At 72.6% G+C, this 54,473-nt stretch carries 59 protein-coding genes and 1 pseudogene (1 of these 60 running past the window's edge); 31 read left to right on the top strand and 29 right to left on the bottom strand.

From position 1 onward, the window contains the following. The first annotated feature begins 20 nt into the window (after positions 1–20). Entirely contained in the window at positions 21–770 is a 750-nt protein-coding gene (locus AB0B14_RS21010; protein WP_357080477.1) for an SDR family oxidoreductase, read from the top strand. A 62-nt stretch (positions 771–832) separates the two neighbouring features. Here AB0B14_RS21010 and AB0B14_RS21005 read toward each other — a convergent pair whose 3' ends face one another. Next, on the bottom strand, positions 833–1,390 hold the full coding sequence (locus tag AB0B14_RS21005; protein WP_357080480.1) for a TetR-like C-terminal domain-containing protein: 558 nt from the start codon (positions 1,388–1,390) through the stop codon (positions 833–835). Between the two features lie 111 nt (positions 1,391–1,501). On the opposite strand from AB0B14_RS21005, the gene AB0B14_RS21000 reads away from it, so the two are divergent. Beyond that, positions 1,502–2,218 carry an MBL fold metallo-hydrolase gene (locus AB0B14_RS21000; RefSeq protein WP_357080483.1) on the top strand — a complete coding sequence of 239 codons (717 nt, stop codon included), beginning with the start codon at positions 1,502–1,504 and terminating at the stop codon, positions 2,216–2,218. Between the two features lie 18 nt (positions 2,219–2,236). On the opposite strand, the gene AB0B14_RS20995 is transcribed toward AB0B14_RS21000, so the two are convergent. From AB0B14_RS20995 to AB0B14_RS20970, 6 genes are all read right to left on the bottom strand, one after another. Continuing rightward, a complete protein-coding gene (locus tag AB0B14_RS20995; RefSeq protein ID WP_357523638.1) occupies positions 2,237–2,869 on the bottom strand; it encodes a hypothetical protein in 633 nt (210 codons plus the stop codon). 140 nt (positions 2,870–3,009) lie between these two features. Beyond that, positions 3,010–3,303 (bottom strand): DUF6510 family protein, encoded by a 294-nt coding sequence (locus AB0B14_RS20990; protein WP_357080490.1) that lies wholly within the window; start codon positions 3,301–3,303, stop codon positions 3,010–3,012. Between the two features lie 35 nt (positions 3,304–3,338). Further along, positions 3,339–4,103: a ferredoxin reductase gene (locus AB0B14_RS20985; RefSeq protein ID WP_357080514.1), complete on the bottom strand. Its 765-nt coding sequence runs from the start codon at positions 4,101–4,103 to the stop codon at positions 3,339–3,341. Between the two features lie 7 nt (positions 4,104–4,110). Continuing rightward, positions 4,111–4,710: a sulfite oxidase-like oxidoreductase gene (locus AB0B14_RS20980; RefSeq protein ID WP_357080493.1), complete on the bottom strand. Its 600-nt coding sequence runs from the start codon at positions 4,708–4,710 to the stop codon at positions 4,111–4,113. A 76-nt stretch (positions 4,711–4,786) separates the two neighbouring features. After that, entirely contained in the window at positions 4,787–5,812 is a 1,026-nt protein-coding gene (locus AB0B14_RS20975; protein ID WP_357080496.1) for a TerC/Alx family metal homeostasis membrane protein, read from the bottom strand. Between the two features lie 204 nt (positions 5,813–6,016). After that, entirely contained in the window at positions 6,017–6,427 is a 411-nt protein-coding gene (locus tag AB0B14_RS20970) for a DUF2267 domain-containing protein (protein ID WP_357523636.1), read from the bottom strand. A 158-nt stretch (positions 6,428–6,585) separates the two neighbouring features. On the opposite strand from AB0B14_RS20970, the gene AB0B14_RS20965 reads away from it, so the two are divergent. Both AB0B14_RS20965 and AB0B14_RS20960 read left to right on the top strand, forming a co-directional pair. Continuing rightward, positions 6,586–6,858 (top strand): DUF2795 domain-containing protein, encoded by a 273-nt coding sequence (locus AB0B14_RS20965; RefSeq protein ID WP_357080502.1) that lies wholly within the window; start codon positions 6,586–6,588, stop codon positions 6,856–6,858. Between the two features lie 42 nt (positions 6,859–6,900). Then, a complete protein-coding gene (locus tag AB0B14_RS20960; RefSeq protein WP_357080505.1) occupies positions 6,901–7,563 on the top strand; it encodes a DUF1345 domain-containing protein in 663 nt (220 codons plus the stop codon). A gap of 350 nt (positions 7,564–7,913) precedes the next feature. Here the strand turns inward: AB0B14_RS20960 and AB0B14_RS20955 are convergent, their stop codons facing one another. The 4 genes from AB0B14_RS20955 to AB0B14_RS20940 all read right to left on the bottom strand — a co-directional run bounded on the left by AB0B14_RS20955 (position 7,914) and on the right by AB0B14_RS20940 (position 11,599). Next, positions 7,914–8,567 (bottom strand): hypothetical protein, encoded by a 654-nt coding sequence (locus AB0B14_RS20955; protein ID WP_357523729.1) that lies wholly within the window; start codon positions 8,565–8,567, stop codon positions 7,914–7,916. A gap of 104 nt (positions 8,568–8,671) precedes the next feature. Further along, positions 8,672–9,646: a pirin family protein gene (locus tag AB0B14_RS20950; protein ID WP_357080508.1), complete on the bottom strand. Its 975-nt coding sequence runs from the start codon at positions 9,644–9,646 to the stop codon at positions 8,672–8,674. 424 nt (positions 9,647–10,070) lie between these two features. Next, entirely contained in the window at positions 10,071–10,631 is a 561-nt protein-coding gene (locus tag AB0B14_RS20945) for a hypothetical protein (RefSeq protein ID WP_357523634.1), read from the bottom strand. 656 nt (positions 10,632–11,287) lie between these two features. Further along, positions 11,288–11,599: a MazG-like family protein gene (locus AB0B14_RS20940; RefSeq protein ID WP_357078404.1), complete on the bottom strand. Its 312-nt coding sequence runs from the start codon at positions 11,597–11,599 to the stop codon at positions 11,288–11,290. Positions 11,600–11,903: 304 nt separating this feature from the next. Between AB0B14_RS20940 and AB0B14_RS20935 the strand changes: the two genes are divergently transcribed. Together AB0B14_RS20935 and AB0B14_RS20930 are read left to right on the top strand one after the other, a co-directional pair. Next, positions 11,904–13,274 carry a hypothetical protein gene (locus tag AB0B14_RS20935; RefSeq protein WP_357523632.1) on the top strand — a complete coding sequence of 457 codons (1,371 nt, stop codon included), beginning with the start codon at positions 11,904–11,906 and terminating at the stop codon, positions 13,272–13,274. Between the two features lie 94 nt (positions 13,275–13,368). Beyond that, positions 13,369–14,997, top strand: coding sequence for an alkaline phosphatase D family protein (locus AB0B14_RS20930; protein ID WP_357523630.1), 1,629 nt, complete (start codon positions 13,369–13,371; stop codon positions 14,995–14,997). A gap of 62 nt (positions 14,998–15,059) precedes the next feature. On the opposite strand, the gene AB0B14_RS20925 is transcribed toward AB0B14_RS20930, so the two are convergent. Together AB0B14_RS20925 and AB0B14_RS20920 are read right to left on the bottom strand one after the other, a co-directional pair. Then, complete coding sequence (locus tag AB0B14_RS20925; RefSeq protein WP_357523628.1) at positions 15,060–15,815, bottom strand: hypothetical protein; 756 nt, start codon at positions 15,813–15,815, stop codon at positions 15,060–15,062. A gap of 583 nt (positions 15,816–16,398) precedes the next feature. Next, the gene (locus AB0B14_RS20920) at positions 16,399–16,905 is read right to left on the bottom strand and encodes a VOC family protein (protein ID WP_357523626.1); all 507 of its coding nucleotides are present in this window, start codon (positions 16,903–16,905) and stop codon (positions 16,399–16,401) included. A gap of 62 nt (positions 16,906–16,967) precedes the next feature. Between AB0B14_RS20920 and tsaA the strand changes: the two genes are divergently transcribed. Continuing rightward, the gene (gene tsaA, locus AB0B14_RS20915) at positions 16,968–17,390 is read left to right on the top strand and encodes a tRNA (N6-threonylcarbamoyladenosine(37)-N6)-methyltransferase TrmO (RefSeq protein ID WP_357078421.1); all 423 of its coding nucleotides are present in this window, start codon (positions 16,968–16,970) and stop codon (positions 17,388–17,390) included. A 33-nt stretch (positions 17,391–17,423) separates the two neighbouring features. On the opposite strand, the gene AB0B14_RS20910 is transcribed toward tsaA, so the two are convergent. After that, positions 17,424–18,053: an MBL fold metallo-hydrolase gene (locus tag AB0B14_RS20910; RefSeq protein ID WP_357523624.1), complete on the bottom strand. Its 630-nt coding sequence runs from the start codon at positions 18,051–18,053 to the stop codon at positions 17,424–17,426. Next, on the bottom strand, positions 18,053–19,138 hold the full coding sequence (locus tag AB0B14_RS20905) for an S-(hydroxymethyl)mycothiol dehydrogenase (RefSeq protein ID WP_357078428.1): 1,086 nt from the start codon (positions 19,136–19,138) through the stop codon (positions 18,053–18,055). Before AB0B14_RS20905 ends, AB0B14_RS20910 begins: the two co-directional genes overlap by 1 nt. A gap of 129 nt (positions 19,139–19,267) precedes the next feature. Between AB0B14_RS20905 and AB0B14_RS20900 the strand changes: the two genes are divergently transcribed. The 3 genes from AB0B14_RS20900 (at position 19,268) to AB0B14_RS20890 (ending at position 22,427) form a co-directional block, all read left to right on the top strand. Continuing rightward, on the top strand, positions 19,268–19,687 hold the full coding sequence (locus AB0B14_RS20900) for a hypothetical protein (RefSeq protein ID WP_357078431.1): 420 nt from the start codon (positions 19,268–19,270) through the stop codon (positions 19,685–19,687). A 20-nt stretch (positions 19,688–19,707) separates the two neighbouring features. Further along, positions 19,708–20,895: a low temperature requirement protein A gene (locus AB0B14_RS20895; protein ID WP_357078434.1), complete on the top strand. Its 1,188-nt coding sequence runs from the start codon at positions 19,708–19,710 to the stop codon at positions 20,893–20,895. Positions 20,896–20,975: 80 nt separating this feature from the next. Next, positions 20,976–22,427 carry a cryptochrome/photolyase family protein gene (locus tag AB0B14_RS20890; RefSeq protein ID WP_357523622.1) on the top strand — a complete coding sequence of 484 codons (1,452 nt, stop codon included), beginning with the start codon at positions 20,976–20,978 and terminating at the stop codon, positions 22,425–22,427. 13 nt (positions 22,428–22,440) lie between these two features. Here AB0B14_RS20890 and AB0B14_RS20885 read toward each other — a convergent pair whose 3' ends face one another. The 3 genes from AB0B14_RS20885 to AB0B14_RS20875 all read right to left on the bottom strand — a co-directional run bounded on the left by AB0B14_RS20885 (position 22,441) and on the right by AB0B14_RS20875 (position 24,922). Continuing rightward, the gene (locus AB0B14_RS20885; protein WP_357078440.1) at positions 22,441–23,922 is read right to left on the bottom strand and encodes an NAD(P)/FAD-dependent oxidoreductase; all 1,482 of its coding nucleotides are present in this window, start codon (positions 23,920–23,922) and stop codon (positions 22,441–22,443) included. 62 nt (positions 23,923–23,984) lie between these two features. After that, on the bottom strand, positions 23,985–24,443 hold the full coding sequence (locus AB0B14_RS20880; RefSeq protein WP_357078443.1) for a hypothetical protein: 459 nt from the start codon (positions 24,441–24,443) through the stop codon (positions 23,985–23,987). Continuing rightward, positions 24,443–24,922 carry a hypothetical protein gene (locus AB0B14_RS20875; RefSeq protein ID WP_357078446.1) on the bottom strand — a complete coding sequence of 160 codons (480 nt, stop codon included), beginning with the start codon at positions 24,920–24,922 and terminating at the stop codon, positions 24,443–24,445. The genes AB0B14_RS20880 and AB0B14_RS20875 overlap by 1 nt, the downstream gene beginning before the upstream one ends. A gap of 44 nt (positions 24,923–24,966) precedes the next feature. Here AB0B14_RS20875 and AB0B14_RS20870 point away from each other — a divergent pair, with 44 nt between their 5' ends. From AB0B14_RS20870 to AB0B14_RS20860, 3 genes are read left to right on the top strand one after another with little or no spacing between them, the layout of a single operon-like run. Further along, positions 24,967–25,965, top strand: coding sequence for a WYL domain-containing protein (locus AB0B14_RS20870; protein WP_357523620.1), 999 nt, complete (start codon positions 24,967–24,969; stop codon positions 25,963–25,965). Positions 25,966–26,010: 45 nt separating this feature from the next. Continuing rightward, positions 26,011–26,634 carry an ABC transporter ATP-binding protein gene (locus AB0B14_RS20865; RefSeq protein WP_357523618.1) on the top strand — a complete coding sequence of 208 codons (624 nt, stop codon included), beginning with the start codon at positions 26,011–26,013 and terminating at the stop codon, positions 26,632–26,634. Continuing rightward, entirely contained in the window at positions 26,631–28,052 is a 1,422-nt protein-coding gene (locus AB0B14_RS20860; protein WP_357078454.1) for a DUF6297 family protein, read from the top strand. The genes AB0B14_RS20865 and AB0B14_RS20860 overlap by 4 nt, the downstream gene beginning before the upstream one ends. 46 nt (positions 28,053–28,098) lie before the next feature. Here the strand turns inward: AB0B14_RS20860 and AB0B14_RS20855 are convergent, their stop codons facing one another. Beyond that, positions 28,099–29,583 (bottom strand): PLP-dependent aminotransferase family protein, encoded by a 1,485-nt coding sequence (locus tag AB0B14_RS20855; protein ID WP_357523617.1) that lies wholly within the window; start codon positions 29,581–29,583, stop codon positions 28,099–28,101. 62 nt (positions 29,584–29,645) lie between these two features. Here AB0B14_RS20855 and AB0B14_RS20850 point away from each other — a divergent pair, with 62 nt between their 5' ends. Both AB0B14_RS20850 and AB0B14_RS20845 read left to right on the top strand, forming a co-directional pair. Beyond that, positions 29,646–30,257, top strand: coding sequence for a LysE family translocator (locus AB0B14_RS20850; RefSeq protein WP_357523616.1), 612 nt, complete (start codon positions 29,646–29,648; stop codon positions 30,255–30,257). A gap of 7 nt (positions 30,258–30,264) precedes the next feature. Then, positions 30,265–31,005 (top strand): phenylalanine--tRNA ligase beta subunit-related protein, encoded by a 741-nt coding sequence (locus tag AB0B14_RS20845; protein WP_357078463.1) that lies wholly within the window; start codon positions 30,265–30,267, stop codon positions 31,003–31,005. Here the strand turns inward: AB0B14_RS20845 and AB0B14_RS20840 are convergent. From AB0B14_RS20840 to AB0B14_RS20830, 3 genes are read right to left on the bottom strand one after another with little or no spacing between them, the layout of a single operon-like run. After that, positions 30,978–31,580: an MBL fold metallo-hydrolase gene (locus AB0B14_RS20840; RefSeq protein WP_357078466.1), complete on the bottom strand. Its 603-nt coding sequence runs from the start codon at positions 31,578–31,580 to the stop codon at positions 30,978–30,980. The genes AB0B14_RS20845 and AB0B14_RS20840 overlap by 28 nt on opposite strands. Positions 31,581–31,605: 25 nt before the next feature. Next, complete coding sequence (locus tag AB0B14_RS20835) at positions 31,606–31,728, bottom strand: multicopper oxidase domain-containing protein (RefSeq protein WP_357523727.1); 123 nt, start codon at positions 31,726–31,728, stop codon at positions 31,606–31,608. Positions 31,729–31,739: 11 nt separating this feature from the next. Then, entirely contained in the window at positions 31,740–32,348 is a 609-nt protein-coding gene (locus AB0B14_RS20830; RefSeq protein ID WP_357523615.1) for a hypothetical protein, read from the bottom strand. Between the two features lie 178 nt (positions 32,349–32,526). Here AB0B14_RS20830 and AB0B14_RS20825 point away from each other — a divergent pair, with 178 nt between their 5' ends. The 3 genes from AB0B14_RS20825 to AB0B14_RS20815 all read left to right on the top strand — a co-directional run bounded on the left by AB0B14_RS20825 (position 32,527) and on the right by AB0B14_RS20815 (position 34,941). Continuing rightward, positions 32,527–33,624, top strand: coding sequence for a DUF5919 domain-containing protein (locus AB0B14_RS20825; protein WP_357078472.1), 1,098 nt, complete (start codon positions 32,527–32,529; stop codon positions 33,622–33,624). Between the two features lie 74 nt (positions 33,625–33,698). After that, positions 33,699–34,583: a pentapeptide repeat-containing protein gene (locus AB0B14_RS20820; protein ID WP_357523614.1), complete on the top strand. Its 885-nt coding sequence runs from the start codon at positions 33,699–33,701 to the stop codon at positions 34,581–34,583. Between the two features lie 121 nt (positions 34,584–34,704). Beyond that, on the top strand, positions 34,705–34,941 hold the full coding sequence (locus tag AB0B14_RS20815) for a preprotein translocase YidC (protein ID WP_238648548.1): 237 nt from the start codon (positions 34,705–34,707) through the stop codon (positions 34,939–34,941). Between the two features lie 7 nt (positions 34,942–34,948). Here the strand turns inward: AB0B14_RS20815 and rnhA are convergent, their stop codons facing one another. The 3 genes from rnhA to AB0B14_RS20800 all read right to left on the bottom strand — a co-directional run bounded on the left by rnhA (position 34,949) and on the right by AB0B14_RS20800 (position 38,227). Further along, positions 34,949–35,422, bottom strand: coding sequence for a ribonuclease HI (gene rnhA, locus AB0B14_RS20810; RefSeq protein WP_357078479.1), 474 nt, complete (start codon positions 35,420–35,422; stop codon positions 34,949–34,951). A gap of 211 nt (positions 35,423–35,633) precedes the next feature. Then, positions 35,634–36,899, bottom strand: coding sequence for a lycopene cyclase family protein (locus AB0B14_RS20805; RefSeq protein ID WP_357523613.1), 1,266 nt, complete (start codon positions 36,897–36,899; stop codon positions 35,634–35,636). Between the two features lie 56 nt (positions 36,900–36,955). Further along, positions 36,956–38,227 carry an MFS transporter gene (locus AB0B14_RS20800; protein ID WP_357523611.1) on the bottom strand — a complete coding sequence of 424 codons (1,272 nt, stop codon included), beginning with the start codon at positions 38,225–38,227 and terminating at the stop codon, positions 36,956–36,958. Positions 38,228–38,373: 146 nt separating this feature from the next. Here AB0B14_RS20800 and AB0B14_RS20795 point away from each other — a divergent pair, with 146 nt between their 5' ends. The 7 genes from AB0B14_RS20795 to AB0B14_RS20765 all read left to right on the top strand — a co-directional run bounded on the left by AB0B14_RS20795 (position 38,374) and on the right by AB0B14_RS20765 (position 43,819). Further along, positions 38,374–39,201 (top strand): metalloregulator ArsR/SmtB family transcription factor, encoded by an 828-nt coding sequence (locus AB0B14_RS20795; RefSeq protein WP_357078489.1) that lies wholly within the window; start codon positions 38,374–38,376, stop codon positions 39,199–39,201. A 331-nt stretch (positions 39,202–39,532) separates the two neighbouring features. Continuing rightward, a complete protein-coding gene (locus tag AB0B14_RS20790) occupies positions 39,533–40,018 on the top strand; it encodes a hypothetical protein (RefSeq protein WP_357523608.1) in 486 nt (161 codons plus the stop codon). 88 nt (positions 40,019–40,106) lie between these two features. Next, the gene (locus AB0B14_RS20785; RefSeq protein WP_357523606.1) at positions 40,107–40,718 is read left to right on the top strand and encodes a class F sortase; all 612 of its coding nucleotides are present in this window, start codon (positions 40,107–40,109) and stop codon (positions 40,716–40,718) included. Positions 40,719–40,829: 111 nt separating this feature from the next. Continuing rightward, complete coding sequence (locus AB0B14_RS20780) at positions 40,830–41,930, top strand: magnesium and cobalt transport protein CorA (protein ID WP_357078499.1); 1,101 nt, start codon at positions 40,830–40,832, stop codon at positions 41,928–41,930. A gap of 139 nt (positions 41,931–42,069) precedes the next feature. Further along, positions 42,070–42,498, top strand: coding sequence for a YchJ family protein (locus tag AB0B14_RS20775; RefSeq protein WP_357078503.1), 429 nt, complete (start codon positions 42,070–42,072; stop codon positions 42,496–42,498). 188 nt (positions 42,499–42,686) lie between these two features. Beyond that, the gene (locus AB0B14_RS20770) at positions 42,687–43,436 is read left to right on the top strand and encodes a hypothetical protein (RefSeq protein WP_357523604.1); all 750 of its coding nucleotides are present in this window, start codon (positions 42,687–42,689) and stop codon (positions 43,434–43,436) included. Next, positions 43,433–43,819, top strand: coding sequence for a VOC family protein (locus AB0B14_RS20765; protein ID WP_357523602.1), 387 nt, complete (start codon positions 43,433–43,435; stop codon positions 43,817–43,819). Before AB0B14_RS20770 ends, AB0B14_RS20765 begins: the two co-directional genes overlap by 4 nt. Before the next feature lie 40 nt (positions 43,820–43,859). Here AB0B14_RS20765 and AB0B14_RS20760 read toward each other — a convergent pair whose 3' ends face one another. The 3 genes and pseudogenes from AB0B14_RS20760 to AB0B14_RS20750 form a co-directional block, all read right to left on the bottom strand. Beyond that, positions 43,860–45,194, bottom strand: coding sequence for an MFS transporter (locus AB0B14_RS20760; protein WP_357523600.1), 1,335 nt, complete (start codon positions 45,192–45,194; stop codon positions 43,860–43,862). Between the two features lie 677 nt (positions 45,195–45,871). Beyond that, positions 45,872–46,600, bottom strand: a pseudogene (locus tag AB0B14_RS20755) (hypothetical protein); the annotation flags it as partial. 369 nt (positions 46,601–46,969) lie between these two features. Next, on the bottom strand, positions 46,970–47,440 hold the full coding sequence (locus AB0B14_RS20750) for a DIP1984 family protein (protein ID WP_357523598.1): 471 nt from the start codon (positions 47,438–47,440) through the stop codon (positions 46,970–46,972). 207 nt (positions 47,441–47,647) lie between these two features. On the opposite strand from AB0B14_RS20750, the gene AB0B14_RS20745 reads away from it, so the two are divergent. The 4 genes from AB0B14_RS20745 to AB0B14_RS20730 all read left to right on the top strand — a co-directional run bounded on the left by AB0B14_RS20745 (position 47,648) and on the right by AB0B14_RS20730 (position 51,939). Further along, positions 47,648–48,757: an N-acetylmuramoyl-L-alanine amidase gene (locus tag AB0B14_RS20745; protein ID WP_357523596.1), complete on the top strand. Its 1,110-nt coding sequence runs from the start codon at positions 47,648–47,650 to the stop codon at positions 48,755–48,757. Between the two features lie 85 nt (positions 48,758–48,842). Then, the gene (locus AB0B14_RS20740; RefSeq protein ID WP_357078523.1) at positions 48,843–50,417 is read left to right on the top strand and encodes an FMN-binding glutamate synthase family protein; all 1,575 of its coding nucleotides are present in this window, start codon (positions 48,843–48,845) and stop codon (positions 50,415–50,417) included. Positions 50,418–50,821: 404 nt separating this feature from the next. Beyond that, positions 50,822–51,346 carry an N-acetyltransferase gene (locus AB0B14_RS20735; protein ID WP_357523594.1) on the top strand — a complete coding sequence of 175 codons (525 nt, stop codon included), beginning with the start codon at positions 50,822–50,824 and terminating at the stop codon, positions 51,344–51,346. After that, complete coding sequence (locus tag AB0B14_RS20730) at positions 51,343–51,939, top strand: GNAT family N-acetyltransferase (protein WP_357078529.1); 597 nt, start codon at positions 51,343–51,345, stop codon at positions 51,937–51,939. The genes AB0B14_RS20735 and AB0B14_RS20730 overlap by 4 nt, the downstream gene beginning before the upstream one ends. On the opposite strand, the gene AB0B14_RS20725 is transcribed toward AB0B14_RS20730, so the two are convergent. Next, the gene (locus AB0B14_RS20725; protein WP_357078532.1) at positions 51,831–52,805 is read right to left on the bottom strand and encodes a WYL domain-containing protein; all 975 of its coding nucleotides are present in this window, start codon (positions 52,803–52,805) and stop codon (positions 51,831–51,833) included. The two genes, AB0B14_RS20730 and AB0B14_RS20725, sit on opposite strands and share 109 nt — an antisense overlap. Before the next feature lie 86 nt (positions 52,806–52,891). Between AB0B14_RS20725 and AB0B14_RS20720 the strand changes: the two genes are divergently transcribed. Together AB0B14_RS20720 and dinB are read left to right on the top strand one after the other, a co-directional pair. After that, positions 52,892–53,329: a VOC family protein gene (locus tag AB0B14_RS20720; protein ID WP_357078535.1), complete on the top strand. Its 438-nt coding sequence runs from the start codon at positions 52,892–52,894 to the stop codon at positions 53,327–53,329. Positions 53,330–53,386: 57 nt separating this feature from the next. Further along, on the top strand, positions 53,387–54,473 hold the 5' portion of the coding sequence (dinB, locus tag AB0B14_RS20715; protein ID WP_357078538.1) for a DNA polymerase IV. 101 nt of this gene lie beyond the right edge of the window; the window shows 1,087 of its 1,188 coding nt (coding positions 1–1,087); it begins with the start codon at positions 53,387–53,389; its stop codon lies beyond the right edge, outside the window.

Genomic DNA, 54,473 nt, shown 5'->3' with positions numbered 1-54,473 from the left:
AACCCCGAGGAGTACGAATCATGGCTCAGCTCAACGGCAAGACCGCCCTGGTCACCGGTGGCACCACCGGCATCGGCCTGGCCACGGCCCGCCGCTTCGCGGCCGAGGGAGCGCACGTCTTCGTCACCGGCCGCCGCCAGCAGCAGCTGGACGAGGCCGTGCGGGCCATCGGCCCGAACGCCACGGGAATTCGCAGCGACGTGAGCGACCTCGACGACCTCGACCGCGTCTTCGCGGCGATCACGGCCCACGGCGCCGGCCTGGACGTGCTGTTCGCCAACGCCGGTGGAGGGGAGTTCGCCGCGCTGGGCGCCATCACCGTCGAGCACTACGCGGACGCCTTCGACCGCAACGTGCGCGGCACCATGTTCACCGTCCAGAAGGCCCTACCGGTGCTCAACGACGGCGCGTCGATCATCCTGACCGGCTCGACCGCGGCGACGAAGGGCACCCCCGCCTTCGGGGTCTACGCCGCCTCCAAGGCCGCCATCCGCTCGTTCGGTCGCACCTGGGCCGCCGAGCTGACCGACCGCCGGATCCGGGTCAACACCCTCATCCCGGGCCCGACCGAGACTCCGGGCATCACCGGGCTGGCCGCCAGCCCGCAGGAGGCCACCGCGCTGGTGCAGACGCTCGCCTCCAGTGTGCCGATGGGCCGGATGGGCCAGCCGGAGGAGATCGCGAACGCCGCGCTGTTCCTGGCCACCGACCAGAGCAGCTTCATGACCGGCGGCGAGATCTTCGTCGACGGCGGCGCGAACCAGATCTGACCGAAGCGCTGCGCGGGCCACGTTGATCCGTCAGGGCGGCGTGCCCCGCCAGCGACCGACTCTCATCGGGCGAGGGCGTCGGCGAGGCGGGCGATGCCGAACTCGTACGCCTGGTCGACGTCGCCGCCCAACGTGAAGGCTCCGGCCAGTTCCATGCTGACGAATCCGTTCGCCCAGGCGGTGAGCGTGCGTGCGGCGTCCAGGGCGTGGTGTTCGCCGGCGAGGTTCGTGGTCACCCGCAGCACGGGTTCGACGGCGGCGGTGAGGGTTTCGATGCTGGGCCCGGCGAGGTCCGATCGTGGGGCGAAGATCAACTGGTAGCCCCTCGGCCGGTCGTGCGCGAACGCCCGAAAGGCGCGGGCCAGCTCGGCCAGTTCACGGCGTGGGTCGGTGCCGGCACCGATCGCCGCGAGCCGTTCGCCGAGGTCGCGGACTGTGGCTTCGGTGATGAGGCGGACCAGGTCGTCGCGGTTTCGCACCCGCTTGTAGAGCGAGGGTGCGCGCACGCCGACCCGGTCGGCGACGGCCTGCATGGTCAGGCCGGCGACGCCCGCCGCCTCCAGGATGTCGCGTCCCGCGTGGACGATGGCGTCGAGGGAGGTCCGATCGGGCGTCGGCATGCCACTTCCCTCCGGATCATGAGGTCGATGCGATGGCTATTGACCATAGCCATGATGGCTACGTAGCATAGCCATCATGCAGACGATAGCAATCCCGGCACCGGTGTGGCGATGAGGCTCGGCCCGCACCTGCGCCGAATCGGCAACGACATCGTGGCCGTCTACCTCGTCGACACCGACGAGGGTGTGACAGTCATCGACGCCGGCCTGGCCGGGCACTGGCGCGAACTGCTGGCCGAGCTGTCGGACCTGGGCCGCTCGGTGGACGACATCCGCGGCGTCGTCCTCACCCACGGCGACACCGACCACCTCGGATTCGCCGAACGGCTCCGGCGCGACCACGGTGTGCCGATCTACGTGCACGAGGCGGACGCCGCCCGCGCGCGCGGCGAGGTCAAGGCCGACACCTCGTGGGGCACGATGAAGCTCGGCGCGACGGCCGGCTTCTTCTGGTACGCGATGCGCAGGGGCGGGCTTCGCACCACCCACCTCACCGAGGTCGTCGCCGTGCACGACGGCCAGGTGCTCGACCTGCCGGGCGCGCCGCGCGTCATCGGAGTCCCCGGGCACTCCCCCGGCAGCATCGCCATCCACGTGCCGATCGCCGACGCCGTCTTCGTCGGCGACGCCATGACCACCCGGCACGTGCTGACCGGCCAGCGAGGCCCGCAACCCGCGCCCTTCACCGACGACCCCCACCAGGCGCTGGCGTCGCTGCGCCACCTGGAGGACGTCCAGGCATCGTGGGTGTTACCGGGTCACGGCACGCCGTGGTCCGGTGGTGTCGCCGAGGCGATCCGCGCGATCAGGACCGTCGCCAGATCCTGAGCCGGCCAGGCCGATTCGTCAGAGCGGGTCGGGGAGAGGTTTGCGGCTCAGCGATTCTCGCCTGCTCAGGTTGCCCAGCGCCAGGGCACAGTAGAACAGGACTGTCAACGCGACGATCATGGGAAACCTCTCCGCGATGCTTCGCACTGGGAGGGTGCCGTGGTCCTGGGAGTAGGCGACGGCCGTGGGGTGCAGCGCGATGGCGACCAGGGCCGGGCCCACCGAGATGAGCGCCAGCCAGCGGAGCGGCCTCCGGACGGCCAGCCACGTCGCGGACAGACGCCCGATCTGGTAGATGATGATCAAGATGATCGGCAGCGCCACTGTCGTGTGCAGGCGCGCGGCGAGGGCCACCGCGTGGTCGGGAGAACGACCGGGCGGGATCGACGGCACGAACCCGGCGACGAGCCCGCTCACCATGGCGTTGCCGAACCAGGTCAGGACGACCAGCGCCAGCACGCGACGGGCCAGCCTCGAACGCGGCACGGGCTCCATTGTCGACACGACATTCTCCCGGACGGCACGCCAGAGCATCAACACGCCGACCAACGCCGCCGCCGCGGCCGCCCAATCCGCCGCACGCTCCTCGGCGATACCGACCCGACTCAGGGCGACAAAGGCGGCCAGCAGCACCAATACGGTTGCCCACACGACCGCAGTATCGTCTGGGCGCGCAAGCGCCGGATGGCCTCGAAACGACCGCCCAGCGGGCACGCGCCGGGCGCGGGTCGGGTCACGGACGCGCGCGGGACGCGGATCGGGCGCGGACGCGGGTAAGCCGGGTCGATCCGTCAGAGCGGGCTGGGGAACGGCTGTTCCATCGGCATCGGCACCTGGAGGAAGGTGGTGCCGCGCAGGTCCAGCCAGGCCCGGTCCGGGCCGCGGACCAGTCGCAGCATCACCGCCTCGCAGGACGGGCAGCGGGCGACCAGGCCCGGGGCGTGCGAGTAGACGTGCAGGCTGGCCATCGAGCCGGTCGTCCCGCAGTTTTCGCAGCGGCCCATCGCGGTGCTCAGGTCGACGGTGAACAGCTCACGCATCGGGCCGTCGAGCATGTTGCCGTCCAGGTACGACATCTCGGTCATCGGATCTCCTCGGCGGTACGGGAGCGGGCGGGCGGTCAGCCGGTGGGGCCGAAGCGTTCGGTCTTGACCCGCCGCGACGGGTGACCCAGCCCCACCAGCAGGTCGGCCACGGTCTCCACGAACGCGGTCGGGCCGCAGACGTAGGTGAGCGGTTCCAGGTCCGGCGGCCAGCCGTGCGTGTTGACGTCGGCCAGCCCGATCCGGTGTGGCTCACCGCGCCAGCCCTCGGGCGCCTCGCGGGTGTAGACGTACGCGATGTCCAGGCCGAAGTCGTCGCGGACCCGGCGGCGCAGCTCGTCGGCGTAGATCACGTCGCCCGGCGTCCGCACCGAGTAGATCAGCCGAAACGGCGCCCTGCTGCCGGTCGCCCGCCGGGCCCGGATCATCGCCATCAGCGGCACGATGCCGGAACCACCGGCGACCAGCTGCACCGGCGCGGTCTCCTCGGGCCGCCAGATGAACCAGCCACCGAGCGGTCCGCGGACCTCCACCGGGTCGCCGTCGGCGAAGACGTCGATGAGGTACGGGGACACCTCGCCGTCGGGCACCCGCTGCACGGTCACCTCGATGCGCGGCCCGCCCGGGCCGTCCACCACCGGCCCGGCGATCGAGTACGACCGGGCCGCCTGGTAGCCGTCCGGCGCGGTGAGCCGCACGTCGACGTGCTGCCCCGGCAGGTGCCCCGGCCAGTCCGGCACCTCCAGCACCAGGGTCTGCGCGGTCGGTGTCTCCACCCGCCGCTGCACCAGCCGGCTGACGTGCCACTTGTTGGGCGCCCGGGCCGGCGTGCTCGTCGCCACGGCGCGCTCAGTCACCCTGGTACCGCTGTTCGCGCCACGGGTCGCCGTAGTCGTGGTAGCCGGCGGTCTCCCAGAAACCGGGCTCGTCCATCGTCTTGAGCCGGAGGCCGCGGACCCACTTGGCGGACTTCCAGAAGTACAGGTGCGGCACCAGCAGCCGTGCCGGCCCACCGTGCTCGGCGGGCAGCGGCGCACCGTCGAAGGTGTGCGCCACCCAGGCCCGACCGCCGCGCAGGTCGTCCAGCGGCAGGTTGGTGGTGTACCCGCCGTAGGAGTGCGCCAGCGCGAAGTGCGCGCCGGTGTCGACACCGTCGAGCAGCGTGTCCAGCGAGACGCCCTGCCAGGTGGTGCCGAGTTTGGACCAGCGGGTGACGCAGTGGATGTCCACCATCGGCGTCTCCTGCGGCAGGGCCATCAGCTCCTGCCACGACCACCGGTGCTCGCTGCCGTTCTCGGCGCTGATGACGAACTCCCAGGTGTCCAGGGAGACCCGGGGTGTCGGGCCGGCCGAGAGCACCGGGAAGTCCTCGGTCAGGTACTGACCGGGTGGCAGGGCCGGCTCCTGCGTTCGGGGCCGACCCTGAAAGCCCGGTGACACGATTCCCATGGCACAGTCGTACCACCCGCGCCGGCCCGGACGGGAGCTTTCCGGCGTACCTCCCGGTCGGCGCGGCGCGGCGCGGTCAGCGCCGCTCGGTGACGACCTCGCGGTCCTCGGGCACGTCGCCGCCCCGGGTGGCGCGCAGGCTGGTCAGCGTGACCACCACCAGCACACCGATGATCACGCCGAGTGAGGCCAGGGTGGGGATCTGCGGCACGCTGTCCCAGATGCCGTGCGCCCAGTGCAGACCCAGCTTGAGGCCGATGAACGCCAGGATGACGGCCAGGCCGTAGCTGAGGTGCACCAGCCGGCTCAGGGCCGCGTGCAGGACGAAGTAGAGCGCCCGCAGGCCGAGCAGGGCGAACGCGTTGGTGGCGAAGACCAGGTACGGGTCCTCGGTGATGCCGTAGACCGCCGGCACCGAGTCGACCGCGAAGACGATGTCGGTGGCCAGCACCGCCACCACCACCAGGGCGAACGGGGTGAGAGCCCGCTTCGCGCCCTGCCGGACGGTCATCCTGGTGCCGTGGTACTCGTCGACCACCGGCATGACCTTGCGCAGCAGCCGCACCGAGCGCATCTTGTTGATGTCGACTTCCTGCTGGTGCCCGGACATGGCGTCGCGCAGCAGCTTCACCGCCGTGGCGATGAGGATGATCGCGAAGAGCAGGAAGGCGAAGTCGAGGGTCTGCAGGGCGGCCGCGCCGAGGGCGATGAACACGGCCCGCAGCACCAGCGCGCCGGCGATGCCGTAGAGCAGCACCCGCTGGGCGAGCACCGCCGGCACCGCGAACGCGGCCAGCAGCAGCATGAAGACGAAGAGGTTGTCGACCGAGAGCGACTTCTCCACCAGGTAACCGGTCAGGTACTCCACACCCTGCTGAGAGCCGAAGCGGGCCCAGAGCCAGCCACCGAACGCCAGCGGCAGGGCGATGTAGAACGCCGACCAACCGATGGCCTCCCGCATGGACACCTCGTGCGGGCGGCGGGTGACCAGGAAATCAAGCACCAACAGCAGGAGTACGCCGACGATGGTCACCGCCCACAGCGTGGGCGTGCCCACCGACGCCAGGTCGCTGGCAGCGGACAGATATGACACGTCACTCATTGGGGTCTCCTCGAACACCGTCATGTTCGAGGTCTCCTTCACCCATCACCTGATGGGCAACCACCCGAGGCGCGCCGGGCGCGCCGTACTGACCGGAATGGTTCGTGGGAAGTACTCCCCTCGCACGACAAGGTTAGGCCCTGCCGAATCGGCATGCCAAGCGGGACATCGATGGTTGCCCTGGTAAACCGCTGTGTGCCCCGGTCAGACGCGGCGCAGCGTCGCCCCCGGAGCCATCGCCTGCTCCACCAGGCCCCGATAGTCACGCGGCAGTTGCGTGACCACGTCATCGAACTCACCACCGGTGATCGCCTCACGCAACGTGGTGAAAACCGCCCGCGTGGCGTCCCCGGCGGCCGGCTCCGGCACGCGTGCGCGCAACGCCACCCGGGCGACGAACTCGGCCGCCCCGAACCGGTCCGCCTGCTCGGTGCTCGGGCTCGGCTTGAGCACGAGTTGCAACGGTTGGGGCAACTGGGCCGCGAGGTCCAGGACCTCACCGCCGGTCAGCCGCTCGGCGAACGTCTCCAACACGGCCCGGGTCAGCTCGACCGCCCGCTCGGACGACGTCGCGGTGCGCTGGGAAACCTGGTCGATGAAGGTGTCGTAGTTCATCGCGTACTCCCTTGAGGCTCACGTCGGCGCCTGCGGGTACCCGCGGCGGCCGCGGGGAAACGGCGCCGGCATTTCTCCCTGGGGTGGGCGTGACCGGCCGGCGGACGGGTAACCGCCGCCGGTCGTGACCACATCGATGCCCCGAGGGAGCCCACGCCATGGCGAGCTACGCCGACGTCCTGCAGTACCTGTCGAGCCTGGACTACCCGGCCGAGAAGAGCGACGTGGTCCGCGAGGCCGAACGAGAGGGTGCCCCGCCGGACGTGCTGAAGGCGTTGCGGGCCCTGCCACCGGTGGACTACGCCAACGGCACCGAGGTGGCCCGGTCGGCCGGCATCGAGGCCGCGCCCGAGGTGGGCCCCGCCCAGCGGGCCGAGCAGGCCCGGGACAAGACGCACAACCGGGTCTCGCAGCACCTACGCGGCATCTGACCCGACGGTGGCGGCCACGGCTGCGACACACGGCGTACACCGATGACCCGGCCGCCGTCGCGCCCGCCCGACGTGCGCTTCCCGGCCGCCGTGCAGCTCGCCGTGGTGGCGGTGGTCGGCGTCATCGCCGGTTGCCTCTTCGCGCTGCTGCTGCCGCTGCCGCTCGCCGCGCTCGCCGGCTGGGACGTCGGCGCGCTGAGCTGGCTCACGCTGGTCTGGCGCAAGCTCTGGCCGATGGACGCCGAGCGGACCGCCCGGCTGGCCGTACACGAGGACCCGAACCGGGCGATCCGGGACGCGGTGCTGCTCGTCGCCTGCCTGGCCAGCCTGCTCGCCGTGGGACTGGTGGTGGCCAGCGCCCAGAGCGCGCCACCCGGCCTCGGCCGGGAAGCACACGGCGGGCTGGGCGTGCTCAGCGTGGTGCTCTCCTGGTTCGTGGTGCACACCGTGTTCGCCGCCCGGTACGCCCGGATCTACTACACGGGCCCGGACGGCGGGGTGAACTTCAACCAACCCGACCCGCCGTGCTACTCCGACTTCGCGTACGTCGCGTTCACCATCGGGACGACGTTCCAGATCTCCGACACCAACCTGACAAGCAACGAGATGCGTCGCACGGTGCTGCGGCACTCGATGGTGTCGTACCTGTTCGGCGCCTTCATCATCGCCGTGACCGTGAACCTGCTCGCCGGTCTGGCGCGCTGAGGGCTTTGCCCGTCCGGCCGGGTGCGCCCGGGGCTGGTCCGGGCGGGCGGGGTGCGGAGTGGGCGCGTCAGGCCGAGGGTTGCGCTGGCCCCGGGGACGGCACGGGGCGTTGGTGCGGCCCCGGGAACGGCACGGGGAGGAAGGGCCGGGACAGGCGGGCGCCCCTGGTCACGAACCGCGACCCAGGGCGCCACGCAAGCCTGCCCAGGCGGTGAGCCACGTCCGAACCGGTCGCGGTCACCAGGCGGTGGATGTCCGCTCGAACCGAGCGGCCAGCACTGCCGGGTCCAACCATACGACAGAACATCCTCCGTTTGGTCAGAATTTTGCGAAGTGTGGGCCAGGGCACGTCATGGCCGACCGGTCACCTCCGCGTACCGGTGCTCCAGGTCGACCCGGGCCAGCGCCCCCACCAGCCAGGCCAGCTGCTCCGACTCGCCACTGGCCAGGCCCGCCAGGTCGTCCGCCGACCGACCCAGCCCGAGCCGGCGGGCGGCGGCCAACGCCCGGCGGTCGGCCACCGGGGCCACCTCCCGCCACAACGCCTGCGCCTCGCGGAGAAACAGCTCCACCACCTGCCCGTCCACACCCGGAAGCTCGGCGAGCAGCGCCCGCTCCCGGACCGGGTCGTGCCGCGCCACCGCCCGCAGGCGGCGCAGGTCGCCCCGGTACCGCTCGACCACCGTGCGCGCCAGGTCGCCCAACACGTCGGCCAGCGCGTCCACGTCGCCACGCTGACCGCTGCCACGCAGCACCCGTACCCGGTCCTCGTGCAGCGAACGCGCCAACCGGGCGGCACTGTCCCATCCCTCGTCGCGTACCGCCCGCGCACCGTCCAACGCCCGGCGGAAGTCGCCCCGACGGCCCAGCAACACCGCCAGGTAGAGCACCTGGAACAGGCTCGCCGGGTTGTTGGTCACCCGGAAGCCGTACTGCTCAGCGAAGCCCCGCCCGCTGCCGGCAAGCCGGCGCGCCAGGCGCTTCCGGTCCGCCACGGACGTCATCAGAGTGGTCGCCATCCCGACGCCTACCCACACCACCAACCCCCACACACGGCCCCTCCCACCCCGCCCCCGCGCCCGTCGCCCCACGCCGGGCTTGGGTGGTTTTAGCCGTGCAGGGTGCCGGTGCGGTCGCGGGCCTTGAGGCGGGTGGTGGGCAGGGCGGGGGCTGGCAGCGGTGGCGCCGAATCGTCGGCGACCACACCGAAGCGTCCGTCGCCCGCCATCCAGTCCTCCCGGGCGGCGGCGACCTCCTCGTGCGAGCGGCCGACGAAGTTCCACCACATCACCAGCGGCTCCTCGAACGGCGTACCGCCCAGCAGCAGCAACCGCGCACCGACCCCGCCCCGCACGGTCAGCTCGCGGCGGCCCGAACCCAGGTAGAGCAGCGCCCCCGGCTCGAACCCGACTCCGGCGGCCTCGGCGGAACCGGACATCGCCAGCACGGCGTACTCGAAATCGGGCCGCAGCGCCAGCGTCGTCGGCGCCTCGCCGCGCAGCTCGACCTGCACGCCGACCAGCGGGGTGTGCACCACCGCCGGTGACCGCTGCCCGGCGAACTCGCCGACCAACAGGGTGAGATCCAGATCGCCGTGGCGCCAACGCGGCAGGTCGGCGTGGTGCGCGAAGTCGGCGGCCCCGGCCCGCGCCGGGTCCGGCAGTGCCACCCAGAGCTGCACGCCGTGCATCACCGGCGGATGGACGGCCGGTGACCGCTCGGAGTGGGCGATGCCGTTCCCCGAGGTCATCACGTTCAGTTGACCGGGCCGGATCGGCTGGACGTTGCCGAGGCTGTCACGGTGCAGGATCTCACCGTCAAGCAGCCAGGTCACCGTCTGCAGGCCGGTGTGTGGGTGCGGCGGCACCTCCATGCCCGGGCGCTGCGCCACATCGTCCGGGCCAAAATGGTCCACGAAACACCAGGCGCCGACCATCCGGCGGGCCCGCTGCGGCAGCAACCTCCGCACGGTGGTGTACCGACCCAACGGCACGTCGTGGCCGGGCAACAGCACACTGCCGGGATCCACGTCGGCCACGCCAGGTGGCCGGGTCTGCGCCAGCATTGATTCAGTACGCTCCACCGCCCGACTGTACGCGCACGCCCACCCGTCGCCGCAGCGCTTCCTGGTCAGGGCATCACCGAGAGCCGGACCGCGTTCGTGCCCGTGCTGCCGCCACCCGCCGCCATGCCGCCCTTCACGGCGGTCACCGGGCCGGCAGGTACGCGCCCGCCGGCCACCCGAGTCACTCGGCACTCTTCCTGGTCGCCACGCGTAGATCTTGGACACTTTCCGTCTTGCGTGAACGGAAACTGTCCAAGATCTCCGAGCGACCGTCCGTCCACCAGGCCGGGTAGTCACCTCCCCGGTACGCCGGCAGTCCGCGTCGCGCACCCAACGCTCCATGCGCAGCCGCCGACAAGCCGGAAACGCCGCTGGCCGGCACCCGAGTTGTGGGGTGCCGGCCAGCGGTCGATGTCCTGCGGTGGTGCTGTGCTGTGGTGGGTCAGCTGTTCCAGTACTGGCCGACCAGGTCGGTGGCCTGCTGCTCCCACTGGGCGTAGGCGTCGGGGTAGGCGGAGACCTGCACGGTCTGCGCGGCCTGGGTCAGGGGCATGTCCTGCCAGCCGTCGACCTGCTTGAGGCCCTTGAGGAACGCGGTGGTGGAGTAGGCCGGGTCGGTGATCTGCTCCGGGGTACCCCAACCCGAGCTCGGGCGCTGCTGGAACAGGCCCAGCGAGTCGTGGTCGTTCATATCGCCCAGGTGGCCCAGGTTCTCCAACTTCGACTCCTGCAGACTCGTCGCGATCGAGATGACCGCGGCCCGCTCGGGCAGACCGGCCTTCTTCGTCGCGGCGATGATCGCCTTGACGTTCGCGGTCTGCTCATCGTTGAGGGTGATCCGGGACTGCTCGCCCTGCGGCTTCGGCGCGGTGCTCTGCACAGCGGCGGCGACGGGCTTGGCGTCGACGGGGTTGGCGTGCGCGGCGATCGGACCGGCGAACACACCACCGGCGAACGCGAGACCAGCAACAGACAGCACACTCTTACGCATGATCGTGTTCATGGTGGTTAGCTCCTTCGGGGGTAGGACCACCCGCTGCCACCAAGGGGGAACGGTGACGGCGGGTGTGAGCACCTCGTCCGGCGCCGCACATACAAGGGGGGAAAGTCTTCGACGGTCGGCGACCTGCGAGCGGGGGGCTCGTGGCGCCGGGGTCCAGGTGTAACGACCGGGGGGCCGGGGTCATTCCGGGTTGGCCCGTCGCGCGGCACCCTCGTCGGGGCGGTGCCTACGGTCGTTCGTGGGGACTGCAACGACCCGGGGGCCGGGGGCATTCCGGGTTGGCCCCATCGCGCGGCACCCTGGTCGGGGCGGTGCCTACGGTCGTTCGTGGGGACTGTAACGACCTGCGGGCCGGGGGCATTCCGACCTGCGGGATCCGCATCCCCAACCCCTGCGGGTCGGGCGGGCGGCAGGTCGTGCTGCGATCGTCAGGGTGTGTAACGACCCCGGCCCGGCCACGATTCCGGCCCACGGGTGCGACCGGTCACCCGCCAAACACCCCAAAGCGGAAAAGCACCCCGGGCTACCCAGAAGGTCAGGCCCTGCCCCGGCTGGGGGTGATCCACTCGACTTTCAGGAAGTCGCGGTTTCCAACCCGGTGCGATGCCCCGGTTTCCAGAAAGCCGAGTCGATCACCGCGTCACCCCCGGCGCCTTTCAGCCGGTGAGGCGGGAGCGCACCTTGGCGGCGCAGGCGTCCAGGACGGTCTGCGCGTCCAGTCCCAGGCTCTCGATGGCCACCAACGCCGTGAACGCGACGTCGGCCAACTCCGCCGCGACGTCCTCGCGGGTGTGCGTGACGCCTTTGCGAGGATTCTGCCCGAGCACCCCGATCCAGGCGGCCGATGCCTCCCCCGCCTCCTCGGTCACCTTGAGGATGCGGCAGGTCAGTTCGGTCTGCCCGGTGCCGTTCGCGGCGTCCAACCAGTTGCGCGACGCCCGGGCCGCCTCCCAGATCAACTCGTCCACGCCGACCAGTCAACCCGACCGGCCCACTGGCGCGGCCAACCGGGTGCACCCGTCGAGCGGCGAGGAACGCGACAACCCGCCACTGGGGGCAAGGGGGTGCGGATGGACGCACGGACCGGACGCGAAGTGCCGTACGTCGGGGCGTACGTGCAGGGTCTGATCGGCCGGACAGTCAGGCTTGACCAGCCGGTCAGCGAATCCATTGACACCTGTCGACGGCCGTCCTAGGTTCAGGACGCTACCGGCCGGTAGGCAACCGTCCCGCCTGGTCGCCCCGGGGCGACCTCCGTGATGGGGAGCATCGATGCTGTCCGCACCCGTTCGTACCCTCCGCCGTCTGCTCGCCACCACCGTGCCGCTGACCCTGGCGGTCGGGTTGGCCGGTGCCGCACCGGCAGGCGCCACCGATCGGGACGCGGGTGGCGGCCAGCCACTGCCCGGGTACACCATCGAGATCCCGCCGTTGGCCCCGCTGGTGGTGGGCGGCAAATCGACGACGGTACGCCAGGGCGTGCACCGCCACGCCGGGTACCTGATCGAGGTCCCCGCCCAGTGGAACGGCAACCTGGTGCTGTGGGCGCACGGCTACCGCGGCCAGGGCGCGGTGCTCTCGCCGGAGCCGCCGGCCTTCGGGTTGCGCGAGCGTCTGCTGGAGCAGGGGTACGCCTGGGCGTCGTCCTCGTACGACCGCAACGGCTTCGACATCCGCTCCGGAGTGCTGGGCACCAGGGATCTCGCCGACCACTTCGGCCGGACTGTTCGCCGGCCACAGCACACCTACCTGGCGGGGGTGTCGATGGGCGGGTACGTCATCGGTCGCTCGCTGGAGCAGTACCCCGGCTCCTACGCCGGCGCGCTGCCGATGTGCGGGGTGCTCGGTGACCAGGCGCTGCTGGACTTCTACCTGGACTACAACCTGGTCGCGCAGGCGCTTGCCGAGGTGCCGGCCCATCCCACTCCGGCCGACTATCTGACCAACGCGGTGCCCCGCATCCAGGTGGCGCTGGGCCTGGCGGGCCTGACTCCCACCGGGCCGGACACCACCACCGAGCGGGGCAAGCAACTGCGGGCGATCACGGTGAACCGTTCGGGTGGCCCTCGTCCCGGTGCGGACGCCGCGTTCGCGGTGTGGAAGGACTTCCTCTTCTCCATCAGCGTGCCCACCGGGAGTGGCAACTCCCCCGCCCAGCGGCCCGATCAACTCGCCACCAACCTGCTCACCCGCTACACCCCGAACAGCCCGGTCAACGTGAACGCCGCCGTGCGGCGGGTCGCACCGGAGAACGTCGTGCAGCGGCTCCTGCCGACGCTGACCGAGGTGCCGCGGATCGCCGGTCGGCCCAGTGCGCCGGTGCTCAGCCTGCACGGCCTCGGTGACCTGTTCGTGCCGTTCAGCATGGAGCAGGCGTACGCCGCCGACGTGGCACGGCACGGTCGCGGCGGGCTGGTGGTCCAGCGGGCCATCCGGGCCGCGCAGCACTGCGAGTTCACCCCGGCGGAGGCCGGCGCCGCCTGGGACGACCTGGTGTCCTGGGTACGCACCGGCAAGCGCCCGGTCGGTGACACCGTGACGGATCCGGCGGTGGTGGCCCGACCCGACTACGGCTGCCGGTTCAGTGACCGGGACGCGTACGCCGCCGGGGTCGGCACCCGCCGCCTCTACCCGGCCTGCTGAGCGACGGGGTAATGGGAACCCCCGTCGACGGGTCGGCGAACACTCATCGACGGGGGCAGCGCACGAGCCATTATCGACGGTAGACACATAGACCATGACGAACACCCTTGACCGTCGTACTCTTCTGCGGGTGGCCGGAGCATCGGCTGGCACCTCCGTGCTGGCCGGCGTCACCCTCGCCGGTGGCATGCCGGCCCACGCGGCCGACGGCGCCTTCCAGCACGGCGTCGCCTCCGGTGACCCACTGCCGGACGGCGTCCTGCTCTGGACCCGGTTGACCCCGACCGCCGAGGCGCAGCCTGGCTCCGGCCTCGGCCCCGAGGTGGGCGTGACCTGGCAGGTCGCCGCCGACCCGGACTTCACCACGGTGGTAGCCGCGGGGACACAGCACACCGGACCGGAATCGGACCACACGGTGAAGGTGGCGGTGGGCGGCCTGGCACCGGCCACCACCTACTGGTATCGCTTCGGCCACACCGGCGGCTGGTCGCCGGCTGGTCGGACCATGACGGCGCCACCCGTCGACGCGGAGATCGACCGGCTGCGCCTCGGCGTGGTGTCCTGCGCGAACTGGGAAGCCGGGTTCTTCGCGGCGTACCGGCATCTGGCCGAGCGAGGCGACCTCAACCTGGTGGTGCACCTGGGTGACTACCTCTACGAGTACGGCAGCGGGGAGTTCGACGCGGGCGGCATGGTGGTCCGGCCGGTGCGACCCGCGCACGAGGTGCTCACCCTCGCTGACTACCGGATCCGGCACGCGCTCTACAAGACCGACCCGGACCTGCAGGCGTTGCACGCCGCAGTGCCGTGGGTGATCACCTGGGACGACCACGAGGTGGCCAACGACCAGTGGTCCGGCGGCGCGGAGAACCACACGCCGGGCACCGAGGGGTCGTTCGCCGGTCGGCTCGCCGCGGCGCGGCAGGCGTACCTGGAATGGATGCCGGTGCGTGTCGGGGTGGACGGCGCGATCTACCGCCGGCTGCGTTTCGGCCGGCTCGCTGAGCTGTCCATGTTGGACCTTCGCACGTACCGGTCACAGCAGGCGTCCGGGACCGCGGTCGACGACCCGGGACGCACCATCACCGGCGACACGCAGATGTCCTGGCTCAAGGCCGGGCTGGCCACGTCCAGCGCGCGGTGGAAGCTGGTCGGCAACCCGGTGATGATCGCGCGGGTGGACGTCGGGGCTCTGCCCGCCTGGCTGCTCGGCCCGCTGGGTGCCCTACTCGGCATCCCGCAGAACGGCGCGGTGCTCAACACCGACCAGTGGGACGGGTACAACGCCGACCGCAACGAGCTGGTCGACTACGTGCGCGCCACCGGCACCCGTGACGTCGTGTTTCTCACCGGGGACATCCACACCTCGTGGGCCAACGAGGTGACCACCCGATCCACCGGGCCGAACAACCCGGCCGCTGCCGAGTTCGTGGTGCCGTCGGTGACCAGCGACAACGTCAACGACTTCCTCGGCCTGCCCGCCGGCAACGCGCTCAGCGCGCTGGGTGCCGGCCTGCTGCGTTCGACGAATCCGCACGTTCGCTGGACCGAACTGGACGGGCACGGCTACGGCGTACTGGAGGTGACCCGCGAGCGGTGCCGGATGGACTGGTATCACCTGGCCGACCGCACCCGCGCGGCCAGCACCAGCCGGTGGGTCGCCGGCTGGTCGGTGGGCGCCGGCTCGGCGAAGCTGCGCAAGGAAGGCGCGCCGCTGGCCTGAGACCGGTACGACGACGCCGGCCGGCCCCCTGCACGGGGGCCGGCCGGTGTGTGTCGCGGGTGTCACCACATCTGCTGGACGATGTCCGCCGCCTGCTCCTCCCACTGCGCGTACGCGTAGGGGAAGGCGGAGACCTGGACGGTCTGCGCGGCGGCGGTCAGCGGCAGGTCCTGCCAGCCGCCGATGTTCTTGAGCGCGGTGAAGAACGCCGTGGCGGCGTACTCCGGGTCGGTGATCTGGTCGGGCGTGCCCCAACCGGACGACGGACGCTGCTGGAACAGCCCCTGTGAGTCGTGGTCGTTGTACGCGCCGAGGTGGCCGAGGTTGTACAGCTTCGACTCCTGCAGCGAGGTGGCGACGCCGATCACGGCGCCCCGGTCGCCGACACCTGTCTTCTTGGCGGCGTCGACGATCGCTCGCGCGTTGGCCAGTTGTGCGTCGTCGAGCGGGATGCGCGACTGTGCGCCCTCAATGCCGTGCGGGATCAACTGGTCGCGGCTGGGCTTGCCGGCCGGCGGCTTGCCGGTGGCGGAGCCGGTGGTCAGCCCGGACTCGACGGGCTGGTCCTCCTGCCGGGCCGGGCTGGCGGCCTTGGCGGTGGCCTTGCCGGTGGCCAGGTCGATGGCGGCCACGGCGCCCTGGTGCGGTCCGGAGGTGACCGGGGCGGCGGCCGCGGTCGGTGCGAGCGCCAGACCGCCGAGGGCGGCCACACCCACCGCGCTGAGCGCGGTCTTGCGGTACGAGTCCTTGACGATGGCGGGGAGCCATCGGGTGTCCTTGGCGATGGCGGGAAGCCATCGAGTGAAGTCGACCTTCACGATGGTTGCCCTCTCGATCGTGCGGAACGCTCCGGGGTGAACGCTCCTCGGGAGATGACCGCGGAAGAGGGTTTGGGCTCCGGCGGTACGGGGGACACAACCAGGTTCACGTGTCGGTCATTCCGGAAATGCCCGACCGTCGGCCCGCTGCGGCGCCGGTCACGGGCGCAGAATCGGACATCGCGGGCTCGCCCGCATCGGGCCAGACGGCCGTGACAGAGGGTGTTTTTCGGAACCAAAGGCGATGCCTGGAAGCCAGCCTTTGCTCTGCATACCTATACGCACCAGCTACGTTTCGTGACGATGCGTTCGTATGGCGAAAAGCCTCGGCGTCGGGCGCAACGCGCCCATGCGCAGGTCACGGGGCATGGTGCATATAGGTAAGCAGAGCAAAGGGGCCAGGCAAGGGTGCTGGGGGCAGGCAGTTGGCAGCTTGCCGCTACCACCAGTGAGCCTCTGGGTCTCCGCACCCTGGGTAGTTGCCGTGCGGCTCTCCGTACCGGACGAGAAGTTGCCCGGTGACCGACACCGCGCCCCGGCCGATCAGCGCCGCACCCACCGGGGGGACCGAAGCGGGGCAGGCTCAGTTGTCGCCGTCACGTCCGGGCTCCGCGTCCTGCCTCCCGACGCCCTGGTCCGGCTGGACGAGTTCCTGGAAGACGGTGATGTGCAGGCCGGCGGGGGCGTCGAGGCGGGAGTTGAGTGACTGCCACGGCGTACGCGTCGGCGGCGCGACCTCGCTCGCCCCGGCGGCCACCAGTCGGGCGGTCGTCGCCGCCGCGTCGTCCACCTCGAAGGCCACCCGGATGCGCGGCGCGACCTGCCGACCCACCTCGACCTCGTCGATGAGGCGTTTCTGCGCGGGGTTGGCGATCTCCAGGGTGGCGCGGCCGGCGTCCAGGATCACCACCCGGGCATCCCCGTCGCCGCTGAACGCCGCCTCCTCGGGCAGGCCCAGCGCGTCCCGGAAGAACGCGACGGCGGCTTCGTGGTCGGCGGCCTCCACCACGAGACGCAGCTGACGGACCACGGGCACGGGCGAGTCGGCGGGGACAGGCGAGTCGGCGGGGACGGGCGAGTCGGCGGCCATGGGCGGGATCCTAGCGCCGCGGCGGGGCTAGGTTGGGACCGTCCACGAGGGAGGGAGCGAGGATGGTGGGGAGTGATGACGCGTACCTGTTGCACCCGGTCGGGCGGGTCGCCTCGTCGTTGACCGATGCGGCGAGCGCCCCGCGGCAGGGCGACGAGGGGGCGCCGGCGGCGTGGCTGGTCTTCGACCCGCAGGTCGAGCGGGCCCTGCGTGACCTGCGGGTCGGCGCGGAGTTGCTGGTGTTGACCTGGCTGGACCGGGCCCGACGCGACGTGCTGGCGGTGCACCCCCGGGGCGACGAGAGCCGGCCGGAGACCGGGGTGTTCAGCACCCGCTCCCCGCACCGGCCCAACCCGATCGGGCTGCACCGGGTGCGGGTGCTCGCGGTGGACGGGCTGCGCGTCGAGGTGGCCGACCTGGAGGCACTCGACGGCACCCCGGTCCTGGACGTCAAACCGGTGCTGGGCGCGGCCGACGAGCGCTGAGCCCGTCGACCACGCACCAGCACGCCGCAGGAGTCAGTGGCCGCGGGCCAGCCACTCCTGCAGGTGTGGCGCCTCCGCGCCGATCGTCGTGTCGTCACCGTGGCCGGTGTGCACGACCGTCTCCGCCGGCAAGGTGAGCAGGCGGGTGCGGATCGAGCCGACGATGGTGTCGAAGTCGCTGTACGAACGGCCGGTCGCGCCCGGACCACCGGCGAAGAGCGTGTCGCCGGTGAACACCACACCGAGGTCCGGGGCGTGGAAGCTGCACGCGCCGGGGCTGTGCCCGGGGGTGTGCAGGACCCGCAGCGTGGTGCCGGCCACCTCGACGATCTGCCCGTCGTGCAGCTCGCCGTGCGGTGGCAGGTACGGGTGGACCAGGTCCCAGAGGACCCGGTCGGCGGCGTGCAGCAGCACCGGCGCGCCGGTGGCCTCGGCCAGCTCGGGTGCCACCCGGACGTGGTCGTCGTGGGCGTGGGTGGCCAGGATCGCCCGGACCTTCCGATCACCCACCAGGGCGAGGATCGCGGCCACGTCGTGCGGCGCGTCCAGGACGACGCACTCGCGGTCGTCGCCGATCACCCAGACGTTGTTGTCCACGTCGAACGTCTGCCCGTCCAGGGAGAACGTGCCGGCGGTGACCGCACGGTCGACCCGGGCCGTCATCAGAACACCACCACCGAGCGGAGCACGTCGCCGTGGTGCATCCGGTCGAACGCGGTCTCGACCTGGTCAAGCGCGATCTCCTCGGTGACGAACGCGTCCAGGTCGAGCCGGCCCTGCAAGTACAGCTCGGTGAGCATCGGGAAGTCCCGGCTGGGCAGGCAGTCGCCGTACCAGCTGGACTTGAGGGCACCGCCGCGCCCGAAGACGTCCAGCAGCGGCAGCTCGATCTGCATCTGCGGGGTCGGCACGCCGACCAGCACCACCGTGCCGGCCAGGTCCCGGGCGTAGAACGCCTGCTTCCAGGTCTCCGGTCGACCCACCGCGTCGATCACCACGTCGGCACCGAAGCCGCCGGTCGCGGCACGGATCGCCTCGACCGGGTCGGTCTCGGAGGCGTTGACGGTGTGCGTGGCGCCGAACTTTCGGGCCCAGTCCAGTTTGCGGCTGTCGGTGTCCACCGCGACGATCGTCGTCGCGCCGGCGAGGGCCGCACCGGCGACCGCCGCGTCCCCGACGCCGCCGCAGCCGATCACCGCGACCGAGTCGCCGCGGGTGACGTTGCCGGTGTTCATCGCGGCACCCAGCCCGGCCATCACCCCGCAGCCGAGCAGACCCACGGCGGCCGGCCGGGCGGCCGGGTCCACCTTCGTGCACTGCCCGGCGTGCACCAGGGTCTTCTCGGCGAACGCGCCGATGCCCAGCGCCGGGGCCAGCTCGGTGCCGTCGGTCAGGGTCATCCGCTGCTTCGCGTTGTGGGTGTTGAAGCAGTACCAGGGGCGACCCCGACGGCAGGCGCGGCAGACCCCGCAGACCGCACGCCAGTTGAGCACCACGAAGTCACCCGGGGCCACGTCGGTGACGCCGTCGCCCACCTGCTCGACGATGCCCGCCGCCTCGTGGCCGAGCAGGAACGGGTAGTCGTCGTTGATGCCACCCTCGCGGTAGTGCAGGTCGGTGTGGCAGACCCCGCAGGACTGGATCCGGACGATCGCCTCCCCGGGGCCGGGATCGGGCACCACGATGGTGGTGACCTCGACCGGTGCGCCCTTGCTGCGGGAGATGACTCCCCGGACTTCCTGGCTCACTTCGCCTCCTGCTGGTGGTGTGTCGGCAGGCTACCGCGACCACCACGGCCAGCCCAGCCAGCCGGACGGGTTATCGCGGGTGTTGCGGGGTACGCGGGCCGCACTCGACCACGGCCAACGGGAGTAGCCATGAAACTCGCGCACCTGCCGCTACGGCTCAGCATCGGCGCGTATTTTCTCAACTCGGGTCTGGGCAAGCGCAACCTGGAGGGTGCCGCCGCGGAGGGCATGCACGGGATGGCGGTCGCCGCCATGCCGCAACTCGGCCAGTTGGACCCACCGCGCTTCGCGAAGCTGCTGGCGTACTCGGAGATCGCCCTGGGGGCTGCGCTGCTCGCGCCGGTCGTCCCGGCCCCGCTTGTCGGGTTGGGCCTGACCGCGTTCGGCGCGGGTCTGGTGCAGCTGTACCTGAAGACGCCGGGCATGCGGGAGCCGGGCAGCATCCGGCCGACCCAGCAGGGCGCCGGGCTCGCCAAGGACGTCTGGCTGGTCGGTGCCGGGCTGACCCTGGTGTTGGAGGGGCTGACCCACGGCCGTCGACGCCGGTGAGCCCAGCCTGAGGAGCGGCGGTGACCCACTCGCGTTCGGTGCGGCCGTTCTACCGGCCGATGCGGCCACGTCGCCGGGACGAACGGCACCGTGCGGCCACCCCACTGGAACTGTTCTTCGATCTCTGTTTCGTGGTGGCCGTGGCGCAGGCGGCCAGCAGTCTGCACCACGACGTCGCCGAGGGTCACCTCCGCCACGCCGCGACCAGCTATGCCATGGTGTTCTTCGCGATCTGGTGGTCGTGGGTGAACTTCACCTGGTTCGCCTCGGCGTACGACACCGACGACGACGTCTACCGGATCACCACCCTGGTGCAGATCTCCGGAGCGCTGATCCTGGCGGCCGGGGTGCCACGCGCCTTCGCCGACGGCGACTTCACCGTCATCACCTACGGGTACGTGGTGATGCGGCTGGCCGCCGTCGTCAACTGGACCCGAGCCGCCGTCGGCGACCCCCGCCACCGCGCGTCGGCGCGCCGCTACGGCATCGGCGTGACAGTGGTGCAGCTCGGCTGGCTGCTGCGGCTGGCGCTGCCCGTCGAGTGGGGCATGGCGACGTTCGTGCTGCTGGTGCTGGCCGACCTGCTGGTGCCGGCGGTGGCCGAACGCCCGGGCATGACGCCCTGGCACCCCGAGCACATCGCTGAGCGGTACGGCCTGTTCACCCTGATCGTGCTCGGTGAGGCCGTCCTGGCCATCTCGATCGCGATCCAGACCGGGCTCGACGCCGGGGAGCATGGCCTCTGGTCACTCGCGGCGGCTGGCGCGGTCATCGTGTTCGCGCTCTGGTGGCTCTACTTCGACCGGCCCAGCGAGGCGCCCGACCGGCTGCCGTACTCCCTGATCTGGGGCTACGGGCACTACCTGGTGTTCGCCGCGATCGCCGCGATCGGCGCCGGCCTGGGGGTGTCGGTGGACGTCGAGCGGCACCTCGCGCACGTCTCCGGGCGCACCGCCGCGTACGCGGTGGCGATCCCGATCGCCGTCTTCCTGCTCACGGTGTGGGTGCTCCAGGTACGCCGGCAGCAGCACGGCGCGGTGCTCGTCGCCTTCCCCGTCGTCGCGCTGCTGGCGCTGCTCGCGCCGCTCGGCCCGGCCCCGGTGCACGTGCTCGCGGCGCTGCTTGTCGCCCTCGTGACGCTGACCGTGCTGAGACGCCGCCGCGACGTCGGGCCGCACGCCGAGGTGGCCGGGGTCAACCCGGCCTGACCCGCCGTGGCGGGCATCCGGCAACCGGCGTCGGGCGCGGCACCGGGCGCGGCAGCCGGAAAGTAGGCAGAATTGCGGGCATGCCTCGCCGCCGATGGTTGCTGGCCGATCAGCTCGGGCCGCACTTCCTCGACGACCCCGACCAACAGGTGCTCCTGGTGGAGATCCGGGAGCTGTTCCGCGACCGGCCGATGCACCGGCAGAAGGCGCACCTGATCCTGTCCGCGCTGCGCCACCGTGCCGCGGAGCTGGGTGACCGGGCGCTGCTGCTGCGCACCGACACGTTCCGGGAGGCGCTGGCCCAGGTCGGTGACCCGCTGGAGGTGTGCCATCCGCACTCCCGGGCGGCGCTGCGTTTCGCCCGGTCGGTGCCGGGGCTGACCGTGCTGCCGCCACGCGGCTTCATCACCAGCCAGGCCGACTTCGCCGGCTGGGCGGACCGCCCGCGACGCGGCCCGCTGCGGATGACCGACTTCTATCGGCACGCCCGCCGCCACCACGAGGTGCTGACCGCCGCGACGGGGGCGGGACGCCGGCCCCGGGCCGAGAGCCGGTCCGTGCCGGTGACGCCACCCCCGCCCCCACCGATCGTCGAGGATGACATCGATGCGGAGGTTCGCCGCGACCTGGACCGGTGGGCCGCCGACGGGGTGCGGTTCGTCGGCCGGGACGGCCCCCGCCTTTACCCGGCCACCCATGACGAGGCGCAGGCCCGGCTGACGCACTTCCTGACCCACCGCCTACCCGGGTACGGCCGCTACGCCGACGTGATGAGCGTCGACGATCCGCTGCTCGCACACTCGATGCTCTCGTCCTCGTTCAACCTCGGGTTGCTGCACCCGGAGCCGGCGGTGCGCGCCGCCGAGCAGGCGTGGCGGGCCGGCACGGCCCCGCGTACGGCGGTGGAGCCGTTCATCCGGGGCCTGCTCGGCTGGCGGGAGTTCCTCTGGCAGCTCTACTGGTACTTCGAGCCGCGCTACCGGGGGGCGAACTGGCTGGCCGCGACCGAGCCGATGCCGCAGTGGTTCGCCGAGTTGGACGCCGACGCGGTGGAGGCCCACTGCCTGGCCGACGTCCTCGCGGCCGTCCGGGATCGGGCGTGGACGCACCAGACGCCCCGACTGCTGGTGTTGGCGAACTACGCGCTGCAACGCGGCTGGCGTCCCACCGACGTGGCGGACTGGTTCCAGCGCTGCTTCGTCGACGGCACCCACTGGGTGATGAACGCGACGGTGATCGGCATGAGCCAGTACGCCGACCTGGCCCGGGTGGACACCCGCCCGTACGCGGTGGACGGCACCGACATCGACGAGATCAGCGACTACTGCACCGGCTGCCGCTACACGCCGGAGCGGGCGCTCGGCGACCTGGCCTGCCCGTACACCGGGGGTTTCGAGAGTTTCCTGCACCGCAACCGGGCCCGGCTGCTGACCGATGCGCGGCTCGCTGCCGAACTGGAGCGCCGCGACGAGCCGGAGCACCGCGAGGCGGTGCTGGCCCAGGAGGAGAAGCGGGGCAGCACACCACCGTGACCCCGGCGGCAGCTCAGGCCACCTCGCGGGCCGGCGCCGCGGTAGCGCGGGAGAACCGAACCCCCTCGTCGGTGAGCCGGCCGTGCCGCATCAGCAGCACGTCGCGGGCGTAGTTCTGGTGCAGCCGCCAGGGCGCGCGCACACCCTGTCTGGGCAGCGCGTCGACACTGCGCAGCACGTAGGAGGACCGCAGGTCGATGAGCGGCGCCCGCTCGTCGTCGGCGGGCGGCAGCGGGGTGACGACCTGCTGGCCGGTGCGGTCCAGGTGGCGCAGCAGCCGGCAGACATACCCGGCGACCAGGTCGGCCTTGAGCGTCCACGACGCGTTGGTGTAGCCGACGGTCAGGGCGAAGTTCGGCACCCCGGACACCATCATGCCCTTGTAGGCCACCGTGTTCGCGAGGTCGACGTCGGTGCCGTCCACGCGCAGCCGCAGACCACCGAGGGCGAGCAGGTTCAGCCCGGTCGCGGTGACCACGATGTCGGCGGGCACCTGGGCGCCGGAGGTCAGGCGGACACCGTGCGCGGTGAAGGTGTCGATCGTGTCGGTCACCACCGACGCGTGGCCGTCGCGCACGGCGGTGAACAGGTCGCCGTCGGGTGCCACGCAGAGCCGCTGGTCCCACGGGTCGTAGCGGGGCGTGAAGTGCCTGTCGACGTCGTACCCCGCCGGGAGCCGGCGCCGCGCGGCCCGGCGCAGCACCCGCTTCACCAGGCCGGGGGCGCGCCGGCTGAGTTGGAAGGTGACGGTGGAGAGCAACACGTTCTTCCACCGCAGCACCGGGTACGCGGCCGTCGCCGGCAGCCGGCGCCGCAGCGCGTCGGCCAGCCGGTCGCGCGAGGCCAGCGCCAGGATGTACGTCGGCGAGCGCTGGAGCATCGTCACGTGGGCGGCCCGCTGGGCCAGCGCCGGCACCAGGGTGACCGCGGTGGCGCCGCTGCCGATCACCACCACCCGCCTGCCGGTGTGGTCGAGGTCGTCGGGCCAGTGCTGCGGGTGCACCAACCGCCCGGCGTACGCGTCGACACCGGGCAGGGCCGGGGTGTAACCCTCGTCGTAGCGGTAGTAGCCGGTGCAGGCGAACAGGAACGAGCAGGTCAGCATCACCGTCTCGGCGGTGTCGGTGCGCTGGGCGTGCACCGTCCACCGGGCGGTGCCGCTGTCCCAGTCGGCGCGCAGCACGCGGTGCCGGAAGCGGATGTGCCGGGGCACGTCGTACTCCCGGGCGGTCTCCCGCACGTACTCGCGGATGGTCGCGCCGTCGGCGATGGCCTTCGGGGCGGTCCACGGCTTGAACGAGTAGCCGAGGGTGAACATGTCCGAGTCCGAGCGGATGCCGGGGTAGCGGAACAGGTCCCAGGTGCCGCCGATGGCGTCGCGTGCCTCCAGCACCGCGTACGTCTTGTCGGGGCAGTCGCGGCGCAGGTGGCAGGCCGCGCCGATGCCGGACAGGCCGGCGCCGACGATGAGCACGTCGACGTGGTCGGAGGCCATCGCGTTCCTCCATCCGGGCGTGGTGCACGGACGTTAACACCGCACCCGGATGGAGGAAACGACTAGTCGGAGGCCTTGGTGGACGTCATGATCCAGTTGGTTTCCCAGGTCTGCTCGCCGTCGACCGAGAACGCCTGCTCCCAGCGGGCGGTGGTCGCGCTGATGTCCGACCAGATGAACCGGCACCGCACCGGCCGCCCCTCGTGCTGGTCGTCGGCGTAGAAACGGCCCACCCCGTCGACGAAGCGGCCCACCATCGGCGGCTGCCCCAGCACCCCGTCGACACTGCTCATCCAGTAGATCGACCACTCCTGCCGGGCCGGGTCGAAGATCCGGACGGTGGCGCCCGCGGAGCCCTTGGTCGGGAAGGTGATCTCGTCGAAGTTGCCGCCACCACCGAAGAAGCTGTGCGCGACCGACACCCCGGGAAACTCCTCCCACTCGTCGGAGCCCACCAGCCGCTCGCGCAGCCGCCGGTTTACCACGTTCCAGGTGCCCACATAGAAGTCGAAGTCGCCCATCAGCGGCCCACCGGCCCTTCCGCTCGCGTGTCGTTGAGATATCCAGCCAGGTTGGGGGTGTCCGGCGCAAGCAGGTGCCGAACCCAGGCGGCCCGCTCGTGCTCCAGCACCGCCAACTCCCACACACACCCGATCGCGGGTGGACGTACCTCCACGAAGTGGGTCGGGTCGTGGTCCGGGCAGTCCAGCGCCGGCTGCCCGGCCGCGGCGACGCGGACCTCCAGCGCGTTGTCCCACACCCAGGTGTACGCCAGCAGGTAGGCGCCGGTGTCCGCGCCCCGGTGCAGCACCACCCACCCGGCGGCCGGGGTGCCGTCGTCGACGATGTCCACCAACAGCAGGGGCAGTTGGTCGTACGCGGCCTTCTCCACCTCGGGCTCGATCGGTTGCTCCGGCTGGTCTATGTGGTAACGCTTGAGTTGCCGACCGTCCACCGTGATCGGTCCCGGCGTCCGTAGTTCCTTCTCGCGAAAAGCCATGCCGGGACGGTAGGACGGGTCCCCTGACAACTAGTGTCAGTGGAGTGCGGGCCTCTCGACTTCTTTCCCTCCTGCTGCTGCTCCAGCAGCACGGCCGGCTGACCGCCACCCAGCTCGCCGAGCGGCTGACCGTCTCCCCCCGCACGGTCTACCGGGACGTGGAGTCGTTGCACGCCGCCGGCATCCCCCTCTACGGGGAGGCCGGGCACGCCGGCGGCTACCAGCTTGTCGACGGCTGGCGGACCCGGCTGACCGGGCTGACCACCGAGGAGGCCGACCGGCTGTTCCTGGCCGGGTTGCCCGGCCCCGCCGACGAGTTGGGCTACGGCGACGTGGTGGCCGCGCTGCAACTCAAGCTGCACGCCGCGCTCCCCGCGCCGCTGCGCGACCGGGCGACCCAGCTCCAACAGCGCTTCCACCTGGACACTCCCGGCTGGTACGCCGACGGCGACGCCTCCCCCGAGCTGGCCCGCACGGCCGAGGCGGTCTGGCGGCAGCACCGCGTCGAGGTGCGCTACCGCGGCTGGAACGGCGAGACGACCCGGGTGCTGGAGCCGTACGGCCTGGTGCTCAAGGGCGGCCGCTGGTATGTGGTGGCCGACCAGCCCGGCCGGGGCGCTCCGGCGACGTACCGGGTCAACCAGATCCTCGCGCTGACCCCGCTGCCGCAGGAGTTCGTCCGACCTGCCGACTTCGACCTGCCGGCCTGGTGGCGGGCGCACGTGGTGCAGTTCCGCGCCCGCCTGCACCGCGACGAGGCCACCGTCCGACTCTCCCCCGCCGGTCGGCAACGGCTGCGCGAGGTCGGCAGCGATCCGGTGGTGGCCGCGATGGACGCGAGCGCCCAGCCGCCGGACGCCCAGGGCTGGGTGACCGCGGTGCTGCCGATCGAGTCACTCACCCACGCCCACGGCGAGTTGCTGCGCCTCGGCGCCGACGTGGAGGTGCTGACCCCTGTCGCGCTGCGCGAACGCCTGGCCGCGACCGCCGCCGGGCTCGCCGCGCTCTACGCACCCGACGCGACGACGCCGCCGACCGCGTGACGTAGGTCGCTCAGGTTGGCCGCTGGCACCGCTCTGGGAGACTCTGTGCTCGTGGATGCGCTCTCGGTACGGGGACTTAGCCGCAACTTCGGCGACCTGGTCGTGCTCGACGACGTGAGTTTCACGCTCGCGGCCGGCCGGATCGCGGTGGTGCTGGGGCCCAACGGCAGCGGCAAGACCACCCTGCTGCGCTGTGTGGTCGGCGCCGACCGGCCGGACGCGGGTGAGGTGCTGGTGCAGGGTCGGCGGGCCGACGAGACCGACCCGCAGGTGCGGGCGCTGGTGGCGGCCGCCCTGGACGACATCGACTTCTTCCCGGACCTGTCCGTGGTCGAGCACCTGGAGCTTGTCGCGTACGCCCACGGGAGCAGCGCCGAGCCGGTCGAGGAGGTGCTCACCGAGCTGGGTCTGGAACCGGCCCGCGACCAGTTGCCGGTGACCCTGTCCAGCGGGCAGCGGCGCCGGTTGGCGTTGGCCTCGTGTTTCGTGCGGCCACGCCGGGTGCTGATCCTGGACGAGCCGGAGCAGCGCCTGGACGTCCGCGGGCGGCAGTGGCTCGCCGAGCGGCTGCTGCGGGAACGCGACGCCGGCACCGCCGTGCTGCTGGCCTCGCACGACCCGGAGCTGATCGACGCGGTGGTCGACGAGCGCATCGAGATCGGCCGGTGACCGCCCCGCCGGCCACGATCGCCGACACGCCGACCGGGGTGCCCACCGCCCGACAACTGCGTACCCACCTGCGTCGGGCCCGCAGCCGGCACCACGACCACTCCCTCGGCGAGGTGCTGGGCGACGCGTACGTCATCGTCCTGTTCACCGGCATGTACGGCTGGTTCGCGATCAGCGCCAGCCGCGACCTGCTGGACTCCCCCACCGTGGGCCAGGCCGAGCCGGGGGTGCGCTGGTGGCTGGCGGTCGCCGCGCTGCTGGCCGGCGCCGGCCTGGCCTGGCGTGGCCTGCGCGCGCTGGGCCCGCTGCTGGTCACCCCGGCCACGCAGAGTTGGGCGGTCAGCGCGCCGGTCGACCGGCGGGCGTGGCTGGCGCCGCGCTTCGTCCTGTTGCTGCTGGGGGCGGCGGCCGGCACCGCGGCGCTCGGGGTGGCCGTGGCGGCGCTCGGGGGCGCCAGCGATCCGGCCACGCTGGGTTGGGCGGCCGCGGCCGGCGCGGGGTGGGGTGCGGCGGCGCTGGCACTCAGCGTCGTCGCCCAGAGCAGCCGGGCGGGACGACGGTGGCCGGCGGTGGCCGGCGCGGCGCCGATGGTGGTGGCCGCCGTCCTCACCGCCGGAGTGGTGCTCCTCGGTCATCTCGGTGACGGGCTGCCCCGGCCGGCGGCGACGCCGACCGTCGCGCTGTTCGCCCTCGCGCTGCCCCTCGTCGGCCTGGGCACCATCCGCGCGGTGCGCGCGCTGCCCCGCGTCGACCGGGCCACGCTGACCACCGGCGCACAGTTCGCCAACGCCGCCGCCACGGCCACGATCCTGCTCGACCCGAGCCTGCTCGCCGGCCTGGTGGAGAGCCGCCGGTGGCGTCGGATCGGGCGGGTCCGCAGCCGCCGGTTCCTCCCCGGGCCCGGCTGGTGGGCGTTTTTGCAGGCCGACGTACGCCGGTTGCGCCGCCACCCGAGCGCCCTGCTGATCTGGGCGACGCTGATCGGGGTGCAGTACGCTGCCGCGCTCGCCCTGCCCGGGTTGGCCGGGGCCGCGCAGGTGGTGTTCGCGTACCTCGCCGCCAACCGGCTCACCGGTGGTCTGCGGTCAGTCAGCCGCTCACCCGGGTTACGACGGGCCCTCGGCGGCAGCGACGCCCTGTTGCGGGGGATCCACCTGGTGGTGCCGGCCGTCGGCGCGGGGCTGTGGTGGTTGTCGACCCTGCCGAGTGCCCCGCCGGGCCCGTCTTGGTTGGCGCCGACGCTGGCGCTCGGCGTGGTGGCCGCCGCGTTCCGGGCCGGCACCCGCCCGCCGATCAACTACGGTGGCGCGACGGTCAACACCCCGTTCGGCATGATCCCGGTCGACCTGGTGCGGCAGGGCTCACGCGGGCCGGCGCTGCTCGCCGGGCTGGTGCTGGTCCAGCTGTTCCTGGGCTGAGGAGTCGCCCCGCCGCCGAGGGGACGCACGGTGGCGGTGGCGGTGCTCAGGAGGGCCGGCCGCGGCGGCCGAGCGCGGCGGCGATCTGCGCGATGCCCTCGTCGATCTCGGTCGTCGTACGGGCCGCGTAGCCGAGCACGAGGCCCGGCCGGTAGGGGCGCTGGCAGTGCCAGGACAGCGGTTGCACCTTCACCCCACGCGCCAGCGTCGCCTCCGCCAGCTCGGTGTCGACCACGGCGTCGTCCAGCGTGATCATCAGGTGCAGGCCGGCGGCGGCGCCGTGCACGGTCGCCGACGGCACCGCGCGGGCCAGCGCGGCGATCATGGCGTCCCGCCGGCGGATGTGTCGGCGGCGGAGCAGCCGCAGATGCCGCTCGAAGGCGCCGGAGGTCAGCAGCTCCGCCAGCACCAGTTGCGGTAGCACGGCGTTGCCCAGGTCGGCGTTGCGCTTGGCGGTCACCACCGCCTCGCGCAGTCGCGGCGGCACGAGCAGCCAGCCGACCCGCAGGGCGGGGGCGAGCAGTTTGGAGACGCTGCCGGCGTAGCAGACCTGCTCGGGCAGCAGACCGCGCAGCGCCGGCACCGGAGGACGGTCGTAGCGGTGCTCGGCGTCGTAGTCGTCCTCGATGATCAGGCCGCCGGCCCGCGCCCAGGCGACGAGCTGGCGGCGACGGTCACCGTCGAGCACGACGCCGGTCGGGAACTGGTGTGCGGGGGTGAGCATCACGGCCGGCACGCCGCTGTCGGTCAACTCGTCGACCCGCAGCCCGGCGTCGTCGACGGTGATCGGCGGGGTGTCCATCCGCCAGTTGTTCAGGTGTTGCCGCACGCCCAACGAGCCCGGGTCCTCGACCCCGATCCGGTCGACGCCGGCAGCGGTGAGTGCCTGGGCGAGCAGCCCGAGCGCCTGGGTGACGCCGGCCACGATGATCACCTCGGTGGGGTGGACGCTGATACCGCGGTTGCGGGCCAACCAGGCCGCGACGGCCTGTCGCAGCGCCGGCGCGCCGCACGGGTCGCCGTAGCCGAGGTCGGCCGCGGCGAGCCGGCGCAGCACGGTCCGTTCGGCGCGCAGCCAGTCCGCGCGGGGAAAGGCGGTCAGGTCGGGTACGCCGGGCGCCAGGTCGATCGTCGCGTGCGCCGCGCGTACCGCCTCGAAGATGTCGGTGCTCGGTGCCGGCGGGAAGGTCGCGACAGGTGCCGGCGCGGCGGCCGGGGTGGGTGTGGGCGCGGCTGGCGCGCCGACGACAACCGTTCCGGCCCGGCCCCGACCGGAGATGTGCCCCTCCTCGGCGAGGCGCTGGTACGCCTCGGTGACCACGCCCCGGGAGACGCCGAGGTCGGCGGCGAGCACCCGGGTGGGGGGCAACCGTTGCCCGACCGGCACCCGCCCCTCGGCGATGGCCTGCCGCAGCCGGTCGGTCAGCCAGTCGGTGCGCCCGCCCGGCGCCGCGTCCGTGACGCTCAGGTGCAGGAAGTCCGACCCGGCCGATATGGACCCCTCGGACACCATCGGTTTGGCTCTGCCCATCGGACCATTGTGGCAGCAGAGTGAGCAGGAGCCAGCCCCGTCAACTCCGCCGGAGGACGATCGTGACCATCCCGTTCCTGATCACCACGCTGATCGTGGTGGTCACCCCCGGCACCGGGGTGTTCTTCACCCTCTCCGCCGGGCTGTCCCGGGGCGCCCGAGCCGGCGTGCTGGCCGCGTTCGCCTGCACACTGGGCACGCTGCCGCACCTGCTGGCGGCGATGACCGGGCTCGCCGCGCTGTTGCAGACCAGCGCCGTCGCGTTCGACATCGTCCGGTACCTCGGTGTCGGTTACCTGCTCTACCTGGCCTGGTCCGCCGCACGCGACCGCGGCGCCTTCGCGGCGACGACCGACGACACACCCCACTCGGCGGCCCGGGTGATCGTCTCCGGCGTGGTGGTCAACCTGCTCAACCCGAAGCCGACGCTGTTCTTCGTCGCGTTCCTGCCGCAGTTCGTCGGCGACTCCACGGTGGGCTCGACCCAGGCGATGCTCACCTGCGGCGCGGTGTTCATGCTGCTCACCTTCGTGGTGTTCAGCGGCTACGGCATCTTCGCGGCCCGGCTGCGGGACCGGGTGCTGACCCGACCCCGGGTCACCGACTGGCTGCGGCGATCCGTCGCCGGCACGTTCGTCGCGCTCGGCGTGACGCTCGCCCTCACCCAACGATAGGAGTGCCGTGCAGTTCGAGCATGCGGCGCGGCTTCGCGTCGCGTACCCCGATCTGGTCGCCGGCGTGGTCCACGCCACCGGCATCACCGCCACCGCCGACGTGGCGCGGCGCACGGCCGGCCACCTCGCCGTCGCCCGCACGCGGTTGGCCAGCGGGGCCGAGAGCGGCTTCCCGGAGATCCAGGCGTGGCGGCGGGCGTACGCGGCGATGGGGTTACGGCCCACCCGGTACCGGTGCGCGGCGGAGGCGCTGCTGCGCCGCCTGCGCCTGGACGGCGAGCTGCCCCGGGTGCATCCGCTCGTCGACCTCTGCAACGCCGTCTCCGCCGCGTACGCCATCCCGATCGCGGCGTTGGACCTGGACCGGGTCGACGGTGACCTGGTGGTCCGACCCGCGCGTGGCGACGAGGAGTACCAGACCTTCGCCGGCGACACCGAGCATCCCGAGCCGGGCGAGGTGACCTTCGCCGACAGCGCCGGGCGGGCACACGCCCGGCGCTGGACGAACCGACAGAGCGGGTGGTCCGCCGTGCGGGCCGGCACCTCGTCGGTGCTGATCGTCGCCGAGGCGCTGCACGCCGACGCCGAACCGGCGATGACCCGGCTGGTCGCCGCGCTGGTGCGGGAGCTGACCGACGGGTGGTCCGCGCCGACGAGCCACGCGGTGCTGACCGCCGCCGCGCCGCGCTTCAGCGCCGAGACCTCCGGTGGCGACGTCGGTCAGGCGGTGTCGCCGGGGACGAGGTGACGGTAGCCGGGGATCGTCTCGCCGAACCAGCCGGCAACGCTGGCCAGGCCACGCTCGTTGAGCTGCGCGTCGTGGATCGGGTACGTCGCGGCGGCACCCACGGCACCGGCGAACCGGATCGCCTCGTCCAGGCGCAGCCACGACCCCTGGGCCGGGACGAGCAGGGTGTGCACCGGCTCGTCCGGCACGTGCAGCGCGTCGCCCGGGTGGTAGAGCCCGTCGCCGATCAGGTAGCCGAGGTTGGGGCAGTCCGGTTGTCCCTCGTGGATGAACGCGTGCCGACCGCCGTGGGCGCTGACCGCGATGCCGGCCGCCGTGAAGCGCTGCCCGGCGCTGACCCGGGTGACCGGCAGCGGAGCGAGATCCGGCAGGCGGGCACCGGCCGGGGCGTACACGGGGACGCCCCGGCCGGCCAACCGCAGCACGTCCACGTGGTCGCTGTGTTCGTGGGTGACCAGGACGGCGTCCGCGCCGACCAGGGCGCGGGGCTCACTCCACGTGCCCGGGTCGACGACCAGCACCCCGCCGTCGTGCTCGACGCGGACGCACGAGTGGGTGAATCGGGTGACCCGCATCCGGCGACCGTACGCCCCCGGCCGATCAGTCATGGTCCCCGTGACCGGTGTGCGTGGGCGGTCGACCCGGCGCCTGGCCCGGATCGACGACGACGAACTGCCCCATCATCCCGGCGTCCTCGTGCCAGAGCAGGTGGCAGTGGTACAGGTAGGGCAGCCTCAGCGCATGCGCCGGGCCGTCGCCCGGACGATGTACGTGAACTGCGCGCCGAACGCCACGAACGCGACCACCACCCCGACGACGACGGTCAGCCCGGTTCCGACCCCGAGCGCCCCGGCCACCAGGGCGACGCCGAGCCCGCTCAACACCGCGTTGACCGCCCCCACCAGAGCGGCCGTGGTGAGCAGGAACTCCCACCGTCCCGGTCGGGTGCCGACCAGGCTCCACGCCGCCTGCATGCTGTCGTCGGCGATGACCGCGTCGGCGAAGAACTCCCGCTCGCCGGCCAACTCGTGCTGGTAGTAGGCCCGGATGCGCTGGATGCGCCGCAGGTCCAACGAGTTCTCGACGGTGGTCTCCACCAGCCGCAGAAACGTCAGCACCCCGATCACCACCAGGGTCGGCAGCACCGCGGCCAGGTACGGCCGGACCACCCGGTCGTTGCCGGAGACGAAGCCGAGGCCGATCAGCGCCGCCGACAACACCGACAGGAAGATGGTGGCGCGACCGGTGGACTCGGCGATGGTGCCGGCCCGGGAGGTCTGTAACGCGAAGTGCTCGGTGGTCAGGGCGGAGAGGAGCGCCTTCTCACGGTCACCGTCGTCCATCCCGCCTACCCTCCGCAGTCGTCCGACTCGGTTACCGTCACCCTATGAGCGTTGGCGGCGGTGCGGGCGGCGAAACCGGCAGTCCCGAACGGGACAGCGGGCGGCAAAGCCGGCACGTATTCTCCGCATTCCGGTGATCAGTAGGCGGCGGGGCCGGCCGACGGTGGAGGGAGAGCGGATGCCCGGGTGGGCTGGTCGGGGCGGGCGGCAACGACGCGCCTTCGCCGTCGGAGGGCCGCTGCTCGTGAGCGCCGCCCTCATGCTGGTGGCAGCCTGGCGCACCACCGGCTTCCTCAGCGACCTGCTGCTCAACCTCGGTGCCAGCGTGGTGCTCGCGGCCATCTCGTACGTCATCTTCGACCCACTGTTCGAGGAGGCGCGCAAGGCGCGGGTGCAGGAGCACCTGAGCTTCGACCAGCAGGCGTTCGTGACCCGGCTGCACCGCTCCGGCCGCCGCGTGCGCATCCTCGACACCTGGACGATCCTGCTGGAGCAGCGGCACCGCGAGGACACCCTGACCGCGATCCGCACGGCGCTCGGCAACGGCGCCCAGGTGCAGTTGCTGCTGCTCGACCCGGACTGCACCGCCGCGCAGCAACGCTCCGAGGAGCTGGAACGCCAGCGGGTGGACGTCCCCCGACAGATCCGCACCAACCTGCGGCACCTGGCCGCCTTCGCCGACGCCCTCGACTCGCGGCTGCGGCAGCGCCTACAGGTCCGGCTCTACGACGCGTCCCCGTCGATCCAGCTCTACCAGTGGGACGGGCGGGCGCTCATCTCGTTCTTCCCGATCGGGAAGTTGTCGTTCAACGTTCCGCAGCTCGAGGTGGACATGGACAGCCCGTGGGGCGGGTTCGTGCACGCCCGGTTCGAGGAGCTGTGGGAGCACGAGCAGGCCACCCTGGACCTGGAGCGGTACTGGTCGGTCACGGTCACGCTGCGCCACGAGGACTCGGACGTGGTCGAGGTGCGGGTGCCGTACGCGACTGTCGACGGGCAGCACTACGTCGACTGCCGCCGGTTCCGGGTGACCGGGCTGGTGACCATGCGGGCCGCGCTGCCACCCCGCTCGCCGGGAGCGGCCCCCGCGGTGTTCACGCTGGCCGAGCCGTCCGACGGCGACCACCCGCCGGTCGCCGCCGTGAAACGGCACTTCGACCAGAAGTACGGCCACGGCGACGGGGAACGGGAGATCTACCGCCTGGTCCCGCCCCCGGGCAGCCCGCGTCCCCCGGCACCTCGCGCCGCGGCGACCGGCGACGCGCACGGACGGTGACCCCCGGCGCACCCGATCGACGGCGCGCGGGAAACAATGGTGGCCCACCGTGACTTGCCAGGAGGACCATCCGCGTGTCGCCCACCCCCACACCGCCAGCCGGGCCGGCGCAGCTGCGCGCCGACTGCGAACGCTGCTTCGGGCTGTGCTGCGTGGTGCCCGCGTTCGCCGCGTCCGCCGACTTCGCCATCGACAAGCCCGCCGGGCAGCCCTGCCCCCACCTGGGCCGGGACCACCGCTGCGGCATCCACACCGAGCTGCGGCAACGCGGGTTCCCCGGCTGTACGGTGTTCGACTGCTTCGGCGCCGGTCAGCAGGTCGCCCAGGTCACCTTCGGCGGACGGGACTGGCGCGACGCGCCGGAGACTCTGCCGGCGATGGCGCAGGCGTTCGCGGTGCTGCGACCGCTGCACGAGCTGCTCTGGTTTCTCACCGAGGCGGTGGCGCTGCGCCTGCCCGCCGACCTGCGCGCCGAGCTGGAGCACGCCCGCGCCGAGACCGCCGCACTCACCGAGGGCGACCCGACGTTCCTGGGCACGGTGGATGTCGACGCGCATCGGGACCGCGTCAACCCGCTGCTGTCCCGGGCCAGCGACGCGGCCCGCTCCCCCGGGGGCGCCGACCATCGGGGTGCCCACCTGCTCGGCGCCGACCTCCGCCGGGTCGACCTGCGCCGGGCCAACCTGCGCGGGGCGCTGCTGATCGGCGCCGACCTGCGGGGTGCGGACCTGAGCCTGGCCGACGTCACCGGCGCGGACCTGCGCGGGGCCGATCTGCGGGGCGCGGACCTGCGGCGCACGCTCTTCCTGCACCAGACCCAGCTCGACGCCGCCCGGGGCGACACACACACCGGCCTGCCGGCGACGCGCACCCGGCCGGCGCACTGGACGGCACTGACCCTCACCCCGGTCCGCCAGCCAACCCGATCCCCCGCCGCCGCCCGCCGCCGACGCCGCTGATTTCCGCGCCTCCACCCGCTGTCGCTGATCCCCCGCCGACGCCGCTGGTCGGGAGGTTTCGGCCGTGACGACGCCGGGTAGCCAGCGCCGACGCGGACCGGCATCGACGGGGGGGCACGGCGTGGGCTACCGAAAGCGCGACGGTGAGCTGCCGGGCGACCCGCAGCACAGCGAGGACGAGGCCGGCCAGGTGCCGCTGGTGCAGGTCGAGGCGGACACCGAGGTCCCCGCACCGGCGGACACCGACGTCCGGCCGGACATCGTGACCGAGCCCGACAACTCGGGCGTCGCCGGTGGTTCGTCCGGCAGTAGCGGCGGGGGTTCCAGCATGCCTGGGCACCCGGACGCGACCCGCTGACCCGGGCTCAGCGGCTGGTCAGCGCGCTCCGGGCCTCGGTCATGCCCTTGTTGGCGAGCCCGTCGGCCCGCTCGTTCTCCGGATGACCGTTGTGCCCCTTGACCCACAGCCAGGTGACCTCGTGTCGTTCGCAGGCCGCCTCCAGTCGCTGCCACAGGTCGGCGTTCTTCACCGGCTGCTTCGCGGCGGTCCGCCAGCCGTTGCGCTTCCACGAGGCCAGCCAACTGGTGATGCCGTTGCGCACGTACGTGCTGTCGGTGTGCAACTCCACGGTGACCGGCCGGTTCAGGCTCTCCAACGCCTGGATGGCCGCCATCAGCTCCATCCGGTTGTTGGTGGTCGGCGTGGCCTCACCGCCGCACAACTCCCGCTCGTGGTCGCCGTAGCGCAGCAGCGCACCCCAACCGCCCGGCCCGGGGTTGCCGCTGCACGCCCCGTCGGTCCAGATCTGCACGCCCCTGCCGGCCGCCGCGTCCACCATGCCCGGCAACCTACCGGGCGATGACCTCGTCCTCCCCGCGCGGGGGGCCGGCACACCGAAGCCGGGTGGCCAGCGCCGAAGCTGGGAGGCCGGAGGCCGGCACCCCGAGGCCCAGAGGCCGGCACGCCGAAGCCGGGTGGCCGGCACCGCATTCGGTGCCCCACTTCCGGGGCAGCTCTACCGGCGGCGCAGGAGATGGACGCCGGTCAGGTCAGCTGGCGTGCTCCCCATCCGCCCTGGGCTCCGAGCCCAGCGGGTCGCCCACCACGGCGGGCGGGACGGCCGGTGCGGGGCGGGTCGGGCGCAGCCGGTCGCGAACGCGGTGCGCCGCGTCGCCGGCGGTGGCGGTGATCATCGGCAGCAGTCGGGTGGAGTTCATGATCGCGACCTCCTCGGCCGGGGTGGTGGCGCCGTCGAGGAAGCGCAGCACCCGCTCGGCCGGATTGCGGTCGAAGAGCCGGTCGAAGAACTCCGGACCACCCACCCCGCCCCGGTCCAGCGCCCGCAACGCCACCGCGTCCATCCAGCGGTGCCGGCGCGGGTACGCCGCCCGCGGCACCGGCGGTCGACCCGCCGCGAGGGCGCGGGCCACCTGGTCGGCCTGGCGGTACATGGCGGAGAAGGTGAAGCCGGTGGACGGGCGGGTCGCGCCGCCCGCCGTACCGAGGCGGACCACGCGGGGTGACGGTCGGGCCGGGAACGGGGCGTCGGTCATCGGGATCACCCCGTTCTCCACCTCGCGCAGCCGCAGCCCGGTCGGATCGAGCCCGAGCAGGTCCCGGTAGCCGGCGAGCGCCGTGTCGTACCCGGCGTCGGTGAGCAGGTCGGGCGAGAACTCGGTGTACTCGACGAGGGCGTAGCGGTCGCTGACCGGCAGCACGTACCCGAAGGACACGCCCCGGGGCGGCTGCGGGGTGCGGAAGTCCATCAGCACCGCCCGCGCCGGGTCGAAGACGGGCCGGTCGGCCTCCAACCACCAGCCGCGAAAGTGCTGCAACCAGGTGGTCCGCCCGGCCCGTGCCGGTGGGCGGGGGCGGGAGTCGAGCACCCAGCCGGCCCGCACGGTCCGCCCGTCGCCGACGCGCACCCGCACCCGGGTGCCGTCGTCGGTCACCGTGTCGGCGGGGGCGACGATCCGGGTGGCGTTCAGCCGGCGCTCGGCCTCGGCAGCCCGGTCGTAGACCGGGCCGGAGCGCAGCATGGCGTACCGCAGCGGGGTGAGGTCCAGAACGCGGCGCCGGGCCGCCGTGGCCACCTCGACCTGCTGCCACCTCGCGCTGAGCAGCGGGTCCAGGTCGGTGTCGGGGTGGCCCCAGAACGCCCAGGTGCGGTCCTGACCGCGCCGGCGGACCGGGTCGACGACGGCGATCCGCAGCCCGTGGACACCGTGCCGGTCCAGTGCGGCGAGCAGCAGCGACGCCGCGCCGCCGCCACCGAGCAGCGCGAGGTCGACGTCGAGCGGCGCGGCATCGGTCACCGCTTTACGCTGTCACACCGGCGGGCCCGGCCACGCGCCGCCACCGGGCCGGGCGCTCAGGCCACCGGGGCCGGCGACCGCGGGACCGGGGGCGGGTCGGTGAACGCCCGCGCGACCGCCGCGCGGTTGAAGACATGCCAGGTGGCGGCGGAGACGCCGATCGCCACCACCAGTCCGACCCAGTACGGGGCGGTGATGCCGAACCGGGCGGCGAGCAGCCCACCCAGCAGTGCGCCCACGCAGTTGCCCCCCGCCGCCACGAAGAGGGTGGTGCTGGCCACCCGGCCCTGCAACGTCGGTGGGGTGAGTCGTTGGCGCAGGGAGTTCGCGACGATGTTCCACAGCGCGCTGTGCACACCGAAGGCGAAGAGCGCGAACCCGACCACGAGGGTGCTGCGGGACGCGGCCAACGCCAGGTGCAGCCCTGCCTCGATGAGCAGGCCGACCCGGATCGTCCAGGTGGCGCTGATCCGGGCGATGATCCGGTCGCCGAGGAACGCGCCGAGCACCCCACCGGTGGCCATGCAGGTGAAGAGCAGGCCGTAGCCCACGGACCCGAGTCGCAGCCGCTCGCCGGCGAGCAGCACCAGCACCGCGAGCGCGGCGGTGAGGGTCACGTTGAGCAGACCGATCAGCACGGCCATCGTGCGCAGCAACCGCTGGTGGGCCAGCCACCGCAGGCCCTCGACGATCTCGGCGCGCATCGAGCGGGTGCGGCGTTCCTGTTCGTCGCCGACGACGGCCCGGGAGTCCCCGCCGATCAGCGCCACCAGTACGGCGCTGAGGGCGTAGGTGACGGCGTTGACCAGGAACGGGCTGCCCGCCGAGAGCGCGAACAGGAAGCCGCCGAGCGGGCCGGCGAGCATACTGTGCATGAGGGTGGCGCCGCCGCTGAGCCAGCCGTTGGCGCGTTCCAGGCGGTGCCGTGGCACCACGATCGGCACCATGGCCTGGCTCGCCGCGCGGAACACGATCTCACCGGTGTTGACCAGGAACAGCACCGCGAACAGCAGCGCCACCCCGCCTCGGCCGGTGAGGATCGCCGTGGCCAGCACGGCGAGCGCGACCACCCGGACCAGGTCGATGACGATCATCAGACGGCGCCGGTCCATCCGGTCCACCAGCACCCCGCCGGGCAGGGCGAAGAGCAGCCACGGCAGCCACGCCACGGCGGACGCCCCGGCGACCACGAGCGGGTCGTCGGTACGCGACGCCACGAAGAGCGGCGCGGCGACGGTGGCCAGGCCACTACCCAGGGCCGAGAGGGTGCTCGCCGCCCACAGTCGGGCGAACGCCGCTCCCAGCCCAGTTCCCACGTTCCATGTCACGGCGAGCGAACCTACCAGCGTCTTCCCTGCACGCACGGGGATTTATCCCTCCGGTGGAGGCCGCCCCCCCGGCCGGATTGACAGGCAACTTGCTGGTTGCCTATGGTGACAGGCAACCGATTGGTTGCCTGTTGCGGGGAGGGTTGATGGACGACGCGTTTCGGGCGCTGGCCGACCCCAGCAGGCGTCAACTGCTGGACCGACTCAACGAGCGCAACGGCCAGACGCTGCGGGAGCTGTGCGACGGGCTGACCGGCACCCGACAGGCCGTCAGCAAGCACCTGTCGGTGCTGGAGGCGGCCGATCTCGTCACGACCGTGCGGCGCGGCCGGGAGAAGCTGCACTACCTCAACGCCGCCCCGATCAACGCCATCGTCGACCGGTGGCTCAGCCGCTACGACCGCGCGCGCGCCGCCACCCTCGCCGACCTGACCACCGCATTGGAGCGACAACCCGTGGAGAGCCCAACCTTCGTCTACACCACCTACGTCACCACCACCGCGCAGCGACTGTGGTCCGCGCTCACCGAACCGGCGTTCACCCGTCGCTACTGGGGTGGAGTCGCGCTGGTTTCGGACTGGCAGGTCGGATCACCCGTGCTGTGGCAGGACGCCCCGGACGGCGAGCCGCGCGACCTCGGCCAGCGGGTGCTCGTCGCCGAGCCGTACCGCCGACTCTCCTACAGCTGGCACGGCTTCCAACCCGAACACGCCGAGCACTTCGGCTGGTCCGCCGAGGAGCTGGCCGCCCGGCTCGGTGAACGCCGGTCGACGGTGACCTTCGAGATCGAGCCGCACAGCGCGTCGACCGTCCGACTGACCGTCATCCACGACGGCTTCCCTCCCGACAGTGAGATGCACCGGGCGATCAGCGGCCAGCTCGACGGCAGCGGCGGCTGGCCGGAGCTGCTGGCCAGCCTCAAGACCCTGCTGGAGACCGGCGAGCCGATGCCCGACCCCACCCAGGCCCGCTGACCCGACCGCGCACCCGACGCGCCCCGGTGGCGGATCGCTCCGGCCGGGTGGTGCATTTCCGCCGTCTGCGGCAATACCTCGCCATCGACACAGCGACGACAGCCCGACCGGATGGACATCGATCGGAGCACCGGTGCCGGTCGGGCCGTCCGGGCCTTTCCGCAGCTCTCCCCGCCTTCGGGTGGACACGTGACGGCAACGAGGATTTCTCATTTTCACCTGATCGAGGACCCAACCCACCTAGTGTTGGGCACACCGGTGCTAGTCACGGAGTTGGCCACCCGAACGACGTCCCACGCAGTCAGCGGACGAAAAGTGAGGGAAGACGCGTATGAAGGTCTCAACAGCACTCTGCTCGGCGGCGCTCGGCGTGGGCCTCGGCACGCTCCTGCTGCCGGGCGCCGCACTTGCCGACACCACCGTGTCACCGGCCACCACCCCGGTCGGTGGGACCGTCGTGCTCACCGCGACGACCTGCAACCCGAAGTCGGGTGACGCCCTCTTCCGGGTCACCGGCCCCAACCGCGACGAGAACGTCCGATCCACCACCGCCGCCGCCGGCGGCGGGCTCAGCGCCGAACTGTTCACCGCCGGCTTCACCCTGGGTACGTACACGGTGGCGGCGACCTGCGGCGACGGCAGCTCCGCCGGCACCGCGACGTTCACCGTCACCCCGATCGGCGGCGCACCGGCCGGCTCCGGCGGTGACAGCCGCGACACCGGCGCCCTTGCCGCCGGTGGCACGCTGCTCGGCACCGCCCTGGCCGGCGCGGTGGTCCTGATCCGCCGGCGACGTCCGGTGTCCACTGTCGCCTGATCGGCGACCGTTCCATCCCTGAGGACGGGTGCCCGCGCCGGTGACACCGGAGCGGGCACCCCGACGATGCCGTACGGGAGGTGCCCACGTGTGGTGGCGGCGGACCCTACCGGCCGTGGTCGCCCTGCTCGGCGTGACCGGGCTGGGGCTGATCACCGTCGGCCTCACCACCGACCCGACGCGACCACCACGGCCACCGGCCGACGCGCCGCGACGCACCCACCCCGCACCGGACCTGGCACCGTTGCCCCGGGCCGCGCCGGTCCGGGTGCAGATCCCCGCCATCGGCGTACGCGCGGAGGTCATCCCGGTCGGCGCGGACGCCGCCGGGGTGCTGGAGGTGCCACCACTGGATCGCCCCACCCTCGCCGGCTGGTACCGGCACGGGGTCAGCCCCGGCGAGACCGGCAACGCCGTCCTGGTGGGACACGTCGACTCCCCCGCCGGGCCGGCGGTCTTCTTCGACCTCGGTCGGCTGCGCAGCGGCGAGCAGATTCGGATCACCCGCGCCGACGCGCAGGTCACCACGTTCACCGTGGACGACGTCCGCGCGTACCCGAAGGAGCACTTCCCCACCACGCTCGTCTACGGTCCGGCGGACGCCGCCGGACTACGCCTGATCACCTGCGGCGGCCGGTTCGACGCCACGAGCGGCAACTACGTCGACAACGTCGTCGTCTTCGCCACCCGCACCGCCTGAGCACCGTCGCCCGCCTGTCGGGCGCCGGACCCCGCTCGGCAGAATGCGGTGGCACCATCCTCCGCGGGCACCGCGGCCGGGGCGGTGCGCGGGCGACGGGGGAGGCACGCGGTGGATCAGCGACCGGTACGGGACCGGGCCGGTCGAGGCGTACGCGCCCTGGCCCGTCGACTGCTCGGCCGGGTCGAGGACGACTCCCCCACCCCGCGACGGTCCAACCCGGACGCGGTCGTCGACTGCGCCGTCTACCTCGACGGTCGGCGCGAGCCCGGCCAGCCGCACTACGCCGACGCGTACGCCCGGGCGCGGCACGGCCGCAACGCCTTCGTGTGGCTGGGCCTGCACGACCCGGGTCCGGCCGTGCTCGCCGCGGTGGGCCGGACCTTCGGCCTCGACGAGCTGACCGTCGAGCAGGCACTGTCCGACGGGCACCGGCCCACGGTGCAGCGGCACGGGTCGGTCACGCTGCTGGTGCTGCGCACCGCCGGGTACGTGGAACACGACGAGCTGACCGACACCTCCGAGGTGATCGACACCGGGGACGTGATGGTGCTGCTCGGAGACCGGTTCGCCATCACCGTGCGGCACGGCGCCGCCGGGGCGCTGCGCAGCGTCCGCGCCGACATCGAGCGCCGTCCCGAACTGCTGGCCGCCGGGCCCTGGGCGGTGGCGTACGCGGTCTGCGCCCGGATGGTCGACTCCTACCTGGAGGTGGCCGGGCACGTGGAGCGGGACCTGGAACGGGTCGAGGAGGCCGTGTTCGCCCGCGACCGCAGCGCCGACATCCAGCACATCTACCAGCTCAAGCGGGAGGTGGTGGAGTTCAAACGGGCGGTGCTGCCCCTCCAGGCACCCATGCGTACGCTGCTCGACGCCGACGGCCCACCACGCACCCTGCACCGCTGGTTCGTCGACGTGGACGGCCGGCTGGCCCGGGCCGTCGACCGGGTCGCCGCGTACGACGATCTGCTCACCTCGATCGTGCAGTCCCGGTTGGCGCAGCTCGCCGTCGAACAGAACAACGACATGCGCAAGATCGCGGCGTGGGCGGCCATCGCGGCCACCCAGACCGGCATCGCCGGCATCTACGGCATGAACTTCGACCACATGCCCGAGTTGGCCTGGCGCTACGGCTACGCCGGTGCCGTCACCCTGATGGCCGTGGTCGCCCTGGCCCTGTACCGGCTGTTCCGCCGCTCCGGCTGGCTCTGACCACCCCCACCCCGCCTCGGCCCCGACCCGGCGATCTTGCATTTCCTGTCGCCCTTATGCCGCGACCGAGAGTGTGGGAGCGCGGGAGGGAGGCGCCGCACCGGGGTGCGGGAGGGCGGCAGGTCGGGGGTGGGGCAGGATGGGGAGCGTGGGTAAGGGTGCGACACGACGACGGGCGAACGCCACGACCGGCCCGGCCTGCCCGTGCGGCTCCGGCCAGGCGTACGCCGACTGCTGCGCGCCCGTGCACGGCGGCGACGCGCAGGCGCCGACCGCCGAGGCGTTGATGCGCTCCCGGTTCAGCGCCTTCGCCCTGGGTGACACCGGTTACCTGCTGCGCAGCTGGCACTCCTCGACCCGGCCGGAGGGTCTCGAGCTGACCCCGGGGCAGCGGTGGACCCGGCTGGAGATCGTCGACACCGAGCGGGGTGGGCTGCTCGACACCGCCGGCACGGTGACGTTCCACGCCCACTACCGGGAAGCCGGCCGGCCCGGCACGATGACCGAACGCAGCCGGTTCGTCCGCGAGGACGGCCGATGGGTCTACCTCGACGGCGACCAGCCCTGACGGCTGTCCTGGCGTAGGATGGGATCGGCGTCGTCCTACGCCGCACCTCCCTCCCGGCGCTCACGCCGCCGGCCACGCGGAGGCAAAGGGGGCCCGGAGCCCTCGGGACGTGGTGCCACATGCCCCACTCCGGCGGGGTCGGCGGGAGCGTGAGTCCCGGTGACCGTGCCGTTGACCGGGAGCATGTGATGACCAACCAGAGATCGTTCAAGGCCCGGGTCCGAACCCGGATGGCGAAGACCGGCGAGAGCTACACCACGGCCCGCCGCCAGCTGATCAATCGGGCCACCGAGCCGTCCCCGGAACCCGCCGCCGCAGCGCCCGACGCCGCACAGGCCGCAGGCCCCGCCGCCGCGCAGACCGCAGCGCCCGCCGCCGCGCAGACCGAGCGGATCGCCGACGGCCTGCTCCGCGCCCGGACCGGCCGCGGCTGGGCGGAGTGGTTCGCCCTGCTCGACGCCGCGGCCGCCACCGAGCAGACGCACACCCAGATCGCCCGTCACCTGGTGGCCGAGCACGAGGTGCCAGGTTGGTGGGCGCAGACCATCACCGTCGGGTACGAGCAGGCACGCGGCCTGCGCGCGCCCGGTCAACGACGCGGCGGCGGCTTCGAGGCCAGCGCCAGCCGAACGGTGGCGGTGCCGGCGGCGCGGCTGTTCGAGGCTTTCGCCGACGAGACGGCCCGCACCCGTTGGCTGCCCGACGTGGAGGTGCGCGTCCGCACCGCCACCGCGCCGCGCAGCTTCCGGGCCGACTGGGCCGGTGGACCCACCCGGATCGTGGTCGGCATCGACGCGGTCGGCGAGTCGAAGGCCCGGGTCAGCATCCTGCACGAGAAGCTGACCGGGGCCGAGCAGGCCGCCGAGCTGAAGGCGTACTGGCGGGAGCGGCTCGCCGCGTTGAAGGCACTGCTCGAATCGAACGGAGACCACCGATGACCACGACGTTCATCAACCTGCCGGTACGCGATCTGACCACCGCCGCCGAGTTCTACCGGGCGCTCGGTTTCAGCAGCGACCAGACCGAGCCGGACGGGGACAGCATAATGCTCACCGTCTCCGACAACACGCGGCTGATGCTGCACCTCCGCTCGGCCTTCGAGGCGTACACCGGGGTCGCCACCACGGACACGCAGACCAGCCGGGAGGTCATCGTCGGCCTGTCGGCGCGGAGTCGGGAACAGGTCGACGAACTGGTCGACCGGGCCGCGGTCGCCGGCGGCGAGTCGCTCGGGGCGGGGACGGTCAACGGGCCGATGTACATGCGCGGTTTCCGCGACCTCGACGGCCACCAGTGGTCGTTCCTGCACCTGGCCGGCTGAGCGTGGGCCCGGCGGCGACCACACCGCCGCCGGGCCCTGGTCAGTCGGGGCCGCTCGCGGTGCCGCCGGTGGGCACGGCCGCGCCGCGCCGACGGCGGGTCAGCAGCACCAGCCCCACGAGAAGGTACGGCCCGGCCGTCACCGCGAACGCCACGGAGGTGCCGGCCACCGTGGCGAGGAGACCGAAGCCGGCGTACGTCCCGATGATCAGCACGTCGGTGGCCATCCCCGCCAGCGACGTGACGGTGGCGCGGCTGTCGCCGGTGATCCTCGCCTGTAGCCGCGTGTCGGCCAACACGGTGGCCAGTTGCGCGGCCCCGAACGCCACCGCGAGCAACACGAAACCCGCCGGGTGCCGGAGCAGGGCACCCCCAGCCAGCGCGACGCCGACCAGGCCCAGCAGGGCGGCGTAGCCTCGGCGGCTCAGCCGCTCCCCCACCGGGGCGAGCAGCCCACCGATGGTCACCCCCGCCCAGAGCAGCAGGAGCAGCAGCGGCACGACCTGCGCGCCGACACCGGTGTCCAGGGCCAGCAGCGGGGTGAACTCGTCAAGCGCACCCCAGTCGGCGGCCACCACGGCGACCAGCAGCACGGCACCCCGTACCGGCGGTCGCGTGCGAACCTGCGTCACACCGGCCCGCAGCGTCTCCCACCAGCCCAGGCCACCATCGCCGTCGTCCCGCTCGGCCGGTGCACCAGCCGATTCGACATCCGGTGGACGCGCCGACCCGACAGCCGGTGCACCAGCCAACCCGACATCCGGTGGACGCGTCGGCCCGACGGGCGGTGGGCGGTGCTCCGGGAGGCGGGCGGCGACCAGCGCGGCGAGCAGGCAGGCGAGCACACTGGCCACGGCGACCGCCGGGTACCCGCCGGCGGCGAGCACCGGGCCGGCGAGCACTCCGGAGGCCACCACGCCCAACACGCCCGCCGTGCGGGCACGGCCGAGCACGCGGGCGAACCTGTCGACCGCGCCGAGCCGGTCCAGTTCGGTCCACACCAGCGCTTCCAGTGCGCCGGAGACCAACGCCCCGCCGGCGCCCCAGAGCAGGAAGCCGACCGCGAAGGCCAGGTACGACGGCAGCACCACCCAGAGCGCGTACCCGGTGGCGGTCACCAGCGGGGCGAGGCACAGCAGCAGCCGGCGGGACACCACGTCGGCCCACGCGCCGGAGGGCACCTCGAACAGGATGCCGGCCGCCGACCAGATGACGAAGAGCGACGAGATCTGCCCCACCGACAGCCCGGTGTCGGCGAAGAACACCACGTACAGCGGGTAGAGCAGCACGAGGTCACTGAGGAACGCGTACCCGTAGAGGGTGGCCGTCAGCCGGCGGACCGGCGGGTCGGGCACGCGCGAGGCGATGCGGATCATGAGGCCTTCCCGTGGGGGTGGAGACGGACACCGGACGTGCGGTGCCCGTGGTGGCCCACGGTTTCGGCCTACGCTGCGGGATCAATGTCGCCAGGTCATGCCGGCGATGCTAGCCGCGTCCCGCGGCGCGGGCGAGCGTTTTCGGCGTGCCGGGCAGACGGGCCGCGGGGCGGGGTCCGGAAGGGACCCCGCCCCGCTGGCATCGCCGGGTGTCAGCGGCGGTGCGGGTCGACCGGCGGGATGACCGTGGTGGTCTCGCTGTCGTCGCCGGTGCGCTGGCCGGGCACCGTGCCGCCGGCACCGGTGCTGATCACCTGGGTCGTGTCGGCGTCGTGCCGGGTGACCACCTGGGTCGTGTCGGCGTCCCGGCCGACCACCTGCGTCGTGTCGGCATCACCCCGACCCACCACCTGGGTCGTGTCGGCGTCACCCCGACCCACCACCTGCGTCGTGTCCGCATCACCCCGACCCACCACCTGGGTGGCTTCGGCGTCGCCTGCTGGGCTCGACACCCGCGCCGGGTCCAGGTCAGCCGGCCGGGTCACCACCTGCGTCGCGTCCGGATCGGACGGCCGGGTCACCACCTGCGTGGCCTCCGGATCGCCTACCGCCCTCGACGGACGGGCCGGGTCGACGTCGCCGGCGGCGGTAGCGGTGGCGGCGGCGGACGGGCGGACCAACTCGGCCTCGGCGTCGCGGCGGCCGGCCCGGTAGGCGCGGGCGTGCGAGGCGATCAACTGCGACTCCTGCTCGGCGCGGCTCAGCCACCCCTCCCAACGGCTCTGCATCGGGCGGATCAGGCCGCCGCCGACACCGACGACGAGGATCCCGCCGACGGTGGCCAGCACGGCGATGAGCACGGGCGTGGTGACCGCGGTGGCCACCCCGATCTGGTTCAGCGCGGCGATGACGCCGAGACCGAGGATGAACACCGAGGCGATGTTGGCCAGCACCCGGCCGTACGACAGACCGCCGAGGGCGCCACTGATGATGTCCTTGACGGCGTTGGCGATGGCGGCGGCGACCACGACGATGACGATCGCGACGAAGGCGCGGGGCAGCCACGAGATCACCGCGGCGAGCAGGTCGGAGATCGGGTTCGGCCCCCAGATGCCGAAGGCGAGCTGGAGGGTGAACAGCAGCACCGCGTAGTAGACGAGCTTCGCGACGATGTCGCTGGCGTCGTACCGGGAACGACTCAGCGCCCGACGGATGCCGCCGCGTTCGACGGCGCGGTCGAAGCCCACCCGTTCCAGGACCTTCTCCACGATCTTCAGGACGGCCTTCGCGATCAGCCAACCGGCCACCAGGATCGCCAGGAAGGCGACGGCCTTGGGCAGGAAGAGCATCACCGAGCGAAGGGCGTCGCCCACCGCGTCGCTGACGTTGTCACTCATCTGGTTCATTCCTTAGGAAGGGGCAGCCGGAACGGTCAGCCCCGGACCTACCCCCGACCCGCCCCGCGGAAACGCCGACCAGGCAGGGTCGGCCGCACGACCGGGTGCCGGTGCGCGAACAGCACGCGGTCGCGCCGATGTGGAGTGCCCCGAGCCCGCCCTCGCCGTCATGGATCTGTACGTGGTGATGTGGCGTGCGTGTTGCGGTGTCACCTGTCCTCGGTGCGGGGCTGCATCGTGCTTGGGGAGTCGAACCCCGCGCTGCCCACCGCGCGCCAGGAAGGGTGCCGGGGTTGCAGCCCGGCCCTGTGTGTACACGCCTCCACGACGGCTACCTGCTCCACATCGCTGCTGAACCGGTCAGTGCTGCTGAACCGGTCAGTCCAGCAGGTCAGCCTCCCAGTTGGTGCGCTGGATCCGTACCTCCAGCTCGCGGAGCTGCCCGGCGAGCCCGTCGGCGCGTCCCCGAAGCTCGGCGACCGGCAGCGCGGCGAGCATCTTCAGCTCGGAGCGGAGCTGCCGCGCCGGGTGACCACGCCCGCTGCCGGCGGCGGCGTCGGCGGCGGCCGTGATGGCGCCGTGCCGCAGCCGCAGGACGTCGCGCCGGGCCAGCGCGTCGGTGAGTGTGCCGAGGTCGTCGACCGGCACCGCGGCGTTGGTCCGGTTGATGCGCCGGATCAGTGACTCCAGGTCGTCGAGGACCTGGTCCAGCTCGGTCAGGAGCACCGCGGCGTCCTCCGGGGGCAGCTCGCCCTCCTGGTACCGGGCGCTGCCGGTGATCCGGGTCCGCAGCTGCTCGACCCGTCGTGCCGCCTCGGCGCGTTCGGTCAGCGCCTCACCAAGTTTCATCTTCCACCCCCGAGTCAGCGGCCACGCTAGCGGGACGTTGAGCTGTGGGTCGACCGGTTTTCCGGCTGCCCGTTGGGGTTGGGCGCCCTCTGGCGCGGGGCGCTTCTTGGCAATATTCTCCGGGGTGTGTGCGGCCACTGGAGCTACTTTTCATCCCCCCGCCGTCGGCCGCAGGAGGAGATGTCAATGCACCCCGACCATTCCGAAATGGACCGCCGGACGTTGCTGCGCGCCGGCCTCGGCGCCGCCACGGTCGCCGTCGTCGGCAGCGAGCTCGCCTTCCCCGCCACGGCGCAGGCCGCGCCCGGCACCGACCTGGACTGGATCATCAGCTGCGACGAGTGGGCCGCCCGCCCACCGAAGGACCCGCTGTCGGTGAGCGCCATCGCCACCAACAAGATCATCGTGCATCACATGGCGTTCCCGAACGTCACGGACTACTCCCGCGAGCAGGCGGTGAAGCTGGCCCACGACTGCCAGGACCTGCACATGGACGGCAACGGCTGGTCGGACACCGGCCAGCACTTCACGGTGAGCCGCGGCGGTTACGTGCTGGAGGGCCGCCGGGGCAGCCTGGAGCGCCTCGAAGCCGGCGACCGACAGATGGTCTCGGCGCACTGTCCGGGCGAGAACGGCCGGGCCATCGGCATCGAGAACGAGGGCACCTACGTCACCGAGACACCGCCGAAGGCACTTACCGACTCGCTGGTGAAGCTCTGCGTCGCCGTCTGCCGGCAGTACGGGCTGCACGCCTTCGATATTTTTGGACATTGGGACTTCCGCACCACCGAGTGCCCGGGCGCGGCGTTCTACCGGCAGTTCCCCGAGCTGCGGCGGCGGGTCCACGCGGCCCTCGGCACCAGGCTGGGTGACGTGCCGGCACGGCGCTGGCCGGACCTGTGGCGCTTCGTCAACTCCCCCTCGGTCCGGGTCGTGCAGCACCTGCTCGCACACCGGGGCTACGCGGTGACGGTCAGCGGCACCTTCGACGCCGCGACCGTGGCTGCCGTGCAGGACTGGCAGGCCCGAAACGGCATTCCGGTGGACGTGGACGCCACCCTCACCACGCCGACCTGGGAGACGCTGGTCCCGGAGCTCGACCAGCACGCCACCGGCGCGCCGGTCACGGCGGTGCAGGAAATCCTGGCCACCAAGGGGTACGCGGTCACCGTCACCGGGACGTACGACCACGCGACCCGGGCCGCCGTGCAGGGCCTGCAGGCGCTGCACGGCCTACCCCGCAACGGCAAGCTCAGTTTGAGCACGTGGTGCACGGTCGTCGGCGGGTCGGTCCGCGAGTCGTTCCGGCACCACTGAGCCACGGTGGCGGTGCGGGCACCTCCCCGCACCGCCACCAGCGTGTCCCGGTTTGGCGCACAGCGCGGGCGGAAAGACTGCCGTTATGAGATGGGCCCGTCGAGCCGTACCCGCTGCTGTCGCCGCCGTCGCGGCGCTCGCCGCGCGGGATCTGATCCAGCGTGACCACGCGTTGCTGCGCAACTTTCCGGTGCTCGGCCGCGCCCGTTACCTGCTGGAGGCGATCGGGCCGGAGCTTCGGCAGTACATCGTGGCCGGCAACGACGAGGAGCGGCCGTTCACCCGCGACCAGCGCCGTTGGGTGTACGCGTCGGCGAAGCAGGAGAACAACTACTTCGGCTTCGGCACGGACAACGACATCGAGCACACCCGCGGTTATCCGATCATCAAGCACCGCACGTTCGGCCGGGCGGTGCCGCCGTCGTCGCCGACCGCCGGGCACGACGTGCGGTTGCCCTGCGCGAAGGTGCTCGGCGCGGCCCGGGGCCGGCCCCGCGCCTTCCGGCCGGAGTCGGTGGTCAACATCTCCGGGATGAGTTTCGGCTCGCTCTCCGGCAACGCCATCGCCGCGCTGAACAAGGGGGCCGCGCTCGCCGGCTGCCTACAGAACACCGGCGAGGGCGGCCTGTCGCCGTACCACCGCAACGGCGGTGAGCTGGTCTTCCAGCTCGGCACGGCGTACTTCGGCTGCCGCGACGAGCACGGCCGGTTCAGCCTGGACCGGCTGAAGGACGTCGTCGCCGGCGCACCGGTGCGGGCACTGGAGATCAAGCTGAGCCAGGGCGCCAAGCCGAGCCTCGGTGGGCTGCTGCCCGGGGCGAAGGTGTCCGCCGAGATCGCCGCCACCCGGGGCATCCCCGCCGGGCAGGACTGCGTCAGCCCGTCCCGGCACGCCGAGTTCTCCGACTGCGACAGCCTGCTCGACTGGGTGGAGCTGTTGGCCACCGAGACGGGCCTGCCGGTCGGCATCAAGTCGGCGGTCGGCGACCTGGGCTTCTGGCAGGAGTTGGCCACCCTCATGAGCGACACCGGCCGGGGCGTCGATTTCGTGACGATCGACGGCGGCGAGGGTGGCACCGGCGCCGCGCCGCTGATCTTCAGCGACTCCGTGTCGCTGCCGTTCCAGCAGGGCTTCTCCCGGGTCTACCGGATCTTCGCCGAGCACGGTCTGCACGAGCAGGTGGTCTTCGTCGGCGGCGGCAAGCTCGGCCTGCCGGACAACGCCGTCGTGGCGTTCGCGCTCGGCTGCGACATGGTCAACGTGGGGCGGGAGGCGATGCTGTCGATCGGCTGTATCCAGGCGCAGAAGTGCCACACCGACACCTGCCCCACCGGGGTGGCGACGCAGAACGCCTGGCTGGCCCGGGGCCTGGACCCGGCGTTGAAGTCGGTCCGCGCGGCGAACTACCTGCGGACATTGCGCCGCGACCTGACCAAGGTCGCCGAGGCCTGCGGCCTGGAGCACCCCGGCCTGATCGGCACGGATGCCGTGGAGATCCTGGACGGCCGCACCGGTTCCACCCCACTGCACGAGGTGTACGGCTACCGACCGGAATGGGGACTGCCCTCGCCCACCGACCAGGCGGAGATCATCCGCCTGATGACCCCGGAGGCGCCCCAGGGCGGCAGCGCCCCACCCTCGGCCACCGCCATCGGCTGAGGTACCGGCCTGAAGTCCAAGGGTACGGCCTGGAACGTGCTGCTCTGGCCCAGCGGGATCGGCGCGGCTGGCTTGGTATGCGAGCCCGGTGCCTCGGGCCTCGGGCCTCGGGCCCATGAGCTTGATGACTGTGAGGCATCTTGATGCCTCACAGTCATCAGCCGTTCTTTCGTCGTGCCCGGCGGGCGCGCCTGCCGGGCACGACCCCGAGGCGACGACCGCCGGCACAATCCCGTCAGCACAACCCTCAAGCGACGGCTGCCGGCACGACCCTTTAGGCGACCCCCGCCGAACGACCTCCAGGCGACGCCCCGCCGGTACCAACCCCAGGCGACGCCCGCCGGCACATCGGCGCACGTGTTAAAGGCGTGGAGCTGGCGACGCGGTGGGCCTATGGTGGCGCGGTGCTGATCAGACGTGAGACGCCCGCCGACGTCGACGCCGTCCGGGCGGTGCACTCCGCCGCTTTCGCTACGTCCGACGGCGGGAACGGCGTACCGGTCGAGGCGACGCTGGTCGACGCGCTACGCGCCGACGAGGGTTGGCTGCCCGCGTACTCGCTGGTGGCGACCGTCGCGGACGGCCAGGTGGTGGGACACGTGGTGGCCACGCGCGGCCGGGTGGGCGGAGAGCCGGTGGCGCTCGGTCTGGGCCCGCTCGGCGTGCTGCCCGACTGGCAGCGGCGTGGGGTCGGCCACGCGTTGATGCACGCGGTGCTCGGCGCGGCCGACGCGCGGGACGAACCGCTGGTGGTGCTGCTGGGGCACCCTGACTACTACCCGCGCTTCGGGTTCCGGCCCGCTGTCGAGCTGGGCGTCAGCCCGCCGCAGCCGTGGGGGCCGCAGTATTTCCAGGCCCGGCCGCTGACCGCGTGGCGGGAGTCGATCCGCGGCGAGTTCCGCTACGCCGGCCCGTTCGACGACCTGTGAACCAACCCCGGATCCGTCGGCGGCGCGCCACCGACCTGGACGCCTGCGTCGCGGGGCTCGCCGAGGTCCACCGCGTCGACGGGTACCCGATGAACTGGCCCGCGGATCCGCACCGCTGGCTGCGTGAACCGCACCCGGCGCGCGCCTGGGTCGCGGTCGACGTCGGCGCAGCCGTCGTGGGGCATGTCGCCGTGCACCGGTTGCCCGACCCGGCGGGCGGACCGCTGGCCCGGCCGAGGGCTGAGGTGGCTCGTCTCTTCGTGGTGCCGTCCGCCCGTGGGCTGGCGCTGGGCAGCGCGCTGCTGGACCGGACCCGGCAGTGGGCGAGCAGACGCGCAACGGACCTGGTGCTGGAGTTGGCCGGCGGTGGTGCCGCGGCCACTGCGCTCTACGAGCGCAGCGGCTGGCGGTGCGTCGGCACCAGCACGGCACCATGGACCGCCCCGAACGGCAGCCCGGTGTTGCTGCGCCACTACGCGCTGCGTCACGACCCGCCCGTCTCCGGGGGCCCGCCGGCCAGCACCGCGAGGCGGCGGGCGAGCAGGCCGGCGGCCTCGCGCAGCTCCGGAGGCTCCAGCACCTCCACCTCGTAGTCCAGGCGTGCGAGGTGCGCGGCGAGCCAGTCCAGGCTCTCCCCGCCGACGACCAGCACGCACCACCCGTCGCGGTCGTCCTCGACCCGCCCCACCTCGGGCGGCACCAACGACCGCACCCGGTCGGGCGGGGCGTGCACCCGCGCCCGGGCCAGATACCGGTACGGTGCCGCGGTCACCGACCGCTGCACGAAGGCGACCGGATCCGGGTGCTCGCGGCGGAAGCGCCAGGTCGTCGCCACCGCCGTGCTCAACCGATCCAGGCGGAAGGTGCGCCAGTCGTCGCGGTCGACGTCCCAGGCCATCAGATACCAGCGCCGACCGGTCGTGACCATCCGGACCGGCTCGACCGTCCGCTCACCCTCCCCGCCGTCGCGGGTGGCGTAGGTGAACCGGACCCGCACGGCGTCCCGACAGGCCCGGGCGAGTGTCACCAGCACCTCCGCGTCGATCTCGGCCACCGGGCCGACGAGGGTGTCCGTGGACCCGTGCACCGCCCGTACCTCGGCGCGCAGCCGGGACGGCATCACCTGGTCGAGCTTCGCGAGCGCCCGCAGCGCCGCCTCGGCCGCACCGGCGACCGTGCCTCCCGACGCGAGGCGCAGGGAGATCGCGGTCGCGATCGCCTCCTCGTCGTCCAGGAGCAGCGGTGGCAGCCGGGTGCCCGCGCCGAGTTGGTAGCCGCCGCCGACGCCCGACGTCGCGTACACCGGGTAGCCGAGCACCCGCAGACGCTGCACGTCCCGGCGCACACATCGGCTGGTGACCCCCAGCTCGGCGGCGAGCTCGGCGGCCGTCCAGGACGGTCGCCGCTGCAACAACGCCAGCAACCGAAGGACCCGCTCGGTCGTCGCCTCGACGGTCATGCGCCGATCGTTGCACGGATAGCGGAACGACCCTGTCCGCTATCCGGGAGAGGCTGCAGATCATGACCAGGAAAGAGGGAACTCACATGGCCCGCGACATACAGATCACGTTCGACTGCGCCGACCCGGGCGCGCTGGCGACGTTCTGGGCCGAGGCGCTCCGATACCAGGTGCAGGCTCCGCCCGGCGACTTCGAGTCGTGGGACCAGGCGCTGGAGGCGATGGGTGTGCCGCCGGAGCGCCGCAACGACGCGTCGGCGGTGGTCGACCCGGACGGCTCGGGGCCTCGGGTGTTCTTCCAGAAGGTGCCGGAGCCCAAGAAGGTGAAGAATCGCGTCCACCTCGATGTGCGAGCCGCTCCGGGGCTGGAGGGTGACGCCCGGATGGCGGCCCTGGAGGCGGAGGCCGACCGGCTCGTCTCGCACGGTGCCACCCGGCTCGATCGGCAGGAGCCCGCTCCCCCGCTCGGAGCCGGCCACCTCATCATGGCCGACCCCGAGGGCAACGAGTTCTGTCTCGACTGATCCGGCGTTCACCCAGCTCACCGCAGTCCTCGCCGGGCGCCATGCGAACATGTGTACGTGTCGCCCGGCGCCCACATCCTGCATGCCGACCTGGACGCGTTCTACGCGTCGGTCGAGCAGCGTGACGACCCGCGCCTGCGCGGCCGGCCGGTGATCGTCGGCGGCGGGGTGGTCCTCGCGGCCAGTTACGAGGCGAAGGCGCGGGGCGTCCGCAGTGCGATGGGCGGCCAGCAGGCGCGCCGGCTGTGCCCGGACGCGATCGTGGTGCCGCCGCGGATGTCGGCGTACACGGCGGCGAGCCGCGCGGTCTTCGAGATCTTCCGGCAGACCACCCCGCTGGTCGAGGGGCTCTCCATCGACGAGGCGTTCCTGGACGTGGGTGGCCTGTGGCGGCTGGTCGGGTCGCCGGCCGAGATCGCCGAGCGGCTGCGCGGGGAGGTTCGGGACCGGGTCGGCCTGCCGATCACGGTGGGCGTGGCCCGCACGAAGTTCCTGGCGAAGGTGGCCAGTGGGGTGGCGAAGCCGGACGGGCTGCTGGTGGTCGCACCGGACGCCGAGTTGGCGTTCCTGCACCCGCTGCCGGTCGAGCGGCTGTGGGGCGTCGGCCCGGTCACCTCCGCGAAGTTGCGGGAGCATCGGATCCGTACCGTCGGGGAGGTCGCTCGGCTCGGCGAGGCAGCGCTGGTGTCGCTGCTCGGCTCGGGGGCCGGGCGGCACCTGCACGCTCTGGCCCACAACCGTGATCCGCGCTCGGTGCAGGTCGGCCGCCGTCGCGGTTCGATGGGCGCGCAGCACGCGCTGAGCCGTACCCCGCATGCCCCGGCGGAGTTGGACGCGATCCTCACCGGTCTGGTCGACCGGGTCAGCCGGCGGATGCGGGCGGCCGGGCGGGCCGGACGCACGGTGATGGTGCGGCTACGGTTCGGCGACTACACCCGGGCGACCCGCTCGCACACCGTCGGCAAGGCAACGGCCGACACGATGCCGCTGCTGGCTGCCGCGCGCACGCTGTTACGGGCCGCACTGCCCGAGATCGATCGCCGTGGTGTGACACTGATCGGTGTCTCGGTGGGCAACCTGGACGACAATCCGGTGCAGCCGGAGCTGCCGTTCCACAATGACCCGGGTGCGGAGTTGGATGCGG

The organism is Micromonospora sp. NPDC049171, from assembly GCF_040648275.1.
Classification (GTDB): Bacteria; Actinomycetota; Actinomycetes; order Mycobacteriales; family Micromonosporaceae; genus Micromonospora.
This window is presented reverse-complemented; position numbering and strand designations above follow the sequence as displayed.

Bases quoted from the DNA above. Each gene is read 5' to 3' on its own strand.
- AB0B14_RS21010 (WP_357080477.1), top strand. From the start codon at position 21: ATGGCTCAGCTCAACGGCAAGACCGCCCTGGTCACCGGTGGCACCACC.
- AB0B14_RS21005 (WP_357080480.1), bottom strand. From the start codon at position 1,390: ATGCCGACGCCCGATCGGACCTCCCTCGACGCCATCGTCCACGCGGGA.
- AB0B14_RS21000 (WP_357080483.1), top strand. From the start codon at position 1,502: ATGAGGCTCGGCCCGCACCTGCGCCGAATCGGCAACGACATCGTGGCC.
- AB0B14_RS20990 (WP_357080490.1), bottom strand. From the start codon at position 3,303: ATGACCGAGATGTCGTACCTGGACGGCAACATGCTCGACGGCCCGATG.
- AB0B14_RS20980 (WP_357080493.1), bottom strand. From the start codon at position 4,710: ATGGGAATCGTGTCACCGGGCTTTCAGGGTCGGCCCCGAACGCAGGAG.
- AB0B14_RS20975 (WP_357080496.1), bottom strand. From the start codon at position 5,812: ATGAGTGACGTGTCATATCTGTCCGCTGCCAGCGACCTGGCGTCGGTG.
- AB0B14_RS20970 (WP_357523636.1), bottom strand. From the start codon at position 6,427: ATGAACTACGACACCTTCATCGACCAGGTTTCCCAGCGCACCGCGACG.
- AB0B14_RS20965 (WP_357080502.1), top strand. From the start codon at position 6,586: ATGGCGAGCTACGCCGACGTCCTGCAGTACCTGTCGAGCCTGGACTAC.
- AB0B14_RS20960 (WP_357080505.1), top strand. From the start codon at position 6,901: ATGACCCGGCCGCCGTCGCGCCCGCCCGACGTGCGCTTCCCGGCCGCC.
- AB0B14_RS20955 (WP_357523729.1), bottom strand. From the start codon at position 8,567: ATGACGTCCGTGGCGGACCGGAAGCGCCTGGCGCGCCGGCTTGCCGGC.
- AB0B14_RS20945 (WP_357523634.1), bottom strand. From the start codon at position 10,631: ATGAACACGATCATGCGTAAGAGTGTGCTGTCTGTTGCTGGTCTCGCG.
- AB0B14_RS20935 (WP_357523632.1), top strand. From the start codon at position 11,904: ATGCTGTCCGCACCCGTTCGTACCCTCCGCCGTCTGCTCGCCACCACC.
- AB0B14_RS20930 (WP_357523630.1), top strand. From the start codon at position 13,369: ATGACGAACACCCTTGACCGTCGTACTCTTCTGCGGGTGGCCGGAGCA.
- AB0B14_RS20920 (WP_357523626.1), bottom strand. From the start codon at position 16,905: ATGGCCGCCGACTCGCCCGTCCCCGCCGACTCGCCTGTCCCCGCCGAC.
- tsaA (WP_357078421.1), top strand. From the start codon at position 16,968: ATGGTGGGGAGTGATGACGCGTACCTGTTGCACCCGGTCGGGCGGGTC.
- AB0B14_RS20910 (WP_357523624.1), bottom strand. From the start codon at position 18,053: ATGACGGCCCGGGTCGACCGTGCGGTCACCGCCGGCACGTTCTCCCTG.
- AB0B14_RS20900 (WP_357078431.1), top strand. From the start codon at position 19,268: ATGAAACTCGCGCACCTGCCGCTACGGCTCAGCATCGGCGCGTATTTT.
- AB0B14_RS20890 (WP_357523622.1), top strand. From the start codon at position 20,976: ATGCCTCGCCGCCGATGGTTGCTGGCCGATCAGCTCGGGCCGCACTTC.
- AB0B14_RS20885 (WP_357078440.1), bottom strand. From the start codon at position 23,922: ATGGCCTCCGACCACGTCGACGTGCTCATCGTCGGCGCCGGCCTGTCC.
- AB0B14_RS20880 (WP_357078443.1), bottom strand. From the start codon at position 24,443: ATGGGCGACTTCGACTTCTATGTGGGCACCTGGAACGTGGTAAACCGG.
- AB0B14_RS20875 (WP_357078446.1), bottom strand. From the start codon at position 24,922: ATGGCTTTTCGCGAGAAGGAACTACGGACGCCGGGACCGATCACGGTG.
- AB0B14_RS20855 (WP_357523617.1), bottom strand. From the start codon at position 29,583: ATGGGCAGAGCCAAACCGATGGTGTCCGAGGGGTCCATATCGGCCGGG.
- AB0B14_RS20840 (WP_357078466.1), bottom strand. From the start codon at position 31,580: ATGCGGGTCACCCGATTCACCCACTCGTGCGTCCGCGTCGAGCACGAC.
- AB0B14_RS20830 (WP_357523615.1), bottom strand. From the start codon at position 32,348: ATGGACGACGGTGACCGTGAGAAGGCGCTCCTCTCCGCCCTGACCACC.
- AB0B14_RS20825 (WP_357078472.1), top strand. From the start codon at position 32,527: ATGCCCGGGTGGGCTGGTCGGGGCGGGCGGCAACGACGCGCCTTCGCC.
- rnhA (WP_357078479.1), bottom strand. From the start codon at position 35,422: ATGGTGGACGCGGCGGCCGGCAGGGGCGTGCAGATCTGGACCGACGGG.
- AB0B14_RS20795 (WP_357078489.1), top strand. From the start codon at position 38,374: ATGGACGACGCGTTTCGGGCGCTGGCCGACCCCAGCAGGCGTCAACTG.
- AB0B14_RS20790 (WP_357523608.1), top strand. From the start codon at position 39,533: ATGAAGGTCTCAACAGCACTCTGCTCGGCGGCGCTCGGCGTGGGCCTC.
- AB0B14_RS20775 (WP_357078503.1), top strand. From the start codon at position 42,070: ATGGGGAGCGTGGGTAAGGGTGCGACACGACGACGGGCGAACGCCACG.
- AB0B14_RS20770 (WP_357523604.1), top strand. From the start codon at position 42,687: ATGACCAACCAGAGATCGTTCAAGGCCCGGGTCCGAACCCGGATGGCG.
- AB0B14_RS20765 (WP_357523602.1), top strand. From the start codon at position 43,433: ATGACCACGACGTTCATCAACCTGCCGGTACGCGATCTGACCACCGCC.
- AB0B14_RS20760 (WP_357523600.1), bottom strand. From the start codon at position 45,194: ATGATCCGCATCGCCTCGCGCGTGCCCGACCCGCCGGTCCGCCGGCTG.
- AB0B14_RS20750 (WP_357523598.1), bottom strand. From the start codon at position 47,440: ATGAAACTTGGTGAGGCGCTGACCGAACGCGCCGAGGCGGCACGACGG.
- AB0B14_RS20745 (WP_357523596.1), top strand. From the start codon at position 47,648: ATGGACCGCCGGACGTTGCTGCGCGCCGGCCTCGGCGCCGCCACGGTC.
- AB0B14_RS20740 (WP_357078523.1), top strand. From the start codon at position 48,843: ATGAGATGGGCCCGTCGAGCCGTACCCGCTGCTGTCGCCGCCGTCGCG.
- AB0B14_RS20725 (WP_357078532.1), bottom strand. From the start codon at position 52,805: ATGACCGTCGAGGCGACGACCGAGCGGGTCCTTCGGTTGCTGGCGTTG.
- AB0B14_RS20720 (WP_357078535.1), top strand. From the start codon at position 52,892: ATGGCCCGCGACATACAGATCACGTTCGACTGCGCCGACCCGGGCGCG.